Genomic DNA, 57,671 nt, shown 5'->3' on the forward strand with positions numbered 1-57,671 from the left:
GAACAATATTTGCAGGATGTCTTGAAGCGCTATCCTGATCGTGAATGAGCTGCATTGCAGCCCAGGTTCTGCTTCCTATGCAGGAAGCTTAAATCGTACTCTACTGTTTACATGGCTAATATTTTTTTGTTGGCAAACAATTTTTCCCCAAGGCAACATAAGGGACCGAGCCGCATATAGTATATGAATAAGACGGTAGCATCGTAAGAGAGGGAGGGACCGGGGGATGGAAGTGCATGTAAAAAAAGGGCCGCTACAACGCGCGAAATTGACGGTCGGTTATGTACTGCTTCTCATGTTGACGGTTTAAGAGCGAGCAGGCCTTTTACCGATGGAAGAGGATGAGTTCCTTCATCTAAAATATAAAGATGGCGCCAGAGGAAAATACCCTCTTGAAACGCCATCTTTTTTATTCCCATTATGAAATAATCGCGATGTTATCGATCGGAGTCATGCAATGCTTTCCAGTATCTATAGTCATGAATGGCGAACCCGGAGAACGAAGGATGCTTCTCCGCTTTGATACATACCTTGGATAGCTGTTCCTCCATATAGGACGTGCCTTCCTCAAAAAAGGTAATGTAAGCTCCCTCATTGCTCGATTTGGTCTCTACGGCAATTAAGGCTTCCTTGCCAAGTTCATCGGCTTCCTTAAGCTCGGCAGCAGCGACTTTATAAATGGTATCTGCCTGATCACGATAGGCCATAATGACGACCTGGTCGAACTGCTGGATCATCCACCGACTGATCGACATCGACTGGTCCGGCAGCTGGTAGCCGTGCAGCCAGAATGTCATGTCGGAACCGATGGGCAGATTCAGTGTGTGCGCTTCCTGGACCAGATAGCGGACGCTCGCTTGCCATTGCTTTACCACGGAGGCTTGATTTGTTTTCCACTCAGTCAGCACATGCGGCTCGATATCGACATGAATGCCGGTGAAGCGCTCATTCGGAGCAGCCGAAGCCTGATATTCAGCAGTCCATTGAATGAAGGTCTCCAATCGGTGACGTTCCGATTCCAGCGCCCAGTTAGGCGCGCCGCCGAGGACATGAACCTCGACCCCCTGATCGCCTGCTTGGCGAATAAAGCTGCGGTAATACTCGGGCCGAACATCGCGGTTCATCTGCAGATAGAGCACATTGACCCCTTGACTGGAGGCAAAACTCAGAATGTCGTCAGCTGAATCTTGAATCTGCGGGGTGTCCCAGAACCAGGTCGCCTTTTGGCGGGGTTCGGCCGTAGCCGTATCGGGGTGAAGAGACAAACTGCTTAGCAGCAGCAGACTGCCAGCGAGACAGAGGGCCAGCAAGCGAACGTATTTTTTTTTCATTATATGGATAATCTCCTTTACATACGATTAGCTCATAGGAAAACGACAAATTCCAACAAGCACACAACATTAGTATGGCGATGTAAGTCATTATTCGAGTTATATTTGTTCGTAAATATGCACTTGTGTATTCTATCGGCGAAAATAATATGGTGTTACATAGGTCTAAAGATCTATTGTTTTGAGAAAAAATGAACGAGTGGAGTTTGAAGAGGTCTTCATGGGGATAAGTAAATAGAAGGTGTGACAGCCCGAAACGGCTATAGACGGCACCAGGTGTTTATAATACTACTTAAGATTCAAGAAGAGCCATTCATCACCAGGGGTGATGTAGTATAATTTCTAAGCGAAGGAGCGATGAACATGAAGGTAGCATTAATTGGAGCAAGCGGAACGATCGGGAGACGAATTACGGAGGAAGCGCTGCGACGGGGGCACGAAGTTACTGCGATTTTGCGTAATCCGGATCGATTGGATGCAGAGCATGAGCAATTAAAGAAAGTTAAAGCGGATGTAATGGATCCTTCATCATTAGAAGAGGCGATTCAAGGGCATGATGCTGTTATTAGCGCTTTCGGTCCGAAGTTCGGCCGGGAAGAGGAACTCGTTGCAGCCGCACGCACGATTGTGGAGGGGACGAGACGTGGCGGCGTAACCCGACTGTTGATCGTTGGCGGCGCTGGCAGCTTGATCGCCGACAGCGGCGTACCGCTTATGGATACCCCGGAATTTCCGGAGGAGATCAGGCCGCTTGCCCGTGCGCATGCGGATGCCTACGATCTGTATAAGGAAAGCGATCTGGAATGGACGTATGTCAGTCCGGCAGCGATTATTGAGCCGGGGAAACGTACCGGACAGTTCCGGATCGGCATGGACCGCCTGGTGACTGACGAGAGCGGAAGCAGCCGAATCTCGGTTGAAGATTTCGCGGTAGCGGTGATCGATGAGCTGGATGATCCGCAGTTTATTCAGTCCCGTTTTACCGTTGCTTATTAATAGACAGGCATCCTGAGTCGCCAACGCGTGTGTGTAGGATATATCGAAGCAAAGGGGAGAGCTTGGATGTATGTTGTGACGTCTGAACAGATGAGGTCACTCGACAACCATACGATTCATCAAATCGGCATTCCGGCCATAGCCCTGATGGAAAATGCAGGTAAGGCGATTGCCGAGGAAGTCCTGAAGCTGTGCCTGGAGCGTGATAGAGTGAGCCGTTCTGATTACGGAGGCACTGGGACAGCAGGAAAGGCTCGGTCCTTCATGTCCGAGGACGGGCGGGGTGAACAGCGGCTATTCTTACCGGAGCATTCGGCTGCGGCGGAGGCTCTTACCGCCGGGGATGACCTGGCTCTGGAGATGAGCCGTCCGTCGCCTGTCATCGACGGAGACGCTCGATTGCCCACCGCGCTTGCAGCGCAGGAGCACTGGCTCATTCTGGTGGGCAAGGGCAATAACGGCGGCGACGGGGCGGTCGCCGCCCGGCATTTGCGTGACGCCGGTATACGCGTCACGCTGCTCTATGCCGCCGAGCCGTCCGCGTTAGCCGGCGAGGCGGCGGTGCAGCGGGATGCCGCGGCAGCGCTTGGCATCCCGGCTCTGGTCCACGGCCGTGATGCCGTGGACTACGGCGCGTACACCGGCATCGTGGACGCGCTGCTCGGCACGGGCGCGGCGGGCGCGCCCCGCGGCACTTACGCCGCGCTGATCCAGGCCGCCAATGACAGCGGCCTGCCGATTGTGTCCGCGGATATTCCGAGCGGACTGGACGCCGATACCGGCGCGCGGCACGAGCCGTGCATCTCGGCCGCGGTGACGGTATGCCTCGCATTCCTGAAGCGAGGCTTGGTGCAGTACCCCGGCGCCGAGGCGGCCGGCCGGGTGGTGGTCCGCGCCATCGGCATCCCGGCATCGCTGTGCCGGGAGCAGGGCGTCAGCACGCATCTGCTCACCCCGCATGTCCTTCGGACCGAGCTGGGTGTGGAGGTATCACGTCACCGCTCGCCGGATGGACATAAGGGCACCTACGGTCACGTGTTGACCGTAGGGGGCAGCCGCACGATGAGCGGCGCAGGCCTGCTCGCTTCCCGGGCAGCACTTCGTGCGGGCTGCGGCCTGGTGACCTGGGCGCTCCCTGCAAGCTTGGTGCTGCCGCTGAGCGGAGCCGCGCCCGAGGTGATGCTTGCCCCCGCCACAGGCGAGGAGAGCGGCGGCTACTGGGATGAGGCCTCCGCTGAGCAGGTGCTGGAGCTCGCCAAAACCCGCGATGTGCTGGCCGTAGGTCCGGGACTTGGCCGTTTTGAAGGAGATGCCAGATGGCTCCGCCGTTTGTGGGAAGAATGGGAAGGACCGCTGGTGGTGGATGCCGATGCGCTGAATATGCTGTCCGCGGCCGGTGATTTCGGCACTTGGGAGCCGCGCGGTGCGGCTACCGTGCTGACCCCGCATCCGGGGGAGATGTCCCGGCTGCTGGGCATCCCGACCGCCGAGCTGCAGCGGGACCGGATCGGTGTTGCCGCATCGTTCGCGACCGGGCACGGGGTTACCCTCGTGCTCAAGGGGGCACATACCGTCGTGGCTTCGCCGGAAGGACAAGCCTACATCAACACAACCGGCACCTCCGGCATGGCGACCGGAGGCACCGGGGACGTGCTGACCGGCATCATTGCCAGCCTGCTGGCGCAAGGATATGCCGGTCCGTCTGCAGCCGCGCTTGGCGTGTGGCTGCACGGCCGTGCCGGCGAGCGGGCCGCGCGGCACCGGGGACATCCCGCCTCGGTCATCGCCGGGGATGTCATCGAAGCACTTTGACGCGAAGAGAAAGGCCCTCATCGCGAGAGCACTGCAAAACGAAAACAGTTATTGTAAAACACAATCCAGTGCCGCGAAGGGTGCTGGGTTTGTTTATATTGTGGCTTTAGCCAGTTGAGTGCGTGAAACGCGCGAAACAAAAAGCCACCCGCTATGCGGGTGGAGGGATTGAGGGTTGACCACTGAGACCATTCCAATAAAATTGAGATGTTCAGGCTCAAAGAAAGGAATGGTCTCAAATGGCAACCAAGAGCTACAGTCTAGCTCACACAAAGTGGATGTGCAAATACCACATTGTATTTACCCCGAAGTATAGACGGAAAGAGATTTATAATCAAGAAAGAAGAGACTTAATAGAAATTTTCAAACACTTATGTAAGTACAAAGGAGTAGAGATTATAGAAGGCCACATGATGCCCGATCATGTCCATATGTTGGTGGCTATCCCGCCGAAAATTTCAGTCTCATCATTCATGGGATATCTAAAGGGGAAAAGTTCGTTAATGATCTTCGAGAAGCATGCACAACTAAAATATAAATACGGGAATCGAAAATTTTGGGCAGAAGGATATTATGTGAGTACAGTAGGTTGCAATACTTCAGCCCCGCCAGCCTCCATAAATTCCTTCACAAAATCGTCGAACTGCTCTAACGGTGGATCACCGGTAATAAAAGAGATGTAGGCCTGAATTTCGAAAGCGCATAAGATCAATGCAATATGCTAAAGCAAGGCGACTTAAGATGTCAAATTAATAGATAAAAAATAAATATAACACCAAAAATTTACAGTATAAATGATGGATGGCACATGAAAAAGGAGTGTTATGTACTATTATGTATTTAAAGGTTGAATATGGTTGATGAGGCTGAGGGCTATGAAAGTACATATTTTCGTTACAAATGATTGTAATTTGAGCTGCGATTACTGTTATGTGTCTGGACTAAGAGAAAAACTGTATTTTAGCCCAGCGCTTGTTAGCTCGTTGATCACTTTCATTAATAACGTGTTAAAACTTAATAAATCTGAAAATGTAACCCTGAATTTTTTTGGAGGTGAACCTTTACAATCTCAAGGACATAAATATTAATGATTTGAGAAGAAAAATAGGAATTGTTTCTCAGAAAATATACTTATTTTCTGGTAGTATCATGGATAATATTAAACAATGGGATGGGGGAATCACAGACGAGGAAGTTTATCGTGTTTTGGAGGAGTATGGATTATCAAGTGTTTTGAAAGATGAAAGTTATCATCATATTGGTGAGTCAGGAAAGAACTTATCAGGTGGTCAAATGCAAGAGATTGCACTCTCAAGAGCAGTTTTGAGACGACCGAGTTTATTTATTTTTATGAGCCGACTTCGAACTTAGATATACAAAAAAAAGAAAAATTTGTACAGCTCTTGAATAAGCTAAAAAACAACTTATGTATAATTATAACACACGACGATTACTTGATGTCAAAAATGGATCGTGAGCAAGATATACTTTTAGATATATCCGATCCTGAGCTGTTGCGAAAGAGGAATGAGGTATGTCAAATCTAATCTTGATTGCTGATGATGAAATAGATATCGTGAATCTACTCCAAAATTATTTCGAAATCAATGGTTATCGGGTTATCACAGCAAGGAGTGGGACCGAAGTATTGCAGCAAGTTGAGTTTGATCCAGATCTTATTTTACTGGATATTCATATGCCAGATCTGGATGGCATTGAGGTTTGTACACGGATACGCAATTTTGTGTCCTGTCCTATTCTGTTTTTAACGGCAAAGGTAGAAGAGGCCGATAAGCTCAATGGATTCCGTGTCGGTGGGGACGACTATATTGTCAAGCCATTCAGCATTGAGGAGGTAGGGGCTAGAGTATCTGCACACTTGCGTCGCGAGCAGAGGCAGCGTTATAAGACCCAATCGAAATTCATTGATGATTTAGTCGTTGATTATTCTGCACGTGCTGTTTATTATCAAAACCGACCAATTTCATTTGCCAAAAAAGAATTTGATATTATTGAATTGCTATCCATGAACAAGGGTCAGATTTTTGATAAAGAGCGGATTTATGAACGAGTATGGGGGTATGACAGCGAGGGAGACAGCGCCGTTGTCGTTGAGCATATTCGAAGAATTCGAGCCAAATTAGCTTCGGTGAACAGTCATACGTATATTGCAACCATATGGGGTGTGGGATACAGATGGGTAGGATAATAGCAGGAATCCGCAACCTTTCGATTAGAAAGAGCTTTATGCTATATATGTTCATATTTCTAATGATGGCGGCTCTGCTTAGCTCTGTTGCAATTGGAGCTTCAAATGGAGTTAGAAACGATCTCTATCATAAATATAACGCTCCGAACAAGAATAGTTCTGAGCCTATAAATAATCATTATACGCCGAATGATGAAATTATTCTTCAAATTTGCGATATTGTTGAAGCATGGTCTATTCCGATATTTCTTGGACTGTGCAGCATGTTGTCCTCGTTTGTATTTTATCGCCATAAACTGAAAAAACCTATTGCACTATTAGGCATGGCTTCTGAAAAAATAGCGAATCATGACTTGAATTTTCATATCCATTATGAGAGCAAGGACGAGATGGGGAAGCTCTGCGATTCCTTCGAGAAAATGCGAGCTGCATTGGATGACAACACTCGGCAAATGTGGCGTTCTATGGAGGAGCGCAAACAATTGAATGCTGTTTTTTCCCATGACCTGCGCACACCGCTCACGGTACTTAGGGGATCTACGGATTTCTTGGTGAACTATCTGCCCCAAGGTAAGATCAGTGCAGACAAAGTGATGTCTACCGTATCTGCAATGTCCGCACATATTTTACGGCTGGAGAACTATGTTCAATTGATGAGCGAGATTCAAAGATTGGAAGACAGCAGCATTTACACAACAAACGTAAATATAGATCATTTTATCAAACAGCTTAACAGTATTGCCGAGGTGTTAGTAGAGGGACGTCATCTTAAAATGACATTTGAAAACCATATTGCCCAAACAGAACTGCACTTTGATGCTGACACGGTTATACGGATATTCGAAAATATGCTTAGCAATGCAATTCGTTATGCTGACAAGACAATATCCATAGGTTTGGAATCCATGAATGGCATGCTGTGCATTACAGTTAGTGATGATGGCGAAGGTTTCTCGGAGGAGGATCTCGAACAAGCGACTAAACCGTTCTACAAACGTAAAGCAATAAACGGGAGTGGCGGTTTTGGTTTGGGACTACATATATGCAAGATTTTATCTGAAAAGCATGGTGGAGGACTTAGAATAGCTAACAATGAGACATGCGGAGCGAGAGTAACTGTCATGTTCCAATGTAAAAGTACCAATACACCTAACATCGATATTCGTTGATAAAAAATAGATAATTATTAGATATCCTTTTCTCAGCAGACAGCTAAGGGAAGGATGTTTTTTTGCTTTAAGTGGAGCATTCCTGAAATGGATTCTTTGAGTTTACCCGAAGGGGGGCGTTGGATTTGATTCTGGAAGGAAAGAAATTGTGCAAGTATTATGGCACAGGAGAAAGCCAAGTAAAGGCCATACATGAAATTGATTTCACTGTGGAGAAAGGAGAGTTTATCTCCATTGTCGGGCAGTCAGGTGCGGGTAAAAGTACTTTAATGCACATCATTGGTGGTTTGGATGCACCGACAAGCGGCGAAGTCATCATGAATGGAACTTCTATTTATACACTACCAGCAAATCAACTAGCCGTGTTCCGCCGTCGTGAAATCGGTTTTGTCTTCCAATCATTTAATCTCGTGCCATCACTTAACGTATGGGAAAATATCATATTACCCATTGGACTTGACGGAAAAAAGGCTGACGTTGAATACATCAAAGATATTTTAAACACGCTGGATATTTATGAGAAACGAACTAGTCTACCAACGGCGTTGTCAGGGGGACAGCAGCAGCGCGTTGCCATCGCCCGTGCGATTGCTGCTAAACCGTCGATCATCCTTGCCGATGAACCTACTGGGAATCTGGACAGTCGTTCCAGTAGAGACGTCCTGAATCTCCTGAGATTGTCGATACAGAGGTATAACCAGACATTAATTATCGTTACGCATAATGAGGATATCGCATCATTGTCCGACCGAACGGTTCGGGTAGTTGATGGTTCGATCGTTGTGGAGGCATCGCAATGAAAGATACTGTATCCGTACGAGACATAGCATGGAAAAATTTAAGCCACTACAAAGGCAGAACCCTGTTAACTATATTTACAACAGCCCTATCCGTTGCCTTAGTATTTGTCGTGTTCACGTACTTTCACTCTGAAGATAACCGCAATAAGAGGGCAGCTATGAATGAAATTGGTGCCTTTCATGTGCAATATGAGGAATTGTCATTGAAGCAACAACAGCAGATCGTGAGTAACCCTAAGATCAAGGAGTATTATCTTTCGTATAACAGCAGAAATATTAGCTCCACTACATTTGAGAAACTGAATATCCATATGGCTATTGGTTACATGGAGGGAATAAATAACGGACTGATTGAACTGAGGCGAGGCCGTGCGCCAGAGGCTGATCATGAAATTGTATTGGATGAATGGCTCCTTCATGAATTAGGTTATTCTTCTGAGTTAGGACAAAGAATCGCGTTAGATTTGCAGGTTATAAGTGATGATCAGACTAAAGAAATAACGAAAACCTTTGAACTGGTAGGTATTACTGAAGACATTGCTATTCGAAAGGCTGCAAGAGCCGGATTGATGTTTGTATCAAAAAGCTTCTCGGAGCAGTATAGTCCGGATCCGGAAGTAACGGTTTTTGCACTACTGAAATCCAACTTAAACGCTGCCTCGGTCGCGGAGGATATAGGTAAACAAGCAGGCTTGTCAGATAAGCAAATTAAAATAAATGAACGCTATACAGGCGCTTATGAACAGAATCCGACAACTATTCTGCAGTCTGCATTAGCTGTGTTGGTTATCGTTTTAAGCTCTGGAATGGTTATTTATAATATTTTCAACATTTACATTTCACAACAAATACGTTTGTTTGGCATGATGAAAGCGATTGGCATGACTCCAAGACAATTACGACGCATGATTCTAATAGAGGGACTGATTATTTCTTTCATCGGCAGTATTGTTGGAATTCTACTGGGAATAGGTTGCAGCTTGGCATTCATTCCGTTTCTCGGAAATGCGGGCTCTACCGATCTTTCTCTGTATGTAGAGATATCTCCATTTCATGTTGGCGTAGCATTCTTATCAGGTCTGCTTTTCGTCATTCTTTCAATCCAATTTCCAGCCAGAAGAGTAGGGAGAATCTCGGAGATTGCAGCGACCCGCTATAATCCGGTTGCTGACGCATGGAGGAAGAGAAAAACAACCAGAAATCAATTGAACAATTCCCTTAGCAGCTTCACCTTGGTATCTGCGCAAGTTATACGTCATCGCAAACGTACTTGGATTACTATCACTTCAATCACTTTGACAGGGCTGATCTTTATCGTTACAAGCAGTATCCTGAACAGTATGAATATGGGCAATGTAGCCGCGAGTATGGTGCCAGGCGATTACAAGCTGAGTGTTAACTCTTACCGAGGAGTGGATGAGCATCTCGATTTGTTGAACGAAGGAATCGTGAAGCAGATACATGATATGAATGGGATTCAGTCTTTGTATACGGAAATGTATGATGAGTTCCTCTATAACAAGCAGGATGCGGCAGTTCATCTTAAAAACATAGAGGATATCCGAAATCCTGCGATTACTTCAGAAATCTATGGCTATGACGATGCTCTAATGCAAAAGACACTACATGCACTAGGGAATAACAGACACGCATTAGAGGAGATGAAGAATGGGAACGTGCTTATTGCCATCGCCGAGGATGGGACCTATAAGGTCGGTGATAAGATCAGAATGACCCCGCTTGGAGAACAGCGGGCAGAGCTTGAATTCACAATCGTCGGCGTTCTTCCTAGTTATATTACTTATAAAGGAGACTCTGCTTATGGAGGGACTTTCATTGCCCATCAGGATATGTTTAAGCGCCTAGGGCTGGATCAGCGTGTCAAGCAAGTCAGTGTGACCGTGCCTAAAAAGGAATTCGAGCATGTAGAACAACGCTTAAAAGAAATTGCTGCGGCCGATCATAGAATTGGGTTTACTTCATTCCAAGAGATTTATCAGGAATTTCATGAGGCGAAACGGTTGATCGAGTTATCCGCCTATGGTTTTATTGCAACGCTGCTCGTCATTAGCATATGTAATCTGGTCAATTCAAATCTGACAAGCATGATAGCTAGAAAAAGGGAGATCAGCGTGATTGAGGCAATTGGGTTGTCACAAAACCAATTAGCAATACAACTTGGTAGCGAAGGATTAGTAGTTATATTGGTTAGTCTGTTGTTGACTTTTATTGTGGGCATACCCACAGGATATATTATCGTTGATATTTTTAAGCGCGAAGCCACCTATGCCCAATATCAATTTCCGATTGGTGCTATGTTGATAATAATAGGTGCCTACATTGCGGTTCAGTTGTTTACGACCTACTATATGCATCGACGCTTTAGAAAGGAAAGCCTGATCGAACGAATTCGGTTTAGTATATGAACAAACGAGGAAATCGACTTACTTCTTGAAGGAGGTGTCTTAATATGCATAGGTATAGAGGAGTGTTCAGGAACCATTGTTGGCGTAGTTTTACTGTATTGTTCTTCATTGTACTGTTTTTAACAGCGTGCAGTAAAAACAGCGAGGAGGGTTTTTATCCAGAATATAACGGAGTAAAGTACACAGGTGAAGGGACGCTCGAAACAAAAGTTGATGTAGCAATCTTCAATGAAGATGAGGCTTTGTTTGTGCAGACAGTTAAGATTATGGATGACCATCCTACCGTGGGGAAGGTCATGCAAGCCATTTCAGACGACGATGAACAGGGGGTGCTGATAGAAAAAGACCAGGAAGGGCAAATATTAAGCGTTGATGGTATCGAGAATGACGAAAACAAACATTGGGTGCTTTCTATTAACAACGTAATTGACGAAGGGAACACGGAAGAGATTGAAATTGGCGAGGACCAGTCATTGACGCTAATTTACACTGCCGATCCTTAAAGAAATCTAGCAGCTCAGTTAGGTACCAACTTCCATAAATTCCTTCACAAATCGACGAACTGCTCTAACGGTCGATCACCGGTAATAAAAGGGATGTAAGCTTTGTTTCTTAGCTCGAGAAGCGCCGGTCCATTCTGGACCAGGGAGAGCGTCGCCACTTCCAAGGCATTATAGATCCTGTCCTGATCCGGATTTAAGGCCCATTGCTCTCTTCTTTCAGTTGGCAGAGAGGGAACCATCATGCTAATATTGGCGCCGATGACATTCTGATATAAAGAAATGACGGTACAGGGCTGACCTCCCTGGCACCGCCATTTCTTTATTTTTTGCTGTCTTTTTTATCAATTGAACCGTCTCATTAAGTAAGCAGACTTACTTTGGGGACAGCCCTGTTATATGCATGAAACCTTTATTGGAGTATGGACGAAATGGTGAAACAAATTCATAATGGAACTATATGTTGAAACCGAAGGCACGGCACGTGCGTATTTTTTTGTGAAGTATAGTCATGCAAAGAGAAGTGGGGTACAGTCATGAGAGAATCGTTCAAGCGATTGGTGGAGCACCGTTATTTTCAACCTGCTATTATTGGAATCATCTTTTTGAACGGCGTGATCATTGTCGCCGAAACGTACAGCACGAGTCAGTTTCTGGTCTACCTTGACAAAATTATCCTCGGGATTTTTGTATTGGAGATTCTTTTGAAGATTACCGGTCTCGGATTTAAGCGATATTTCTCGAGCGGGTGGAACTGGTTTGATTTCTTGATCGTTGCCTGCAGCCTGATCTTCCTGACCACACCGTTCGTAAGCTCGCTGCGTCTGGTCCGGGTTCTGCGCCTATTCCGAATGATCCCTGCGATTCCGGCACTTCGTAAAATTATCGACTCGTTAATCCGGTCGATGCCGGCTTTAACCGGGGTGCTCGGATTGACGCTGCTTATTTTTACGATTTATGCGATTATTGGCACTACATTTTTTAAGGATGTGCTTCCGTACGAATTTTTTGGCAGCTTCCATAATTCTCTATTCACATTGATGCAGGTGGTCACCTTTGAGTCGTGGGCGAGCCAAGTGGCCAGGCCGGTCATCGCGGAAATGCCATGGGCTTGGATTTATTTTATAACGTTTATTATTGTTGGGGCGCTTGTCATCTTAAACCTCGTAGTTGCTGTTATTCTAAGTTACTTGGGACAGGAAGAGGAAGAGAGTCGGGACGAGCGGCTGGATCAGCTGTTGAAAGAAAATATGGAGCTGAAGAAAGACGTACAGGAAATCAAGCAGCTGCTGCTTGAGCAATACAGGTCGAATCGTTAGTCCCGTCCGTGTGTCAAAAGCAAGATTTTTGCAGGGCCCTCATCGAAGGGTCTTTTTTTCATGGAAGAAAGCTATAGTCGCTTGCATCAGATCACCCAGCACAACAGGGGAACGATCAAGGCAAAGAACGGGGTGGCCAGAGAATTGCTGGAGAACGTATGCTTCCCCCACAAGAAGATGAGCAGGGTTAAGGCTCCCGCTGCTGCGCGCAGCCAGAGCTGCTCCGGATTTCCGCCTGTGAATAAGGCGAAGAACAGAAATCCGACCGCTCCGTAAACGGCGGCTTGTTTAGCCTTATGGAGGGAAGGCAAGAACGAGAGTATGGCATCTGCCGCAAGGGATGCAGTGAGCGCGTAACCGTATACCCAGTGCTCTTGCGGCAGATAGAGGCCTAACCATTCCGAAGCTCGATCAGCGCCGGGAGGCCACACCCAATCGAGCAGGCTCAGCAGCAGCACAACGATGCCGGCGCTGGCCAGCTTGTTTAATGCATAAAATCCCATGTCCATCCGGCCGGACCGTTTAGGAATTCCCGTGTTCATGGTACACATCCTCTGCTTGTTATTCGTAGCTTCTCGAACGCTTAAGGCACCGCTGTTAACTGGTCACCATCTGTCCCCCGTTGACGTGAATAGCCTGACCCGTGACAAAAGAGGAACAGATGGACGACGCCAAGTAAACATAGGCAGGCGCCAGCTCATAGGGTTGTGCCGCCCGCTTCATCGGTGAATCCGTTCCGAACACGGCGACCTCTTCGGCTGGGAAGCTGGATGGGATGAGCGGCGTCCAGACCGAGCCGGGAGCGACGGAATTGACGCGGATGCCTTGATCGACGAGCGAAAGGGCAAGGGATCGGGTAAGGGAAACGATGGCGCCTTTAGTGGAAGAATAGTCGATGAGCTCCTTAAATCCCTGATAGGCGGTAATGGAGGCCGTGTTGATGATCGACGCTCCGGATTTCATGTGGGGCAGCGCAGCTTGGATCATGAAGAAAAAGGGAAAGATATTCGTTTGATAGGTATGATGCAGCTGTTCCTCCGTGATGTCCAAGATGCTGCGCTGAACATACTGGACGGCATGGTTGTTTACAAGCACATCCAGCTTGCCGAAGTGGGCTATCGTCTCGTTTACTACGGCTTCGCAGTTCTTTTTATACCGCAGGTCGATCTTCATTAAGAGGCAGCGTCTGCCGAGCGACTCAATCCGCTGCTTCGTTACTTCCGCATCCGAAGTTTCATATAAGTATGGGATGACCAGATCGGCACCTTCCTTGGCAAAAGCAATGGCCGCCGCTTTGCCGATGCCGCTGTCCCCTCCGGTTACAATGGCGATTTTGCCATCCAGTTTACCGCTGCCCCGGTAGGCGGGATCCTCGCTGATCGGACGCGGTGACATGAGGCTTTCAAGACCGGGCTGGCAGTTTTGATGCTGGGGAGGGAACGCGATGGGCTGTTCCTTGCATTCGGTTTTGGAGCCTACGTATGGAATGGGCTGCTGGGGATTCATTTCCTTCCTCCTTTGATATACAGAGTGTTTTCGTTGAACGCCGATGCTTTATCTCTATGCATCCGCCCAGTCGGGGGTGCCGTTTATGAACAGAATAGGAGAAAGGTCGTGCGCAAACGCGCGGGTTACAGATTTTTACGATGTCTTTCGGGCTATTGGTGCGAAGTGTAATGGTTGGCGAATCGCCAAGGTTCAATTGCCGGAGCTGCTGCATTGACAAAAGCGCAGACACATTGATACGATGATACTAATTCTGACAAGTTTGCTCTGATTTATATGGGTTGACGTTCGAGAGGACCTTACATAGCGATCTTATGAATGGATGGCGACACTATAACATAAGCCGAGGTGAATGATTATGGCGAAAGCTGTTATTATTAACGGAAGTCCTACAGCCGGATCCCGATTGAATGCGGTTATGGAATATGCGGAGCAGGCATTGACTGCTGCGAATTTCGAGGTTAGCCGGATCGACGTGGCCGCCCTGCCGCCTGAGGATTTGATTCATACCAAGTTTGAGAGTGAGCATATTGTCAAAGCGAACGGGCTTGTGGCCGAGGCCGATGCCGTGATTGTGGCAAGTCCGGTTTATAAAGCTTCGTTTACCGGTGTTCTGAAGACCTTTTTAGACCTGATTCCGCAAAAAGGCTTGGCCGGCAAAATCGTGCTTCCGATGTTTATCGGCGGCAGTCTCGCACATCTGCTGGCAATTGATTATTCGCTCAAGCCCGTGCTTTCTTCGATCGGGGCCCGTCATATTCTTGGCGGCGTGTACGCGGTGGATGCCCAGGTGGCACGTACCGAGGATGGCGGATTTGATGTAGCGGACGTGCTTCAGGAACGCTTGACCTCCGCGATGGAGGAATTAATTGAAGAAACCCGTTACCGGACAGAACGCGCATAAGGATGGCATGAGTGGACGGCAGGGATATGAAAGCGATAGAGATCATATGGAGGGATACCATTTGCAAAAGCTAGTATTTTTTGTCGGCGTGGCCGGTACAGGCAAGACAACCGTAGCCAAGAAGCTTGCAGTCCGTATACCGGCTGCATTTCTCGACCGTGATACGGTGGGGGGACGCTTTGTTGAGAAGTTCCTGGAAAGTAACGGACTGGATCCGAATGACCGCGATTCTTCCTTTTATAAAGAGAATCTGCGCGATCTGGAATATGATACGACCAAGGATATTTGCATCGAGAACCTGGGTGCCGGACAAAATGTTTTTATGATTTCTCCGTTTACCGCCGAGCTCAAGAACCGCGAATGGATTGAAGAAGTCATTGCATCGGCAGGGTTAACGAAAAGCGACGTTGACGTGAAGGTCATCGTGGTTGCGCTCAAAGACATGGATTTGCAGAAGGAGCGCATCATTGACAGACAGACCGAGCGGGATCAGTGGAAGCTGGATCATTGGGACGACTTCAAGAAGCGCGTCGATTTCGTGCCGGAAGTGAACTGGGACATTCCGCAGACATCCATTAAGGTATTCGATAACAGCGGCGATTTGACGGAAGAGAAGGTTGAGGAGCTCTATCAGTTTATCGTAAGCGAGTAGCATATCAGAATAACACCATTCGATATCGTATAAAAAAAGTGCGTCATACCAGGTGCCGGCGAGCCCTGTGATGGCGTATTTTTATTGAGTATCGACGAGGCATCAACATCTCGAGGCAATACCCCCTATTATGGCGTGAAAAAGGATGTTCGTATTCACCCTTCAGGGAAACGCCCCATGCTTATGCTCGGAAATATCGAGCGATGGTCCTGAATTGGAACCATTGCTGGAATGATATATAGTAGAGTAGTAATTATAGGTTTCACAATCGAGGAGGGAAAGCGCTTGGATAACGCTGCTATGCTTGCCTATCTACGAAGCGTTGTGTTAATGAGGGATCGCATCCCTTCATTTCATGAATATCCTTTTAATTTGCCGGCCGTTGCGGCTTTGGACGGTCTTCATTTTCATCCGAAGGTTACTTATATCGTAGGCGAGAATGGCATGGGCAAATCCACGCTGCTGGAGGCGATTGCTGTAGCATTGGGTTTCAATCCGGAGGGGGGCACCATCAATTTCTCTTTTTCCACGGCGGAGACGCATTCTGTGCTGTATCAATATATCCGTACGGTTCGAGGAGTCCGGAAGCCGAGGGACGGTTTCTTTTTCAGGGCGGAAAGCTATTATAATGTGGCCTCCGAGGTTGATTCACTGGCGCTTTGGCATTCCTATGGCGGAAAGTCGCTGCATCATCAATCCCATGGTGAGTCCTTCTTTGCGACGTTTCTGCACCGCTTCGACGGCAACGGACTGTACATCATGGACGAGCCGGAAGCGGCCTTGTCGCCATTTCGCCAAATGGCGCTGCTCAGACGCATCCATGACCTGGTCCAGGAAGACTCGCAGTTTATTATTTCCACCCATTCGCCAATTGTTATGGCTTATCCCGATTCCATCATCTACAAGCTGACTTCCGAAGGGGTAGAAGAGTCGAGCTTGGAGGAAACGGATCATTATATGATTACGAAGGAATTCGTGAATCGCCGGGAAGCGATGCTGCACGAATTGTTTGCAGACGATGAGGAATAAACGGGAAAGATAAGGACTTGTAAGATCGCATAGATCTTGCGAGTCCTTTTTATGTAGGAGCCTTTATCGTACCGAGCGTTTCGAGTCAGGGGAATGATTAGGAGTTTTCCATCCGTAGATATTTCTAATGTTAAGAATCATGGATATTCGAAATCCTGAAATAAACTTCGAATAATTTAAGTAATTAGTTAGTTGTACCTCAATAAATGGGATAAAATAGAATTATAATCATGAAAATGGTGTTTACAAGTTAGAATCATTGAACTAAAATAAGTAGCGAGGTGAGAAACTCTGGAGAACGGAAGAGAAGCAAGCGTCGAGAGACTCATGGAGATGTATCGTGAGTTATCGGATAAAATGACGAGCCATCGGGTCGTATCTTTTTTGAGTCACTTGAGAAAGAACGATTTAACGATGAATCAGTATAAGATCTTAAGTTTGATCGAGCAGCAGGGTCCGCTGCTTCCGAATCGGTTGGCTGAGCATATGGAGCTTAAGGCTGCAACGATCACGTATTTAGTGGACGCTCTGGGACAGCGGGGGCTGGTGGTTCGAACGCCAAATCCCAGTGATGGACGCAGCCACTATGTCAATCTTACGGCAGAAGGCCGGCAGCTTGTGCTCGATGCCCGCAGCGAAGGAGATTATGCCGTCATGGAATCCTTCAAGCAGCTGGATGAGGACGAGGCGGATAACCTGTATATTTTACTGCGATTGCTTGGCAAGAAATTATTTCCATAACACCAAAGACCAAACTCTTTGAATCCCGCCTCCAGCTCTGTTAACCAGATCCGGGCGGGGTTACTTTGTTTAGGAGGCTTCATGTGAATACACAAGATAAATCTTCATTTTGGCTTATAATGAGCGCTATCTTTTTCGGTAATTTTCTGGCGGTGCTCAGCATTACGACCATCAACGTGGCTTTTCCCGTTGTCATGGAGCAGTTCGATGCCACGCTGAGCACAACTCAATGGCTGATGGCCGGTTATTTGCTGGCAACGGGCATTGTGGCTCCCATCGTAGGTTACATGGGGGACCAGCTCAGTTATAAGAGGCTGTTTGTCCTGGCCTTGTTGGGCTTTACGCTTTCGTCGCTATTATGCGTTGTAGCCTGGAACATCGAGACTTTGATTGCTTTCCGGATTACGCAAGGCGTGTTCGGCGGGATGATTATCCCGATTACGATGACCATCATCTACCAGGTATTCCCCCGGGAGCGGCAAGCCTACGCCATGGGACTATGGAGCCTGGCCTCTATGCTGGCACCGGTGATCGGGCCGACACTTGGCGGATGGCTGGTGCAATATTTTGGATGGAAATCGATTTTCATTCTAAATATTCCGATCGGTCTGATCTCGATGGTCATCGTAAGCAAATTCATTCCTTTTTATCGACTGACCGGGAAGAAGAGGTTCGATTTCCTCGGATTCTTGACGGTGGTGGCGGGCAGTTCTCTTTTGCTGCTCTCCTTCAGCCACGGCAACGACTGGGGCTGGGGATCCTGGAAGACCCTGTCCCTGCTCATCTCCGGAATTTTACTGCTGCTGTTCTTCATTAAGTGGGAGCTGCGGATTTCATCCCCGTTATTGCAGCTTAAAGTATTCAAATTCCCCCGATTTCGGTACAGCTTGATCCTGAACTGCATCGTGACGATATCGCTGTATACGGGAACCTTGCTGGTGCCGCTCTATTTACAGACCGTGCTGAAGCTGTCTCCGATGGATACCGGACTTATCATGCTGCCGGGCGCGGTTGTCATGGCCGCTGCGTCGCCGATTATCGGCAAATTTTACGATCGGATCGGTCCATTCCGGCTGGTGATCACGGGAGTTCTCATCATTGTGGCCGCCACGCTCGCTTTCAGCGGAATCGGCATCCATACCTCGGTTCTGTACATTTCCTTGCTGCAGCTGGTTCGCTGCCTCGGCATTGCTTTATGCAATATGCCGTTAACGAACGCAGCGATGAGCGCGGTGTCCAGCGAATATTCAGGCCACGCATCGTCCATCACGAACTGGGCGCGCCAAGGGCTCGCTTCGTTATCGATCGGCATATTCAGCGCACTGGTGGTATCCAGAACGTCCTACTACATGGGTGCGGGGGCTTCGACCCAGCGTGCGGCGACAACGATGGGCATTGATGACGTGTTTATGATCGGAACGATGGTGGCTGTTATTGCCATACCTCTTACATTTTTGTTACGGGTCAAAAAGAAAAAAACGGCTCACCCTGTTGCGCTCTGACCGGGCGTTCATCGGCCAAGTGGAGAAGATAATCCTGCGGGCCGTTGAAGCCTGGCGTAAGATAGGGAAACTCGAAAGGTATCAAGCGATTGAATGGGGTATGTTGAGCTGCATCGTTGGCGTCAAGGATAACCTCAAGCATGGGCAAATAGGACGTTAACGGGTAAGAGGGCAGCTGAAGGGCTGCTCTCTTTTTTTGCATTACACCCGTCAATGGATTGCACGAATTATGACAACGCTGTTCTTTTATTGAAATCGCGGTCTGTGGTAGGGTGAAGTATACGAATTACGAATGTGCAGGTGGTAGGAGGAGCTTATGGAATTTATACGGAAGCTGTGGATTTTCGGTTATCAGCAGGCGTTGTCCTGCATATTTCCGGTTATGATCTTCGGTGCGCTGGGACTGACCAAGGTGGTTGAGATTCCCGGCTTGGCGCGGTATGATCTCATCCTTCTCATATGTGTGCTGGCGCAAATCGGGATGCTGGTGAGCAAACTGGAGACATGGGATGAGCTGAAGGTCATCTGCGTCTTTCACGTCATCGGTTTGATGCTGGAGCTGTATAAAGTGCACATGGGCTCGTGGTCTTACCCGGAGGAAGGCTGGAGCAAAATCGGCGGCGTCCCGCTGTACAGCGGCTTTATGTACGCCAGTGTGGCCAGTTATATATGCCAGGCATGGCGCCGAATGCATTTGCGTATAACGGGCTGGCCGCTGCCCGTGCTGACCGTGCTGATCAGCGCAGCGATCTATGCCAACTTCTTTACCCATCACTATGTGTGGGATGCACGCTGGCTTCTCACGGCATTGTTATTCGTGGTGTTCGGCAGAACCATGGTGTATTTTGACGTTGACGGAAAAACGCTGCGGATGCCGCTGGTGCTGTCGTTTCTGCTGATTGGCTTTTTTATCTGGATCGCTGAGAACATTTCTACGTTTCTTGGGGCCTGGACTTATCCGGGTCAGGAGCGCACATGGAGCCTTGTGCATATCGGCAAAATCAGCTCGTGGTTTCTGCTGGTCGTGATCAGTGTCATCATTGTAGCTCAGCTGAAGCATCTGAAGCAGGGCAGAGGACCGTCCCAAGGCAATCCGAAGGGAACGGTTATGTGAGCCCAGTTTAGCGGATTTGACCATTTATGCCTAATCATATATCCTATGGTTAATTAGATGATGGAAAGCTAACGTTGCGACTCGAGCTTAAGGCAAGAGACTTTGTATGAACATAGATGTTTGGCATAGATGAACCGCGCGAAGCAGAAGGGAGGAGGATCCACATGAAAAAAAGATCATTGGCGTCTTTGGCAAAAGGCATGGGATACTCCACCGCTGTTTTCTTTGATCCGTCCGATGATGGGAGAAGTGTGTCCAAAATCGGATATTCGGGCGATCAAGGATCCTTCCATTCGATGACCGAATGAGGATGCAGTGGAATTAAACACCACAGGTCGCTTGCTTGTGGTTGCATAGATCGGCATGTACACCACAGGTGCGCTGTGGTGTTTTTTTGTGCTTCTAATGATTCAAACAGAGGAGAGGGATACGTATGTTCATGCAAGGGAAACAGATTTATGTGAAGTCGGTAGAGGAATTGGATGTGGACGCACTTCTGAAGCTCGAGAAGGATAACCGGGATTTTTTCCAGCGGTTCACGGGCTTAAGGGAAGAGAGCTTCTACACCCATCAAGGACAGCTTGAGCGGATCCGAAAGGCCATGGAAGCCAGCAAGGCAGATCAAGGGTATGTCTATGTGATTGGGCTGCGGGACACCGGAGTGATCATCGGGGAGATTATGCTTACCGAAGTGGTGCGGGGGGATCTGCAGAGCTGCTGGATCGGTTATTTTTTGGACCAAGACCATAACGGAAAGGGGTATATGACCGAAGCGGTTCAATTGGTCGTGAGGTTTGCCTTTCAGGAATTGAAGTTTCACCGGATTGAGGCGGGCGTGATGCCGCACAACCTGGCCTCGATCCAAGTGCTTTTGAAAGCCGGATTCCATAAAGAAGGGATTGCCCGAAAAAACGTGAAAATCAACGGAACGTGGGAGGACCATCAGACGCTGGCTATTTTGAATGAAGCCGATGAGCAGCAGCCGTCTTCAATTCAGCGGTACAATCCACCTGTTATTGCCCCGCCGATCGGGCCTTATACCCATATAACCAAGGTTCCGAGAGGGAGCGAGCTGCTGGTCTTCTCCGGTCAGGTGGGAACCGACAGCGAGGGGAACCTGCCGGACGATATGAAGCAGCAGGTGGAGAACACCCTGGCGAACATTGAGAGGTTATTGGCTGCGGAAGCGATGTCGGTGGATCATATCGTCAAAATCAACATTTTGGCGGCTCAGGAGGTCGACTGGGATCACTTCCATCAGGTATGGGAGAAATTCCACGGGGGGAAGGCCCCGGCCATGACGATGGCCTACGTGCCGGCATTGGCGATGCCGTCCATTCTGGTGGAGATCGAGGTATGGGCAGCGAAGGGATAGTATTGATGAACCGTAAGTAAGAGCTGTAGACTTGGACTGCGGCCGATCATATGCAGTTACAAAAAAACCTCCGTGGATTCCTGTTAAGGGATCACGGAGGTTTGTTATATGGAGAGGAGCTTATAGATCGTCAAACCCGTTGTCGTCGCCAACTTTGCCGTAGTTACGGGATTTGGCTTCGAAGAAGTCGGTCTTCGTTGCGTTGAGGGCTTCATCCGAGAAAGGCTTGATCCATGGCATGCAGTTAACGTCCACGCCTTCATAAGCTTTTTCCAGACCCATCATGGTGATACGACGGTTCGCGATGTACTTGATGTAATCGCCCAATTCGTTCAGATCGATGCCGCGCACATTGCTGAGTGTGTAGTGAGCCCAGTTGGTCTCAAGCTCAACCGCACGGTCAATGGTGCGGTACAGGTAGTCGATGTTCTCTTTCGTGTTCAGCTCAGGGAAGTCCTTGAGCAGCTGCTTGAACACTTCGGCGAAGAAGTAGCAGTGCTGGTTCTCGTCACGCTGAATATAGGAAATCATCTGGCTGGTTGCCATCATCTTCTGGTCACGGGCCAAGTTGTAGAAGAAGGCAAACGTGCTGTAGAAGAAGATGCCTTCCAGGATCAGGTCAGCCACCATCGCTTCGAAGAAGGACTGCGGCGACGGATTGTCACGGAAGTTTTGATAGATGTCCGAAATGAACTGATTGCGCTCGAGCAGAACCGGATCATGCTTCCAGTACTCGAAGATTTCCTTCTGTTCCTGATCCGAAACGATGGAAGAGAGCACATAGGAATAGGATTGGTTGTGAACCACCTCTTGCTGACCGATGATGGCCGAGATGGCTTCGAGCGACGAATCCGTGAAGTAACGCTTCACGTCGCTTACAAACATCGTCTGCATGGAATCCAGAACAGCCAGCAGGGAGATGTTGATCTTGAAGGTGCGCTGCTCTTCAGGGTCCAGGCGCGGGAACTGCTGCGCATCCTTGGACATCGGAATCTCGTCCGCGATCCAGTGGTTTAGCAGCAGGACCTTGTACAGCTTATACATATGAGGCATCCGAATGTCGTTCCAGTTCAGGATCCCGGAGCATTCACCTTCAATAACACGCGTGGAGCGGTTGGGTGCTTCGGTGTTAAATATCTTTTGCATTTGCATGCCGATTTTCTCTCCTTGTATATCATAGTAGGGCGGCGCCTAGGTGAAGCTGAGGGATATTGGTCCAGCATATTCACGGGACGGGTATCCATCTCCAGCTGCTTGTTGTCCGCCCTTTGCCTGAATGTATTGTAAAGGTTGCAAAGGGCTCCCAAAGGCGGACGTAAACTCTTCCGATTGGATACCCTTACCCTTGTAGTCTTCTATTTAGAAAGCTTATCCACTCCTGCTAAGCGGGAACACCCGCATGCAGCTGTTCGATGCTTGTTTGCACCACATGAAAAGCGATTCCCAAAGGGAGAGCGATCCACGTAGGCAGTAACTTAACAAATCGCACGAAGTAACTCATTAGCTTCGCACCACATGAGAAGCGATTCCCAAAGTGAGAGCGATCCACGCAGGCAGTAACTTAACAATCGCACGAAGTAACTCACGGTCCCTGCGCCGCATGAGAAGCGATTCCCAAAGGGAGAGCGATCCACGCAGGCAGTAACTCAACAAAACGCACGAAGTAACTCACGGTCCCTGCGCCGCATGAGAAGCGATTCCCAAAGGGAGAGCGATCCACGCAGGCAGTAACTTAACAAAACGCACGAAGTAGCTCATTAGCTTCGCACCATATTCCAGCGTTCCCGAAGGGAGAAAGCGCTCCTGGCCACTAAAGTAACTATAGAAGCGCATCATTCACGCCATGCACACCTTGCGGGTGTCCAGAGGGCAGCGCCCTTGGGGCCCTCCCTTGGAAGGGAGGGTTTGGGTGGGTTCGAAAAAGGTTAGACTAAACTCTTAGCTTGCGCACGACTCACACTCTTCAATCGTCAGCGCACGGCTGCGTACATAGTACGTGGACTTGATACCGGCTTTCCAAGCATGCAGGTGCAGCTCCAGGAATTCCGAAGCACGGATATCAGGGCGGACATACAGGTTAAAGCTTTGTGCCTGGTCAACGTGACGCTGACGGGCGGCAGCCATTTTGATGGACCAATGCTGGTCGATCAAGAAAGCCGTTTTATAGTACCAGATCGTTTTTTCGGATAGATCCGGAGCCGGGTTAGCCACTTTATAGGTGGTTTTTTCTTCATAAGAAAGAAGTTCGTACAATGGATCGATGCTCGCCGTGGAACCCGCGATGATCGAGGTGGAGCCGTTCGGTGCGATGGCAAACAGCCATGCGTTACGGACACCGTTCGCTTGTACTTCTTGCTGCAATTCGCGCCATTGTTCGGTGGTTACGAACTTGCCTTCATGCTCGCCGTCGGTGTAACCGCGGAACGTAAAGTACTCGCCGCTCTCCCAGTCGGAGCCTTTGAATTTCGGATAATGGCCTTTTTCCTTGGCCAGCTCCATGCTGGATTTAACGAGCAGGTAGTTGATGTGCTCATACAGGTTGTCATTATAGGCAACGGCTTCGTCGGATTCCCAGCGAATGCCTTCCAGCGCCAGCAAGTGATGCAGACCGAAGGTGCCGAGACCGACCGCACGATATTGACTGTTGGTATATTGAGCTTGCAGAACTTCAATATTGTTAATGTCGATGACGTTATCCAGCATGCGAACCTGAATTGGAACGAGACGCTCCAATACACCGGCAGGTACAGCACGAGCCAAGTGGATAGAGTTCAGGTTGCAGACAACGAAATCGCCAGGGATTTTGGAAATGACGATTCGAGTTTGCCCGTCTTTCGTAACCAGCTCTTCTTGCTCAACGACTGTCGGAGATTGGTTCTGCATGATCTCCGTACACAGGTTGGAGGAGTAGATCATGCCATGCGCAGAGTTCGGGTTCGCACGGTTGACCGTGTCGCGGTAGAACATGTACGGTGTACCCGTTTCAAGCTGGGATTTCATGATGCGCTTCATAATGTCGATGGCTTGTACCGTAATCCGCGGCAGCAGCGGGTTCGCCACGGCTTCAGCATATTTTTGACGGAATTCGCCTTCGCCTTGTCCTTGATCATAGAAGTCTTCCAGGCCCAGCGGACGGCCATTCTCGTCTTTCCAGCCCATGATTTTCTTCACTTCATGCGGACAGAACAGGCTCCACTCTTCACGTGCTTCTACAGCCTCCATGAACAAGTCAGGCAGACATACGCCATGGAACACGTCATGTGCTCTCATACGCTCGTCACCGTTGTTCAGCTTCAGATCCAGGAAGGACAGAATGTCTTTGTGGAACACATCCAGATAAACCGCGATGGCACCTTTACGAGTTCCCAATTGGTCAACGCTAACAGCGGTGTTGTTCAACTGGCGAATCCAAGGGATAACGCCGGAGCTGGTATTCTTGTGACCGCGGATGTCAGAGCCGCGTGCACGGACTTTACCGAGGTATACCCCGATGCCGCCGCCCATTTTGCTGAGACGGGCGATATCCGTATTGGAATCGAAGATCCCTTCCAGGGAGTCGTCTACGGTATCGATGAAGCAGCTGGAAAGCTGGCCGGCTACCTTTTTGCCTGCATTGGACATTGTCGGCGTAGCCGCCGTCATGTACAGGTTACTCATGGCCCAGTAGGCTTCTTTGACAAGGTCAAGACGCTTGTCGGCAGGCTCGTTATGCATGAGGAACATCGCGATGACCATGTAGCGTTCTTGCGGAAGTTCCATAACGCGACCGTCAAAGTCGTTTGCCAGGTAACGCTCAGCCAGCGTCAACAGACCGATGTAATCAAACAGCAGATCGCGGCTTGGATCGATGCACTCGCCGAGCTCTTCGATTTGTTCTTTGGTATAGCTGGTCAGAAGATCCTCGCGATAGATGCCTTTCTGTACAAGCTCCGTAATGAGCGGATAGAAGGCACCGTATGGCTCTTCCGGGTAGGCTTTGTATCGGCGGTTGGTGGCCGCTTTTTTATATAAAGAGGTCAGAAACGAACGCGCAGCTGCAAACTTCCAATTCGGCTCCTCTTTGGTGACAAGCTCAAGGGCGGACATCGTGAAGGCGTTGCTGATTTCTTCGCCGGTAACCTGCTCGCCGCGCAATTTGGCATTGACGCCGCGAAGCAGGCGCTCTTTATCGAGCATGTCCAATCCTTTCAGAGTCCGATCGGCATAGACGGAGAGGCGAATTTCATCAAAGGCGAGCTGACGGTTGTTCGGTTTAACTACGAGCTGGGGCATGAATAAATTCCTCGCTTTCTTCGGGGGAAATATGAAAAAGGACATCAAAAAAACATTTTCTAAAACCCGCGGGCAGGCTTGAAAATGTCCGTGCGCTGTGATTCGAAAATGACGTTTGCCATAAGCCCATGAACGGGCATGATGTTATGTACAGACGCAAGTTTAACGAACACTTACCTAAAACCCCGTAGGTTGGTGTCTACTGCATATAGGCAGGTCTCCTGACTTGAGCTTCTTCCCTCGGAATTGCCTTTCCCGAGACCTTGCTCCGGTTCCTCGGTGGCATATGTCGGATGTGGATGGCTGATAGATCATAAACAGCCTTAGAGCCCTTACAGTGGCGGGACCGTGATGGATTTGCACCATGCTTCCCTATTAAGCCGGACTGCCTTATAGGTTTATCCGGCACCTATATACACTATATTTGGTTGTTGTTAATCTAATTTAACCCAATATATTGTGTTTGTAAACCATATTCTTAAAATTGAACGCAAAATGAATTATAGCAAACGAGCGGTCATTGTGCCAGTTAAGAAACTGCCAAAAGGCCATAACATTTCCTGAATTGTGACCAAATGCGACCTTTTCTGCGCAGATACCACGTATATTATCGTTTTGACAAAATAGGATATATTCGTATGGACGAAACGAGGAAGGTACACCATATCTTGTGTGAAGCTAAAGGCAGACGGACTTTGATATGGAGGGCCAGAATTGTTATGATAACAGTATTCGGAAATTTAGAGCATTCCATATAAATGGGATGGGAACAAGGGAGGGTTTTAAGATGGCAATAGCGGAGGTAACGGTGATTCCAATCGGAACCGCAACAACGAGTTTGAGCTCTTATGTTGCTGAGATGCAGCGTGTATTGAAACAACAGGATGGAATATCCTATGAGCTGACTTCGATGAGCACCATCATCGAGGGAGAGCTTAACATGATCTGGCGGGCGATAGAGGCTTTGCATGAAGCGCCCTTTCTGTCCGGTGCGCAGCGCGTATCGACTTCCGTGAAGATCGACGACCGCAGGGACCAAGTTTCCTCAAGCAAACAGAAGATCCAGTCCGTGCAGGAGAAATTAGGCGGATAGCGCCGCCAGTTTCGGGGGATATTTCCGTAAGAATTGGGCTTGCATTTTGCTGCTGAAGTATTATAATAATTTTTGTTGTTTCGTGAGGAATAACATCGAATCACATGTGCTGGTGTAGCTCAGGGGTAGAGCAACGCACTCGTAATGCGTAGGTCGGGGGTTCAATTCCCTTCACCAGCATCTTCATAAAGTCAACAACGGCGCGGTTTTCCGAGTTTTCGGGGACCGGGCCGTTATTGTTGTTTAATCCGTTCTTCTACCATCGCTCTACCTTTTAGTCTGATGAAGACGTTTCCTTTTTCACTTTGAAGAACAGCCAACAATCGTCTTCCTTCTACATTGTTTGGGTTTAGGCCAACTCAACAGTGACCCCTCCCCATAGATGGATATAGTGTACGAGAATAATCAAAATGAGGAATGCACTGGTGTCATAGTGAACTTGAATTAGGTGAGTGGTGAGGGTGAAAGAAGTTTGCCATAGAAAGGCAGATAGAAAATACACGAAAGAACCTCTGGCTATGCCAGCAGGTTCCTTTTTTCGTCTAGTCGTATTAATCGACTCACATGCTTTATTTCCTCTAATGGAACCCAGACTGGCCCATAAGCACTCCGCATCTCCAAGCGATCTGTACAAGTATCTGGTATGCCTTGTAATACTTCGCCATTGATGAGGTATATCGTCACGATGTGCTTCTTCTGAATGGCTATTTTTAGTTCTTTATCCCACATTTGATTGATCACGCACCCATGACTAAAGTAATGATGTCAGTATATCAAATTCAGGTAAAATTCACTATGGTTTCATTTGAACACGAGTAGATCTTATCTGAAAAGGAACGGGACTCACGAAAGGGAACCTTGCTGCAAAGTGTGTTGAGTCAAAGGGCCGATCTTGACCAGGGTGGACTCTGCGATTGGTGAAAGAAATAATAAAATCCCGCTCGAATGAGCAGGATTTTATTATATTACTTCAACAGGTCTTTAATGACGTTCAGGATTGCGACGTCTCAGACCTACGAGGCCGGCAAGACCGAGCAAACCGAGCCAGCCCCAGTCTGTATCGTTGTCATTGCCTACAGCATTCGTGTTATAGCCGTTTGTGTTCACGTTATTGGTTCTCATATCGTTTGAATTCATGTTGTTGTTGTTTTCTGCAAAAGCAGGAACCGCAAGAATCAAAGCAATACTAATACCGGCTAAAAATGTGGCGAGGATTTTCTTCACGATTTGAACTCCTTTCCGTAATAATGTTGATTATTTAGCGGGACAGGTACCAGAATTATGGTGCCCTTTACGGATATTATTATTCGTTACTGAACAACGAAGGACATCCTCATCGTTATAGCGGAAATACGGATATGAACAGGGCTAAACAGTAATCGCATCTTCGATAGTTCTTGTTTTTATAAAATATGTCCTTGACTATTACCTCTTGCCTTTGCGTTATCAGACGCCCTTACATACTATGTATTATTCCAATTAGGAAGGGGTAGGGAAAAATGAGTGGATACGAAGGTTCTGGGTATGGAAGTAGTATTGGTGTTATTCTCGTTCTCTTTATTCTACTTGTAATTATACTGCGTACTTGGGGATTTTAAGTAAATACCTTGTATAAGGACCCACTTGCGTGAATGGAATGTTCCAGAATTATATTTGAAGGCATCCAGACAAATCTGGGTGCCTTTTCCATAACACAGTGCAATAAGGAAGAGGGTTCTTTTGTCGATCGTTTCATGATTTCATTTCATAGATTAGTAGTCCAATCATTCTCGCAGATGCTGCATATAATGCAATATCTTCTGTGAAGGGAGGATTTCTTATGAAAAAACATCATCATAAGGTTAAAGTTATCATCCTCAAACCTGGACAAAAAATCATCGTAAAGTGTAAAAAGCATAAGAAGAATCACGCATAAAAAGTCTGTAATGCAGTGGTGAACCTTAACAAAGGTTCACCACTATCCATAGAGCTACAACTTGAGAATGAAATGGAATTGACTATCTGCCGCTTTTCCGTTTATAGGATGTAATAACCGTTGAAAAGGCGAGAAGGTGTATGGGGGCTCGCTATTATGTTTGGAGAGAGGGATCATAGCAGAACAATCAGAATTCCAGCCACGAATAAAATGGATCCGAGGACCAGCAGAAGAAGCCCACTGGATTTAATATATTGAATGTAGTCCGAACTTGGCTCAGACTCATACTTTACTTTCCAGATTTTATATAAGGAACCCCATGTGGGTTTGCGTATTCTCAATACACCACGTACCAAAAAAACGACAGCAAACAAGATAAGCACAAATCCAGATATATTAACCAGCTCCTCACCAAAACTCAATGAAAATAGTTAATCCGAGTAATACATATTACCAGCTAAAAAGGTGGATAATTCCACCAGAGCTACAGTTCATTCGGATTGCTATTTCTTCGGATTTCCGAATATTAATAGACCAAGCCAGATATGAATGGCAATCGACGAACATAGAGACTGTATCTAGGCCATCCAATATAGGCTTAAGCAAACACCGAATGTACCAGATTGGAGTATCTTATATATTATACTCGTCCTTGCAGTAGGACTTACAGTTGCTTGCCTAATATAAGCGTGGAAGCATTGGTGGAAGGAATTACTGCAGTTGCCTTCGCTGTAATGGATCATCGGGCTATTCAACAACCTACAAAGGCGGTGAATGATCGTGAAAAAGGTTTGGATTGACGCAGGGCATGGCGGGAAGGATTCCGGAGCAACCGGAAATGGCCTGCAGGAGAAAGACGTCGTGTTAGCGGTGTCTCTTGCTGTGAAGAATCGATTGGAAGCTGAATATGGCGATGTCCAAGTTCTACTCTCCCGGTCTTCAGATGTGTTCCTTGAATTGGATGAACGGACTCGTAAGGCAAACGCTGCTGGCGCAGATATCCTAGTTAGCATCCATTGTAACGCGGGTGGAGGTGCAGGGGGCTTTGAGTCATATCGATATACCTCGGCAAGCTCCGGTTCGGTAAAATTGCAGAACGTTATGCATACGGAGGTCATGAATGCCATTAAATCCTTCGGAGTCATCGATCGGGGGCAGAAGGCCGCTAACTTGCATATGGTCCGTGAATCTAAAATGCCTGCCGTCTTAACCGAAAACTTGTTTATCGATGTCGCGGCAGATGCAGCTAAGCTTAAACGGCAGGATGTAATAGATTCTATTGTGATCGGGCATGTGAATGGCATTGCTAAATATTTGGGGCTTCAGAAGGGGGCTGGTACAGTGGAGGATAAGGTACATGTCGTCGTCAACGGAAAGCAGATCGCGGATGGCAAGCTTGAGAATGGCGTGACCTATGTGCCGCTTCGGGCCATCGGTGAAGCATTAGGCGCCAGAGTGAGCTGGGATAATAAGACCAAGACGGCTACAGTTACGACCGAATAAACACCTGATTATTTTGAGATAGGAAGTATGGTTCTCCTCCATGGATATGCAAACCTCCACTTGTTGGGGGTGTGCAAAAGAGCAGTGCTATTTGTGCCCCATCGAACAATTTATGTCCCTTTAATCCTAATTTAAGCTTCCATTAATATTCGGAGCTTATGATATAAGCACCCCTTAAAAAATATATCAGAAGCCCCTCTAACATCGGTTAGAGGGGCTTCTTTGGTTGTCTTCCCTCATCTGAGGCAAAGCCCAGGCCTTTGGATGAGCTATTTACAATCCCAGCCATTTCGTGATATAAGCCGATACGGCTAATTCCTGGAAATCCTGCCAGCTGCGAAATGGGGTATGTTCAACGATAAACGGGTTAATCGTATGTCCTTGTATGAATTCGTCAAACTCTTCATCTGTGCTTCCCTCATAACCTGCGGCTTTCAGCAAGTGACCGATTGAAGAAAACTTGGTATGTCTTTGAATAAATGATTCCGAGAACAATTCTTCCACGGGCACTTCTTGTTTCATGTCCGAGAGCCTTGCGGCATTTTCGCGAATTTCTGATAGCTTCTCTTCATCCAGTCCGTCTAATCCACTGATCCCAGTATTCATTATGCCCACCTCCAAAAAGTTGCACGTCACTCTATTATACATATACGAGTATGCTGAATTATCGGATTCGCTTTTTTTTGAAGCAGGTATTGACTTGCTATTTTTATATAAAGGGAGAAGGTTTAGTACATATTTATAATTATTCTTTACCTAGGAATGACGGTCGATATCATGTAGACTGGTAATGATTTACTGCCGCCACACCTTGCTTTATGGGGGATGGAGGTCCGTACATACTTGCTTGCATATGGGGGTGGGCACTGTGCCCAAACAAGAAAAGGTTTCAATGTCATGGCTGCTGCGGTATTTGAAACCGGTAAAAGGACGGTTAATACTGCTGCTCGTGTTGCTGTTGACGTCGACGGGTTTGCAGCTTTTGAATCCGCAAATTGTCAAACGATTTATTGACACGGCAGCCGAAGGCGGGGTTATAGCCGCGCTGATTCAGCTGGCGGGATTGTTTCTGGTCGTGGCTGTTTTTAACCAGCTGATAACCGTGGCTGTCAGCTATATGGGGAACGATATTTCATGGCGAGCGACAAACCGGCTTCGCGGCGATCTCTTGAAGCATAGCTTGCGGCTGGATATGCGATTTCATAATGTCAAAACGCCCGGCGAGATGATCGAGCGGGTGGACGGCGACGTGACGAATATTTCGAACTTCTTCGCGATGTTCATCGTGCAGGTTATCGGAAGTTTTGTGCTGCTCGCCGGCATACTAGGATTTATGTTTACGGTCAATCTGCCGATCGCGATCGTCATGACGGTGTTTACGCTGCTGTCCATTTTGTTCATGGTGCTCATCCGGAATATGGGCGTCAATTCTTCGAAGAATGAACGCGAAGCCAGCGCTTCGCTGTTCGGGTTAATTGAGGAACGCATCGCCGGCATTGAGGATGTACAGGCGAACGGCAATGTGCCGTATGTGATGAATCGGTTTCACCGGATGATGCGCACCGTGTTTCTGAAAGGGAGAAAAGCCTGGATGCTCCGCGTTGTCCCTTGGAATACCACGGTGATTCTGTTTGCCCTTGCGGTTACCGCTGTCCTGTTACTAGGGGTTCGCTATTATCTGATCGGTGAAATTACGCTGGGGACCCTGTTCTTAATCTACCAATATACGCAGATGCTGAATGATCCGATCGAGATGCTGGGTGACCAGGTGCAGGAGTTCCAAAAAGCAAAATCCGGCATGCTGCGCTCCAGAGAGTTGTTGTCCAACAAGAGCGAGATTGTGGACGGAGAGCAAGAGGAGCTTCCGGAAGGGGCGCTCGGTTTGGAATTTGAAGGCGTCAGCTTCAGTTATAACGAAGATAAACCGGTGTTAAAAGACATCAACTTTGAAGTCAAACCAGGCGAACGCCTGGGCATTATCGGTCGTACCGGCAGCGGAAAGTCGAGTCTCAGCCGTATTCTGCTTCGACTGTATAACATCGACAGCGGCGTGATCCGCGTTGGGGGGACCGATATCACGAAGCTGAAGCTGCCTGCGCTTTACCGCCGGGTGGGGATGGTCACACAGGATGTGCAGCTGTTCGATGGCTCGCTGCGTGACAACCTGACGTTGTTTGATCACGGCGTGTCGGATGCATTCATTCTGGAAACGACGGAGCGTTTGGGGCTTCGGCAATGGATCGATGCACAGCCGGAAGGCCTGGATACGCATCTGACAGCAGGCGGAGCTTCGCTGTCCGCGGGAGAAGCTCAGCTATTCGCTTTAACCCGGGTATTTTTGACGCAACCAAGCTTGGTGATTCTGGATGAACCGTCTTCACGCCTGGATGCCGCAACGGAAACGATGCTGCAGGTAGCCGTGGATCAGCTGATGAGCAGCTGTACGGGCATCATCATCGCGCACCGGCTGGCTACGCTGGAGCAGGTGGATAAAATTATGGTGCTGGGTGACGGGCGAATTATGGAATTCGGCGCACGGGAAGCACTTGCGCTTGATCCGGCATCACATTATGCCAGACTGCTGAGCACAGGCAGAGAGGAGGAACTGGCATGACCATCACGGGTTTTATAGGGCGCCTCTTTCGATTCAGGCCTTCATTATTTTTAATCAACGGTCTGCTGTGGTGCATATTTCATTCTTTGCCGCTATTGATCGGACTGGGGATGCAGTGGTTTTTTGACCGGGCGACGGCCAATTCCACGGATTATGTATGGCTGGCGGTACCCTTGATCTTTATTGCCGTTGTAAGGGTTGCGCGGGTAGGGACGTTCTTTGCGGCCTTCTATCAATGGGTAACGTATATTTACCACATTCAGGCCATTCTGCGCACGAACATGCTGGCCGGCATTATGCGCTGGCCCGGGCGTAATTTGCCAGCTTCTCCAGGGGAGGCGATGAGCCGCTTCCGCGATGACGTGGATGAAGTTGTGGAATACGTGGAATCCTGGGTGGATTTCTGGGGACGTCTCGTTTTTGCCCTCGTATCCGTTGTCATTATGGCGAGCATTAACTGGAAGATCATGCTGGTGGCCGTGCTGCCGCTCGTGGTGGTCACGCTCCTGAACAATCTGTCCGGCAACCGCGCGCGTCGTTACGGCCTAAAGAACCGGGAAGCTACAGGGCGCATTACCAGCTTTATCGCGGAAACCTTCGGTGCGGTTCAAGCCTTGAAGCTCGGGCAGGCCGAGGATCATGTACATGAGCGCTTTATGGAGCTGAACGAAGACCGCCGGCAGGCAGCGCTGAAGGATAATCTGTTCAAACAATGGATGCGATCCTTGAATCAGCATGTGCTTAGCATCTGTACGGGACTGATTCTGCTAATGTGCGCAGCTGAAATGCAGGCCGGGCATTTTACCGTCGGGGACTTTGCTTTGTTCACGTCTTACCTGGCCAATATCGGCTTCAGCATTTCCTTATTCGGTTATATGGTATTCCAGCACAAGCGGCTGAAGGTTTCCTTTGACCGGATGCGGTCGCTGTTTCGTCCTGGAGAGGAAGACCGGATCATTGAGGCACGGGAAACGTATCTGAACGAAGAGCCGCCGGAACTGCCCGCCATTCACAGAGAACCGGGAGAAATGCTGAAGGAGCTGGAAGTCAAGAATTTATCGTACCATTATCCGAATTCGGAGAATGGCATATCGGATATTAATTTCCGCCTGGAGCGCGGCAAGTTTCTGGTGGTGACCGGACGAATCGGGGCGGGGAAATCGACGCTTGTCCGGACATTGCTCGGACTGCTGCCGAAACAGGAAGGAACGATCCGCTGGAACGGGGAAGAGGTGGATCCGGCAACCTTCCTTATGCCTCCTCGGGCGGCCTATACTCCGCAGGTTCCAAGGCTGTTTAGCGATCCCTTGAGAGAGAACATCGTGCAAGGGAAGAAAGAGCGGACCGAGGAAGCTCTGGAACGGGCTGTTCGGCTGGCGGTCATGGAGAAGGATATCGAGAATCTGGATCAGGGACTGGAGACGTTTGTCGGTCCGAGGGGCGTTATGCTGTCGGGGGGACAAATCCAGCGGGCGGCTACGGCACGCATGCTGATCACGGGCGCGGATTTATTCATTTTTGATGATCTGTCCAGCGCGTTGGACGTGGAGACGGAGCAGCAGGTATGGGATGGGTTGTTCAAGGAGCAGGGCGTCACTTGCATCGCGGTATCGCATCGGAGGGCAGCTCTTTCGAAAGCCGATCATATCATCGTCATGAAGGATGGGCGGATCGAAGCGGAGGGCAGCTTGGCGGAGCTGCTCGCCACGAGCGAAGAGATGCAGCTGTTATGGCAGGGCGAGCAGTCCGCTGTCGAGGCTCAGGCCCCCGCAGAGGATGAAGCTGAAGTTAGTAAGGTATAACATCAAGTTTGGTTTGGAATTGGGGATGTAAGAACAGGTTTCGACAGGTTTAGATAGGTTTAGAGCAGGGCAGCTTCCGTTGGTGTGGAGGCTGCCTTTTTTGTATAATATTTATGGGAAATAATGGGTCGGCATTCAGATGTATAAGGGAGAGAGATCTATATGAAGAATCGCAAATTCTTGGTAACGTTCGGTTATAACCTGGACCATAGCAATATCGATTACCTTGTGTCCGATCGCCTGTCCCGCCATAAGGGCTGGATTCAGAAGGATTACTTTGATCCGGTGCTGCACACAGGGGCTGCGTTTATTCTAAACTACCAGATCATCGACACGAATGCTGCCAGAGTCTCGCAGCGCTATTACTTGGATGATTACCACGTCACGGAAGCCAAGCTGCAAGGCTTTCTTTACTCGCTAAACCAGCTGAAGGGTACGCATGTATTGTGCAATCCCAGGGTACAAGGACATCACTGGACCGTTATTGATGGGCACGAGTACAGCTGTTATGCCTATCAGACACTGGATGGAAGAGATCTGCGCTTCTTGCAGTACGAAGAGGATTCAGAAGAAGCTTCTCTTAAGAAGGGCGTGCCCCGGATTCCTGAGCATCAGCACTACCTAGCCTTTCCCTCTGATTGCAGTCAAGAAGAGAAGGATCGGCGGCTGACCGACTGGATCATCGGAATTATTGAAGCGGGGAGGCAGCAGCCTTAAGTGTCACCGCCATTCATAATGGATACTCACTGCGTATTTCCTCCACCGAGAAGCAACGTAATTTGTTGCTGCGTCTGCATATCGTCAAACCTATCGTAAATTCCGTTTCGCATATTCTATTATTTTACTTGCGAGAATAAGGATATAAATACAAGCCGATCGATAGGCTCGGGGAATAGGATGTAGAAGATGAATGGAAAGGGTGGGTTTACCATGGAATGGAGCGTCATTTTTCAATTGATCGACCCGCGGCTCTTCATGGTCGTTGCTGCCTGTTGGGTAATCGGATATGTGCTGAAGCAAACGCCCAAGGTTCCGAATTGGAGCATTGTATATTTGGTTATGGTCGTATCGATTCTGTTCACAACCGGCTTGATCGGCTGGAGCGTGGAAAATATCATTCAAGGCATACTTGCAGGGGCGTTTGCGGTATTCGGCCATCAGGCCGTTAAACAAACGGCAGAGGCGATTGCGACTAGAAAGAAGTAAGAACGGCTGAACGGCCCGGGATGATTTTTGCCTAAACCGAACTTTACCTGGCAGTCTGCCGCTTGAACCTGTTACTCTTAAGTCCATAAGATGATTTAAGGGAGCGTGAAGATTTGCAGAGAAAAACGTTGATGGTTGAGGCCCTGCCTGGATTTGAGCCGGAGATCGGCCGCTGGATATGGGGACTTGAGGATGTGCGGCGAACGATATTGAAACGGCTGGAAGGGATTCGGTATGAGCAGTTGAACCATAGGGCGGACGGTCGGCAGTCGATCGGTTCGTTGTTGTACCATATTGCTTATATTGAAGCGGACTGGCTATACGCTGAGGTGCTTGAATCCGATTGGGATCCGAAAATAAAGGTCAGCTTTCCGTGGGACCACCGTACCGAAGATAACCGTCTTTCTGAAGTCCCGGATCAGTCACTGGATGAACACCTTCACCGTATGCAGAAGGTACGTCATGAACTGCTTGCCCACTTCAAAAGCATGGACCTCTCGGACTGGAGGAAGGTCAGACAACTGGAACCTTACGATGTAACACCGGAATGGGTCATCTATCATCTGATTGAGCATGAGTCCCACCATCGGGGACAGATATTTCAGCTGTTAAGAGAATTAGAGCAATCTTAAAGAATCGAAAGTCCACTCCGATGAGAGTTTTGGCCTTCGCGGCTAAAGAAAGAGCTTTTTGAGGTTGCTGCTATTCACGTTCATATTCCCCGGGCAGGGAGCTTTCCTTGCTCTTTTTTTGTATACCCTGCAACGATCCAGATGTCAAAACGTAATAAGCATATAAAGAGCACGGTATCGGAGGAGATATGATGAATAATGAATTTTACGTCGGGTGGGGAACGCTGGCATTAATCAATGCGGGTTTGGCTCAAGGGAAAAATAGAACGGGATTAAACTGGTTTCTGCTATCCTTATTGCTAGGCCCGCTGGCAACCCTGATTCTTGTCCTGTCAGCTAAAAGGTAATCTGAATAATTAAAGAGCCGCCTCCCGGCATGGGAAGCGGCTTTATCGGTTTACATCCGTTGAAACATAGCGGTGTCACGGCTGTAGTGCGTCAGATAACCTGTCTCTTCGTTGCGGATGCGGACGACATCCGGTGTGTAGCATTCAATGTAACCCCGCTCGATCTCCACGTATACGCTTGCGGGATCCTCTTCCCATACGGAAACCACCGTTTCCGATAAGGCGGCCGCGAAAAAATGGATGTCTTGCGATAGGTACCGGCTATTGCGGTCTGTATTCATTTATTTCATATCCCCTTGATGGTTAGAATCAGATAAAATGCGGTCTACTAGCTCGTTCATTCCCTTCCAGGAATCCTTCAGAATAAATTCATGCTGAATATGCGCGTTCCACGGACGCGGAATCAGAATGGTTTGTTTTCCGGCTTTTCTGGCGGCAATCGCATTATGGGGACCATCGTCAATCAGAAGATCAAATTCCACTAAATCCTTGCGCTTGGCCACGAAAAAATTCTCGAACGGAATAAAAGGCATATGCCGCTGCAGCCATCTCCATTTCTCGGGCACCGAGGAGGGACGGGCTGCGGTAACAACAATGACGTCATAATCATGCGTCATTCTGTGGACTTCGTCAATCGTATATTCATCAAATAGTTCAAGTTCTTCATATAAACCCGGCTTTCCGAAGAAAAACTCCTCCGAGCATTCAGGATGCCAGATTTGGTGCAGGTTATAATCGGTAATCTGATCCAGCGTCAGCTGAGGGTCCTTGTACTGCAGATTGTGATAATGAATGGCCTTGGGTATGAGATGGCAGATGGTATCATCCATATCGATGGCGACTATTTTTTTGCTCATATCGTCATTACTCTCCTGTTAATCATGAATTCTAAGAAACGATGATGTTCCGTAAATTGTAAGGGACAGGATGCTTGTTGGCAAACCGGAATCAAAAATGGGAGGGAGTAACATTTTCTTTCTCCTGACTCATTATAAACTAAGTATAGCATTAATGCGGCAACAACCTTCCTGATATTTCGCGGTTACGGGAATAACTTAATAAAGCCTTCATCCATTATGACAGTACATGTCATGATTGCCCTTTTATAATAAGAACACTACAGGGTACAAGGGAGGAACGGCCATGGAGCAAGAATATATCAACATTCGTGGAGCCAGAGAGAATAACCTGAAGAATGTGACGCTGCAAATTCCTAAACGAAAAATCACGGTCTTTACCGGCGTATCCGGGTCGGGCAAATCGTCCATCGTGTTCGATACCATCAGCTCGGAAGCTCAGCGGTTGCTGAATGAGACGTTTACCGCTTTTGTCCGCAACCGACTTCCACGGCACAGTCAGCCGGACGTCGATTCGATCGAGAACTTGTCGACGGCCATCGTCATCGACCAGAAGCGTCTGGGGGGCAATTCGCGATCCACGCTAGGGACGATTACGGATCTGTACGCCATACTCCGTCTGTTGTTTTCCAGAGTGGGACAGCCGTTTGTGGGATATTCCAACGTCTTTTCTTTTAACGATCCCCAAGGCATGTGTCCGGAATGTCAGGGAATCGGCAGGAAGGTCGAGCTCGATCTAAATAAACTGCTGGATACAAGCAAGTCTTTGAATGAGGGAGCGGTCCGATTCCCTATTTTCTCCGTAGATAGCTGGTATATGAAGAATTACACCATGTCCGGTTTCTTTGATAACGACAAGAAGCTGGCCGACTATTCCGAAGCGGAATGGGATCTCTTCCTGTACGGCAAGGAGGGGAAGGTAACGTTCCCGTCCAAGGGAGGACCGGTACAGTCCGACTTCGAAGGTCTCGTGTTGAAGTTTAACCGGCTTTATATTCAGAGAGACAGCAGTGAATTGTCGGAACGCACCTTGAATCACGTCAAAAATGTTATTACGCATGGCACATGCCCTTTATGCAAGGGGACGCGGCTTAGTCAAGCAGCATTAAGCTGCAGGATCAACGGCTATAATATCGCCGATTGTGCGGCTATGGAGATCGGGGAGTTAAGAGAGGTCATCCTGAATATTAAAGAGCCCATGGCTGCGAGTATGGTGGCCAGCTTGGCCGAGCGGCTGCAGCACTTGATGGATATGGGGCTGGATTACTTGACGCTGAATCGGGAGACGACCACGCTCTCCGGGGGCGAGTCGCAGCGGGTGAAGATGGTTAGGCATCTGGGCAGCAGCCTGACGGATATGATGTATGTTTTTGATGAGCCCAGCGTGGGTTTACATCCAAGGGATGTTCACCGGCTGAACGACATGCTCAGGAAACTTCGCGACAAGGGCAACACGGTGCTGGTCGTGGAGCATGACCGTGACGTGATTGAAATTGCCGACCATGTGGTGGACGTGGGGCCGAATGCCGGAACCCGGGGTGGGGAAATTGTCTTCGAGGGCACGGTTGAGCAGCTGTGCAGCCAAGATTCTACGTTAACCGGGCAGTATATGAAACGTTTCATGCCGATGAAAGAACAGTTCCGGGTACCGACAGGACAGATGCGGATTGCCAATGCCAATCATCATAATCTGAACAATGTAACGGTGGATATCCCGGAAGGCGTGTTGACCGTGATCACCGGCGTAGCGGGGTCAGGCAAGAGCTCGCTGATTCATCACGCCTTCCTGTCCCAGCATCCCGAGGCTGTCGTCATCGACCAGTCTGCCGTCAGCACCTCGATCCGTTCCAATCCTGCTACCTATACGGGCATCATGGATGACATCCGGAGTTTGTTCGCCAAAGCTAACGATCAGAGTCCATCCCTGTTCAGCTTCAATTCCAAAGGGGCCTGCCCCGACTGCCACGGGCTTGGTTTCATCTATACGGACCTGGCGTTCATGGAAGGCATCAAGTCTCCGTGCGACACCTGTGACGGCAGGCGCTTTAAGGATGATGTACTGCAGTATAAGCTCCATGGAAAAATGATTACCGATGTGCTGGATATGACCGTGCTGCAGGCGCTCGATTTTTTCGAGAAAAAAGAAATCAGGCGGCGGCTGGAGGCTTTGCACGATGTGGGCCTGCACTATCTGACCCTCGGACAGCCGCTAAGCACTCTGTCCGGGGGCGAAAGCCAGCGCATCAAGCTGGCCAGCGAGCTGCACAAGCAGGGAAAGATCTACGTGATGGACGAGCCGACGACCGGACTGCATATGTCGGATGTCGGGCATTTGCTGGACATGATGAATCGGCTCGTTGATAATGGCAGCTCGGTGATCGTGATCGAGCACAATCTGGATGTGATCCGTCAGGCGGACTGGATCATTGATCTCGGACCCGAGGGCGGCAGCAGGGGAGGCAGGGTCATGTTCGAAGGAACGCCTGCTGAACTGATCACGGCGGAACAATCGCTGACTGCGAAGTATGTACGGGGTTAGCAGGAATCCAAGGGAGCGAAGGCCGGTTCTTACCGGAGTCTGACCGAACCCATGCAGTATGTAACATGGGAGCAGGGAGGATTCGCTTTTCGTAGTTTTATAATGGACTTGCCAAAGGCCATGCCGCATACCCCCGCGGCATGGCTATTCTATGGTTGTTAGGCTTATAAGATCGCTTAAACGGCAATACTGTATGCTGCGACAGACCAAGTTGGTTAATGATGTACGTGTAATGACTCGGTCCGCATTTCTAAATAAGCAGCATCTTTATTGTAAACGGGGGATACGACAATGCAGAAAGTATGGTGGAAAGAAGCCGTTGCTTACGAAATCTATCCGCGCAGCTTTATGGATTCGAATGAAGACGGCATCGGGGATCTGCAAGGGGTTATATCCCGCCTGGATTATTTGAAGGATCTCGGGATTGATGTTATATGGGTATGCCCCATCTATCGTTCGTCCAATAACGACAACGGTTACGATATCAGCGATTATCAGGATATTATGACGGAGTTCGGGTCCATGGCCGACTTCGATCAGCTGCTGGCCGAAATCCATAACCGCGGCATGCGGCTTATTATGGATCTGGTGCTCAATCATACCTCGGATGAACATCCGTGGTTTATTGAATCCCGTTCCTCAAGGACCAATTCGAAGCGGGATTACTATATCTGGCGGAATGCGAGGGATGGAGCGGAGCCGAACAATTGGGAATCCGTATTCACCGGCTCCGCTTGGGAATATGACGAGTTAACGGATCAATATTATCTCCATCTCTATTCCAAGAAGCAGCCTGATTTAAACATGGAGAATCCGGCGGTCAGGGATGATCTGGTCAAGATGATCCGTTGGTGGCTGGATAAAGGGATTGACGGTTTCCGCGTGGATGCGATTACCCATATTAAGAAGCTTCCGGGTTTGCCGGATATGCCGAATCCGAATCACCTTCGTTATGTCGACTCGAATCCCGGACATCGGAATATCGCGGGCATCCATGATTTTCTTCAGCAATTCAAACGCGAGGCGTTCGCTCATTATGACATTATGACGGTTGGCGAAGCGAGCGGCATTCCGATAGCGGAAGCAGACCGCTGGATCGGGGAAGAGAACGGGTCGCTGAACATGATTTTTCAATTTGAGCATGTCAATCTTGATTTCGGACTGGAAGGACGCTGGGATTATGCGGTCTGGGACTTGGCCGAATTGAAGCAGATCATGCATAAATGGCAGACGGGCCTTGAAGGCGTGGGCTGGAATGCCCTCTATATGGAGAATCACGATCAGCCGCGGTCCGTATCCCGTTTTGGCGATCCGGTCCATTATCATAAGGAATCGTCTAAGATGCTGGCTACTTTTTTTATGCTGATGCAGGGGACGCCGTTTATTTATCAGGGACAGGAAATCGGAATGACGAATGTCGAGTTTGCAGAGCTGAGTGATTATCGGGACGTGGAGATCTACAATTATTATCGCGAGCGGCTTCTGGACGGGAAAGACGTGTCCGAGACGATGCGTAGAATCGCGTACCGGGCTAGGGACAATGCAAGAACGCCGATGCAGTGGGATGACACGCTCTATGGCGGCTTCTCAACGGTTGTGCCGTGGATCCGCTGCAATCCGAATTATCATGAAATCAACGTAGAGCAGCAGCTAACCGATCCCGACTCCATTCTGAATTACTATAAAGCCTTGATCCGACTGCGCAAATCCAGTGAGGCGCTGATCTACGGAAAATATGAAGCCGTGCTTAAAGAGCATTCAGAAATTTTCGCCTATTCCAGATCGTTCGGGAACGAGACGTACTTGATTGTTCTCAACTTTTATAGCGGAACACCGGATTTTCAGTTCCCGGCGGAATGGAGTGAGCATCAACCGGAAGTTGTACTCTCGAATTACGAGCGCTCGGACCGAAGCTTCGACGAATTCGCGCTACACCCTTATGAAGCGATAGTTTATCGTGTAAACTAAGTGGGTAAGCGATTTCTTGAGATGAGAGGTGAAAGCAGCTTGTCACAATTCAATATGATGTCTGCCGCCGTTCTTGATCGCCCGTTATCCATCGGGGTGAAGCAGGTTCCCATTCCCGAGCCGAAGCCGGATGAAGCCTTGATTCAGGTGTACTGCATCGGCATATGCGGCTCGGACGTGCATTACTATGAGCATGGACGGATTGGCAGGTATGAGGTGAAGGAACCGCTGATTCTGGGGCATGAGCTTGCCGGCGTTGTGGTAAGGACGGGGGAGAAGGTAAGAAATGTCTCCGTTGGTGACCGCGTGGCCGTGGAACCGGGCGTAACGTGCGGGCGCTGCTCTTATTGTAAAAGCGGACGTTACAACCTGTGTCCGGATGTTGTATTTATGGCAACCCCGCCGGTTGACGGGGCTTGGGCCGAATACGTTGCGGTGCGAAGCGACTTCCTGTTCCGGCTGCCGGATGAAATGTCCTTTGAGGAAGGCGCTTTGCTTGAACCGCTGTCCGTAGGACTCCATGCCGTACGACGGGGGCGTATCCGGCCAGAGGACCGGGTGCTCGTGCTCGGACTGGGGCCGATTGGCTTGCTTGCCATGGAGGCGGCCAAAATGTCCGGAGCCTCTCAGGTATATGGCAGCGACGTCGTGGAATACCGGCGTGATCTGGCCCTGCAGATGGGAGCCTCCGGCGTGATCAATCCGATGGGCGAATCCGTTTCGCAGCGATTGAACGAACTTACGGACGGCAATGGCATTGATCTTATTATTGAAACGTCGGGCAACGCCGGGGCCATCGCGGATTCGATCGGATATGTGAACCGGGGAGGCCGGATCGTGTTTGTAGGTCTGCCCACAAAGGATGCGATCCCGGTGGATATTGGCGCTTTGGTTGACGCCGAGCTGGATGTATACGGCGTGTTCCGCTACGCAAACACGTACCCGGCGGCTATTCAGATGCTGCAAAACAAGGCCAGCCGCATACGCGACATCATCACCCACCAATTTTCCTTGGATCAGATCGAGGAAGCCGTAGAGCTTGCTCGCACGTACAAGGACACCAGCGTAAAGGTCATGATCTATCCTCATCCAAACGCTTAAGGTTGTTCGCGGCCTGGAGAGTCGCTTCCGGAGCTGTCGTGTAAATAACGCGCCAATGCAGCGTAATGGACCATCATCAAAAAGCACCGCTCCAACACTTGTCGGAGCGGTGCTTTTTTTCGCGTTACCGGTTAGTTCGGGCGTTCATTACTCATCCAGCTGTCGATGCGCAGATCATCGCCGTAGCTGTCGCGGGCCGAAATTTCGCCGAGCTTCTGCTCGGCATCCTCGCGGGTATCGAACCCGCCGATGACCGCGATGAAGTCGTTGCTGGCCGTCTTAATGAAGGTCACGTCGTCTTCCATATAAATCTCTTCAAGGATGGCGAGGGATTCCCCTTGCGGCATGGCTTCACTGCGGATATAGAAGACCTCGCGCGGGGTTACCGGCTCTCCGGTCGAAGTGAGCTTCAGCTCAATATAGCCGGGGTCTTTATATTCGGATACGGTATGCTTCACGCCATCCTTCAGCTCAACAACAAAACGCATGGCCGAGTCGTCCAGAATCACATTCTCATAGACATCCTTCACCAGCGGCAGAGCCAGCATGTCTTTCTTGAGGGTTTCATAATCAAAATTTCGTACTCCGTTAAACGTGAAGATCAGACGGTTTGGCGCATCCCGATGATCCACTGTGTAGGCCGGGACACTGGAAACGGACTTGCCTTCCTGGTTAAATTGAATTTTTAATACGTCTTCGGAAGCTTCCGTGCCCACGGTAACACCGTCGGTCCGCTCGCCTCCGCCCCCGAACTGCAGAACCTGAACGATGCTGCCCACCACAGGGACTTTGGATAAGGCGTTGGCCACCGTCGGGATGTTGACCACGAATAGCAGGGCAACGGCAGCTGCAACAACGGAAGAGTATCTCGTCAAGCGCATGGAGCGTTTGCGGGCAGCCGCTTTTTTCTGTGCAGCATCGATAACGCCGGTTAGCTGGGCGGGGATTTCAATGTGTTCGTAGCGTTCTTTTCCTGTCATAGGCTATCGACCTCTCCCTCGATTAGATATGATTTTAATTTTCCGATAATACGATAAAACCTGGTCTTGACGGTACTTTCGGACACGGATAACACATCCGCCATTTCTCGAAAACGCAGGTCTTCAAAAAACTTCAAAATCATGTAGGTTTTCTCCTCCGGCAGCAGTCTGTCCAGCGCATCGTACAGATCCATCTTCTCTTCCAGCGGTACGGCATGCTCTTCGGCTGCATAGTCCTGCGTCTGGTCTTCCATATAAGTAACCCGCTTCTTGCGACCGAGATGGTCGATGGCAGCGTTAATGACGATCCGGGTCATCCAGGAATCAAAATACTGCGGCGTGTTCATCCGATCGTAAGCGAGATATCCCTTATAGGTTGCCTCGGAGACGATATCCAGTGCCTCCTGTTCATTTTTGACATAGCAATAGGCTACCCGGTACAACTTGTTTTTGCATTTCTCCATATTTTCGCTGAACTGTTGCTGCTTCGACTCTTTCGCTCTCAGTTCACTCACCCCTAACTACTAGCACTAGTATTCATGTCATGGTACGAATTCGTGTCATCTATTCATTCATTGGCCGGATTGGATCATGCTCAAGTACTTGAGTGCGCTTGACTGATCATTAGACCGTGGAGGGGGCCAAATAGTTTTAACCGGAGATAAAAAAAATCCATGAACTTAACAGAAGTCCTTAACGGTGTTACTATATTAACCATATAAAATGTACGGAGGCCAGAACATGTAGGTTTTTCTACCCTAACCCATACAACTAAATACAGAATTGGGGTAGAAATATGAAGAGGAAATCTTTTCGATATCTCTGGATCGGTCAGGCGCTCGCCAATAGCGGCGATTTATTTTACATTGTCGGTCTGATGGCTATGATCCATGAGATTACAGGATCTGCCATGCTGATGGCAATGGTACCCTTTCTCACGACGATGGCTCGGTTTATAAGCGGGAGCTTTGCACCCGTATTGATGGATAAATACAGCCTCAAGTCACTGCTTGCTTCGTCTCAGATCGGAAAAACGGCCATGCTGTTTCTGCTGTTGGTAACCTGCTATGTGCTGGGAGAGCAGGAGGTGACGGTTTATGCAATTCTCGGATTCGTATTCCTCATCTCTCTGCTCGATGGCTGGGCTGCACCTGCAAGTCATGCCATGCTGCCGCGTCTGGTGGATGCCGCTGAGCTGACGAAAGCAAACAGCTTTGTTGCCATCGTGGATCAGTTGATCCAACTGGGAGGCTGGGCCGTTGGGGGACTGCTGGTCGCAGCCTTGGGCGGAAGCAAGGTGATATGGCTGACCTTTTCCCTGTCCCTGGCAGCCGCTGTCTGCATGAAGATGATCGAGGATCGGCATGAATCCACTCCGGAACAGAATGAGAAGGCGCGCGTTTCGAATTGGCGTTCCATTCAGGAAGGGTGGACACTCATTTGGAAACAGCCTTCTATTCGGGCGATTCACGTGATTTATGTATTGGAGACGATGGCGGGCGTGATTTGGATCGCGGCGACCATCTACGTGTATGTAGCCGATGTGCTGCACAGGGAAGAGGCATGGTGGGGATATATCAACGCAAGCTTTTTCCTGGGACTTATGCTGGGCGGACTGTTTGGCATGAGAGGCGCAGGGCTGATCGACCGCAACATCCGCAAGTTCGTTATCTGCTCTTCCTTCGGCATCAGTATCATGACGTTCGGTTTTGGATTGACCTCGGTGCCTTGGCTGGCCCTGGTGTTCTCGGCAGGCTTCGGCGTTTTTGAACAGCTTAAGGCAGTCTCGCTTCAGACTACACTGCAGCGGGGCGTATCTGTCCATGTATTGCCGAAAGTGTACGCTGCCCAAAGCGCGCTAGTTTCGCTGGTATTCGGCTTATCCACCCTGTTATTTGGTTTCATAACCGATGAATTCGGCGTTCGGGCTACGTATATCATCGCTGCCACGGTGCTGTTCATCTCGGGATGCTACGCATTACGGATACGAACGAGATTGCCGGAGTCAGGGGAGGGGCTTGAACAAGGACGGATCGGCATCGAATAATCATTAAAAAAAGGCGAGCTTAAGGCTCGTCTTTTTTGCATGCATAAATGGATCCGGACACGAGCTACAGCAAGCATCATCAATACGGTTTACTGAACGTGAAACCTTAATAATCGCGGGGCAATACTGGTTTTGAAAATATTTCGAGAATCCGGTTGACAACCCACCTACTACGTATTACGATATACCTGTAGTAGGTCACACTGAATACCGACAACACTGAGCAATGAGGTTGCAAAAATATTTTAAAGAAATTGTTGACATTCCCTACTACTTAGTATTACAATGTACATGTAATGAGTAATACTTAATAGCGTGTTTTTCCAAATGCTATTAAGTAAAAAATTCCCTTAGTACTATGTTATACTGAATATAGGTAATACTGAATAGGGGAGGGACGAAATAAAGGAGGCTTTCCAATATGGAAAATTTAACTGAAATGCTGAAGGGTTCGCTGGAAGGCTGCGTGCTGGAAATCATCAGCCGCCGTGAAACCTATGGCTATGAGATTACCCGCCGTCTGAACGAGCTTGGCTTTACCGAAGTCGTGGAAGGGACGGTCTACACCATACTCGTGCGGTTAGAAAAGAAAAAGCTGGTGAACATTGAAAAGAAACCGTCAGATATGGGGCCGCCGCGCAAGTTTTACTCACTTAATGAGGCTGGCCGTCAGGAGCTTGAATTGTTTTGGGAAAAATGGGATTTCTTATCCTCCAAAATCAACGTCTTGAAGTCAAATTAGCTTCATAAGATATTCCGTCCGATATTTGTGTGGTGCCTTGTTCAGCTTTATATAAAAGGAGGGAAAATAATATGTTGGAAATGTTCAAAAAAATGATTGGTGATAAAAAAGAGTACAAAATGATGATGGCACGAGTTGAAGCCCTTCCAGAGGACTACCAGTTTGTGTTTAAGAAAATTCAAAACTACATGTGGAATTTCTCAACGGGCAACGGGATGGATATGCTGCACATGCAGTATGAATTAATCGAGTTATTCGAAGCCGGTGCAGCCGATGGCAGACAAGTGCTGGAGATCACTGGTGACGACGTGGCGTCCTTTGCCGATGAACTAGTGGCAAACGCTAAAACCTATGTAGCCAAGTATCGGGAAGATTTGAATCAGGATATCTTGAACCGATTGGGAAAAAAATAACTCCAATAGATAATACGACTGATTAGCTGGTTATCAAATGTGACTTACCGCCTTCGCTATTCAGTTAATTTTTGACCTGGTAGTAAGTTATACAGATTATCAGTCATACTAAATAGATGAGTGTAGGTAATCCAGCTCCGCAAGGCGCTTATTATAAGGAGGATAAAATATGAGAAATGCAGCGATTTCTGTAAAAGGGTTAAAAAAATCCTTTAAAGACAAAGAAGTCTTAAAGGGGGTGGATTTTGAGGTGCAGCGCGGCGAAATTTTCGCACTGCTGGGCTCCAATGGAGCGGGCAAGACGACGACAGTCAATATCCTCTCGACGCTGATGAAGCCCGATGGCGGGGAAGTAGGTATTTGCGGCTTTGACGTCCAGCGTCAACCGGATCATGTTCGCCAGAGCATTAGTCTGACAGGGCAGTTTGCAGCTTTGGATGGCATGCTCACCGGGCGGGAAAACCTGATGATGATCGCCAAGTTGCGGGGAGTTTCCAATCCTGCTCAAGTTGCCGACAATCTGCTTGCAAGATTCAGCCTGACCGATGCGGCTAATCGCCGGGCAGACCAGTATTCCGGCGGGATGAAGCGCCGGATTGACATCGCCATGAGCCTGATCGGGACGCCAGCCGTCATTTTTCTCGACGAACCGACGACAGGGCTTGATCCCGAAGCGCGAATTGAAGTCTGGGATACCGTCAAGGAGCTTGCCGGCGGCGGCACGACCATCTTGCTGACGACCCAGTATCTGGAGGAAGCCGAACAGCTGGCGGACCGTATCGCCATCTTGCATAGCGGAAAAATCATCACGACCGGTACGCTTGCCGAACTCAAGGCGATGTTCCCGCCAGCGAAAGTGGAATACATTGAGAAGCAGCCGACATTGGAGGAAATTTTCCTCGCGATCATCGGCAACAAGGAGGCGATGTAAATGAAAAACAAAACAGGGACATTACTAGGACGTTTAATGCGCAACATCTTGCGCAGCCCGGATACGATTATCACGGTGGCGATTACGCCGATTATGATGATGCTGCTGTTTGTCTACGTATTTGGCGGTGCCATAGAGACAGGTACGAACAACTACGTCAATTATTTATTGCCGGGAATCCTGTTGATGGCTGTCGCATCCGGCGTCGCTTACACTTCACTGCGGCTGTTTACGGATATAAAAAGCGGGTTGATGGCGCGTTTCGTTACTATGCCCATCAAGCGCTCTTCGATATTGTGGGCTCACGTGTTGACCTCGCTAGTTTCTAATGCACTTACTGTTGTTGTGGTTTTCCTTGTCGCGCTGCTGATGGGCTTCCGTTCAAGCGCGAGTATCCTGGATTGGCTTGCGGTAGCGGGGATACTAGGGTTGTTTACGCTGGCGCTGACATGGCTGGCGGTCATCCCTGGATTGACAGCGAAGTCTATGGAAGGGGCGACAGCCTACTCGTATCCGCTGATTTTCCTGCCGTTTATCAGTTCGGCCTTTGTCCCCACCGAAACCATGCCTAAAATGGTTCGGGCGTTTGCAGAGAACCAACCCGTGACATCTATCGTGAATACGATTCGTTCCCTCTTGTATGAAGGGTCTGTTGGGAACGGGATCTGGGTTGCGCTTGGCTGGTGCGTCGGCATCATGGTCATCGCTTACTTCTTCGCCAGTAAACAATTTAAACGCCAGTTAGGGTAAGTACACCATGATGAAATAGCCATATCAATAGCCAGCCGCTAGTGAAAGAGGCCCTCCCTTGTTATGCAGGGGAGAGCCTTTTTTTTTGGATTGCTATGTTGTTATCGTGAAGGGCCGATGGCTATCCAGGACATGAAACCATAGGCGAGATTGCAGTTAGGCTGGCGGCTTACTTCTAGGACGGCGGCATCCTCACGCTGGGATTTCAAGGAGATCTGGAAGCCAGGATTATTGCTCATTCCCACAATGATATAGTTGATCCCAGCAAAAGCCTCCTCGAATTGGACGGTCACCTCGGTCAAGGCTTCAGCTCCAAATACAAAAGGCGTCATGCCGAATTGCTGCAGCTTCGGCTGGCCGGCTGCGCTGCGTATTGGCGCAAAGCTTAAATGTTCTGCCGTTACGGCACCTTTAGTCAATTGTTGTCCGGTAACGGCTCCGTCGGCCAGATGGGCGCTTGTGACGGCGCCGTTTGCAAGTTTATCGCTATCAATGGAGCCTTCGGCCAACGTGAAGTTATTGAAGGCATCCGGTCCAAGATGCTTGCAGCCGATGGTTCCGTCGGCAATTTGCGCTCCGGTAAGTGAGCCGTCAGCAATGTGCGTGCTCGTGATGGAAGCCTCGGCAATCTTGCTGCCGTCAACCGATCCTTCGGCCAACGCGAAGTTATTGAAGGCATCCGGTCCGAGATGCTTGCTGCCGATGGCCCCGTCGGCAATTTGCGCTCCAGTGACGGAGCCGCCAGCAATGTGCGCGCTCGTAATGGAAGCCTCGGCAATCTTGCTGCCGTCAACCGATCCTTCGGCCAACGCGAAGTTATTGAAGGCATCCGGTCCGAGATGCTTGCTGCCGATGGCCCCGTCGGCAATCTGGGTACCAGTAAGCGAACCTTCAGCTACATGCAATCCAGTGATGGAAGCCTCAGCAATCTTGCTGCCAGTAACCGATCCTTCGGCCAACGCGAAGTTATTGAAGGCATCCGGTCCGAGATGCTTGCTGCCGATGGCCCCGTCGGCAATCTGGATACCAGTAAGCGAACCTTCAGCTACATGCAATCCAGTGATGGAAGCCTCAGCAATTTTGCTGCCAGTAACCGATCCTTCGGCCAACGTGAAGTTATTGAAGGCATCCGGTCCAAGATGCTTGCAGCCGATGGCTCCGTCGGCGATTTGCAATCCAGTGAGGGAGCCGTCAGCAATGTGCGCGCTCGTGATGGAAGCCTCGGCAATCTTGCTGCCGTCAACCGATCCTTCGGCCAACGTGAAGTTATTGAAGGCATCCGGTCCGAGGTGCCTGCTGCCGATGGCTCCGTCGGCAATCTGCGCTCCAGTGAGGGAGCCGTCAGCAATGTGAGCGCCTGTAATGGAAGCCTCAGCAATTTTGCTGCCAGTAACCGATCCTTCGGCTAACGCGAAGTTATTGAAGGCATCCGGTCCGAGATGCTTGCTGCCGATGGCCCCGTCGGCAATCTGGGTACCAGTAAGCGAACCTTCAGCTACATGCAATCCGGTGATGGAAGCCTCAGCAATTTTGCTGCCAGTAACCGATCCTTCGGCCAACGTGAAGTTATTGAAGGCATCCGGTCCAAGATGCTTGCAGCCGATGGCTCCGTCGGCAATCTGTGCGCCCGTAAGCGATCCTTCAGCAACGTGCTTGCCGGTGATGGAATCGTCAGCAATCTTGCTGCCTGTAATTCCACCGTCCTGCACAAGTTCCGTTGTGATTGCGCCGGCTTCGATATGCTGCGAACCGATGCTGGAAATTTGCAGGTGATGGGGAAGAACGGCACCCTCCGCCAGCTGCCTCGATTTTACGGCCCCCGGCTGCAATTGATCGACGCCAACGCTGTCCGGCTGCAGGTGGACATGACCGACAGACTGATTTCCAAGATGCGCTGCGTTGATCGAGTACGGCGCCAGGTGATGGCTTTGAATCGAGAATAATTCAATATGCTTGGAGCTCACAGCGCCTTCGGCAAGATGTCCGCTCTGGATCGACTCTCCGGCGATATGCTCAGGAAGGACAGCGTCGTTCGTGATATGTGCGGACTCTATGCTTTCGGCTTGAATGTGCCGGGCATTGACAGAGCCGGAAGCAAGATGGCGTCCAGTCACCGATCCTTCATCCATATGCTGTGACTTCACAATATCCACGCCCAGATGGTCAGACTGGACGCTCGCTTCTTGCAGATGCACTGCTGAAATGGAAAGAGGCTTGATCTTGTCACCACTCACGGCGTTCGCCTGCAGCGCGGATCCCGAGACCGACGAAGGCGAGAGATGGGCTTCCGTAATCGATTGCGACCCGATTTTTACGCCCGGTATGCTGCCGTCGGCAAACAACGCTTCCGCCGAGCGGCTTTCATCGGCCAAATGGCTTAACATGATGGATTTTTTCTTCAAGTGATAACCATGAATGGCTTCCTGCACGATATGTTTGCCCAGGATGGATTCCAGTCCCAGATGTGCGCCCTCTACAGCTTGCGGAGCGATTTTTTCCGAAGTAACGGCCTTGTTCTGAATTGCTTCGGAAGTCACCGCACTCGGCGAGAGATGAGTGGATTGAACGGCCTTTGGAGCTATTTTGCCAGCAGAGACACTGCTCTCAGCCAGTTTATTAGAAGTTACGGAAAGGTCTGTCAGTTTATCCGTGGTCACGCTTTCCGGAGACAGCTTCGGTGAGGTTACGGCGTGGTCCCCCAGATGTCGAGGCGCAATAACCCCATCGCCGATCGAGGACTCCACGATGCTGCCTGCGGCAATTTTATCTGTCGTTACCGCACCCTGGGCGAGCGCTTGAGTCCGTACGCTTCCCTTCTGCAGATGACGGCTGGCAATAGAGCCATCGGCCAGATGCTGCTCGCGAACCGCACCGTTTTGCAGAGCTTCGGCGCCTACACTGCCCCCTGACAGATGCTGCTGCTGAATGGCCTCACTGGCAATATTGCCGGAGGTCACGCCATGCTTAGCAATAATGGCTCCGCCAACCGATCCAAGCGCAAGCTTTTGGCTCGTCACGCTCTCAGGGGCCAGCGTCTCTTCTCCGACGGATGCGGGTTGAAGATGCTGTTTTCCGATCGCTCCGTCAGCCAGATGCTGCTCCGCTATCGTTTTGGGATGAATGGCGCGCCCTATGACGCTTTGAGGCGCGAGATGCTTAGGTAAGATGCTGCCCTCGGCAATGTGCTCGGCGTTTACTGCATCCGCAGCGAGATGCCGGGTTTGAATGGCATTCGATGCAATTTGGTCCGATTCCACCGTGCCCTTAGCCAGATGGCGCGTTTGGACGGCTTCATTGGCAATTTTGTTAGGAAGTATGCTCTGATCCGCGATTTTCGAAGCCGTCACCGCCTGTTCCACCAGCTTCACCGTATGGACGGATTGATCGGCAAGCTTGGAGCTTGTGACACTGGAATCAGCCAGATGGCGGGCGGATACTGCATTGATGCTGATCTGATCGGAACCGATAGAGCCAGGCCGGATTTGCTCTGATCCTATGGCTCCGTCCGCTAAATGGCGGGCGCTGAGCGAGCCTTCTTCAATATGTCCGGCATTGATGGCACCATCTGCAATTAGGCCTGACCCGATGCTGCCGGCAGCAATATGCTCTGCAGTTACAGCTTCGCTTGCCAAATGCTTACTTTCGATGCTTTGCGGTTTTATGTGGGACGCTGAGATGGCGTCATCGGCGATTTTTTTTCCTGTTACGGCACCTTCACGGATTTTGGTCGAAGTGACTGCATCCTCTGCAAGCTTGGAGCTATGGACGCTCTCATTAGCGAGATGTCGGGTTTCTACGGCGCTGGATGCGATTTTGTCTCCTTGAACCGCTTGGTCTTCGAGCAGGTCGGTTGTCACGAGAAGCTGTTGAAGATGACGTGCAGTAATAGCCCCATCCGCGATTTTATCGCTAACTACGGCGTGGTCTGCCAGCTTCTGCGAGGTTATACTGCCATCCTTGATCTTGCTGGCATTCACGGAACCGTCTCGAAACTTGCGCGTAGATAAGATGCCATCCATTAGATGTTCACCCGTGACCGATAATGGCGCAATTTTTCCTGAGGTCACGGCTTCGTCGGCAATGTGCAGACTGGTGATGCTGTAGTCTTGTATGGCTTCAGGCCCAACGGCACCACGCGACAGCTTGGATGCTGTGACCGCTCTCGAAGCGATCCGGCTTTCGGTTACCGCATATTCCCCTATATCCTCTGTATATATGAATGCGCCCTTAATTTCAGGCATTTCCTTCTCCATAATCAGCTGCACATGCTCGATCTCCATCTCGGGAAGGGAGGGGGGATCGGTAGGCACGGTCAGGGTGTCAGCGGCTACAGCCTCTTCTGTAGGTAAGCTGGAATCTTCGTCAGATCTCGATAATGGGTTGTTTTCTTTGTTTTCTTTTTCTTCTTGTTTTAATTCCATGATGCCGATAAGATCCTCATCCAGATCCATAATGGTTGCTGCTGAAAGAATGTGGGCATCTTTATCTTTTTTTGGGCTGCGTCCTTTATTTCGCTCGAGCAGATCGAGTTCCCTCGTAGTGGGATCTACCCTGTAGGGCTGGGAAGAGGAAGATGATGGGCTTTTCTTCTTTTTCTTCAAAACAACACGCTCCTTCCGAATACTCATCGTCTCCGGTATCATATGCAGCCGTTTAGGCGGCTGTCACTGGTCTTTTGGGATTCGACAAACGAAAGGGCAGCGTAACATGGAAAAGGACCCGGCCAAAGGCCGAGTCCTTGATTGAGCGCTAGAAAGCACATATAAAATTTAACCCCTGACGGCCGGTAACGGCTGTACAGTCGGTTCCGTATTTGAAGTTTCTTCAAGAATCTTTGCTTCTAAAACGACAAAAGCCCTGCCTCTCTTTCGTCCTTGCGGCTCCGATGACCGCGCCAGTGTGAATCAGAAATCCGTTCCATAAAACTCTTACTCTTAGGGTCATAAAATAGGAATTTGCACTTCAACAGAGATGTAAATAACCATGTTTCGAGGAACTAACGGGGTTAAACTTCATATAACAATTACTTATTATAGCACAGGTACTCGTAATAAGCAAAGATATTCAAATGTATATTAGAATGTTATGCAAAAACGCTTGATTTTTTCTGGAAATCCAACGATATTCATATTAACAGTTTTTTCTTGCAAATTCTGCTGTTGGGATCTTAAGTTGTAGCATCATGTCGAATACGTTCGGATTCACACCTGCCTTGCCGATGTTTATTATCTGTTAATGAAAGTAGGCGAACGATGCAACTGTATAAGTCTTTTCTTAAACAGCTAATCCGGAACTATATGATCGGGTCCATTGCAGCTGTGCTTGTTGTGGGTGGCGTATTAATGGTAACGACTCTGGAAATTCCTATTGAGGAAGGCGCGCGTCTTGTGGTCATACTGACCATTTCATTCATGGTGATGATTGCGTCCGAGCTGACCGTCTTTCTTCGGCATTTACGACCGATTCACGCGGGGTTTCATGAAGGACATACGGATTTGGAAACGTTGGAAAAAGCATATTTGAGCATACACCGTATGCCGCGTTTGGCGGTATACCGTATATTCGGACCTCATCTGCTCGGCTTGTCGCTTCCGGCCATTCTGCTGACGGTTTGGATGATGGAGCAGGGCAAACTGAATTTTCCGCCGTTCTATATATGGCTGGCTTGCCTGGGGGCGGTCCTGCTAGCCAGCTGTCATGCCATGATCGAATTTTTCCTGACGATAGCCGCCATTCGCCCTTTGATCAAGGAGATTCGGCGGCAGGCGTTATCTCGTTATGGCGTGGACTTCTCCCTTGAGGGCCATGTATTCATGGCGATTCGGACAAAATTTTTGCTCAGCACGATGTTAATCGGCACTTTTCCGCTGTTTTTGTTTAGTCTGGCGGTCCAGATTCGTCTGGAGGGGCTCAGCCAGATCGTAGCTCAGCAGTACTGGGGCTGGGCGGGATTTATATTGCTGCTTGGCGTCGGTTTTGCTTATATCGGCGCCTGGCTCTTGACCCAGGATTTACAGCGGCCGATCCGGCAGCTGTACCGGGCGATGAATGAGATTAAGGAGGGGCGTCTGATTCAGACCTCCAATCTCTATTCTGATGAATTTTCCAATCTGATCGCGGGTTTCAATATGATGGTTCGCGGGCTGCAGGTGCGCGAGGAGCGAAACCGCAAGCTGCTGGACAGTTATTTTGCCGCCCTGGCAGCGGCGCTGGATGCCAGAGATCCTTACACGGCCGGCCATTCGCTTCGGGTAGCGGAGTATTCGGTGTTAATCGGCCGTCTGGCGGGACTCAGCGAAGAGCAGGTTGATCTGTTGCACAAGACGGCATTGCTGCATGATATCGGCAAGATCGGAGTTCGGGACAATATTTTGCTGAAGGAAGGGAAACTGACGGCAGAGGAGTTCGATCAGGTAAAGGCCCACCCGGCTCAAGGAGAGAACATTCTGCTGCAGATCGAGCCTGCCGATGCCATGGCTCCTTATCTGGAAGGGGTACGGTCCCATCATGAGCGCTATGATGGAGGCGGGTATCCTGACGGGTTGAAGGGGAAGGAGATTCCGTTGTTTGGACGGATTATTGCCGTGGCCGATGCCTATGATGCCATGACGTCGGACAGGCCGTACCGCAGCGGCATGAAATCGGCGGATGCCTTGAACATACTGGAAGCCGGCAGGGGAACCCAGTGGGACCCCGATTATGCGGGCATATTCGTTAAATATATGAAAGCGGAGAAGAAGGTCATTACGATCCGCTAGTAGATGGATAAGCAGGGAATCGCAGCTGATTCTATGGATAGGAATGAGAAGAGACCGTACCTGTGCAGGTAAACGGCCTCTTTTTTGTGCGCCTGTCGTTAAAATATCACTGCCCTCAGGGCAGCCAATAAATGGGTACTCGGCTGCTTCGAGAGTCGGCGAGGAGTGAATACGGAAATTAGATCATCTGGTGAGCCGTATCGATTTCCGTGCTTTCTTCATGTTTCACATGCTTCTGTTTGCGATGCATCCAGCTTGCCAGCCATGTGCTGATCTCATACAGACCGATGAGCGGGATGGCAACCATCAGGTGAGATACGAGATCAGGCGGTGAGATCAGCGCCGCAATGATCACCAGAACGACGTAGGCATACCGCCTCATCGTATGCAGGATAGCCGGGCTTAATATGCCTATTCGCGTCAGAAACAGGACAACAACGGGGAGCTCGAAGGCAAGGGAGAGCGGGATGATGATATTGAACATGAATCCGAAGTACTGGGCGACGCCGTATGTTTCGACAAGGTCCATCTGACTGTTGATTCCTGTCGTAAAAGCAAGACTCATCGGAAAAACGACAAAGTACGCAAAGGCAACCCCTATAAGAAAACATAACGCGGAGAAAGGGATAAACCGAAGGGCCGCTCTCTGCTCGCGGTTGTTCAGTCCCTGATTGACGAACAGCCATATTTGATAAAGGGCAAACGGCAGGGTAGGAAGCAGCGATAATACGATGCTTATGCTCATATAGATGCGCAGTCCGTCCCAAGGCGAGAACACGTTCCAGGTTACCTGAAAGGCCGGTGAGTGATGCTTTAACATGGATAACACATGAGGGGCGGCAATGAGGCCTGCCGCCATGCTCAGGATGAAGACGGCAGCTACCAGCAGGATTCGTTTTCTAAGTTCGGCGATGTGCTCGAGCAGCGTCATGGTACTTTTGAACTCCATAGGCTTCGTCACTCCTTTGGTCATCATCGGAAGATGGGCGTGCAGCGCTGTTTTTTCGTTTTGTTCAATTCCTTCAGTTCAAATGTATTATATCCCTCCTGCATTTTTTGATGGATTTCCTGGATGCTTTTCACATCCTCAAAAGAATATCGACGATTTCCTCCCTTCGTACGCTCCGGAAATATAAGCTTTCGTTCCTCGTAATACCGAATTTGCCGTTCCGTCAAGCCGGTCAGTTCGCAAACAACCCCAATACTCATCACCTTACTCTCCATAATCTTTACCTCCTATGTAAGTATTGTTAACCCTGAGCTATTGTTCCTGGCTTGGGATTAAAAACGAAGAAGATAAAACGGCAATAATTTTGGCGATTTCATTTTATTTGGAAGGATTTATGACATGATTTTATGAAAAAGAAGGAAAAAAAGCAATCGTTTTTCAAAAATAAAAAAACTGTGTAAGAAAACCTAACAAAATTTAAGCCAAACCTTGTTTTCTCTGCTAAGATCGGCTCATGAATCCAATCACAACTAGCGAAGGAGTGAACGAGGGTGGCTACAAAAGAACAACCAAAAGAGATGACCCGGAGGCAATTTCTGACGACTGTTGGCAAGGTGGGTGGATCTGTCGCCGTCTTCAGCTTGATGGGTACGATGGGGCTCCTTACGCCGGAAACGTTGAAAGCAGCAGAATATACGCCTCCCGGAAAAAATGACCTGACTCTAAGCGGCCGCGGCGGCAAGAAGATTATTATTCTCGGCGCAGGAATCGCGGGTTTGACGGCAGCGTATGAGCTTGGTCTGGCAGGTTACGATTGCACGATATTGGAAGCGAAAAGCTTTGCCGGCGGGCGCAATTGGACGATCC

At 49.2% G+C, this 57,671-nt stretch carries 51 protein-coding genes, 1 tRNA gene, 1 pseudogene and 1 riboswitch (2 of these 54 only partly in view); of the genes and pseudogenes, 39 read left to right on the forward strand and 14 right to left on the reverse strand.

All coding sequences use genetic code 11. The features are described from left to right. Nucleotides 1-48 carry the end of a MerR family transcriptional regulator gene (locus tag MKY82_RS03380; RefSeq protein WP_339221437.1) on the forward strand. The gene continues 705 nt to the left of window position 1, outside the view, so 48 of the gene's 753 nt are visible here — the last part of the coding sequence; its start codon lies off the left edge, out of view; the stop codon is at nt 46-48. Nucleotides 49-437: 389 nt separating this feature from the next. On the opposite strand, the gene MKY82_RS03385 is transcribed toward MKY82_RS03380, so the two are convergent. After that, nucleotides 438-1,331 (reverse strand): hypothetical protein, encoded by an 894-nt coding sequence (locus MKY82_RS03385; protein WP_339221438.1) that lies wholly within the window; start codon nt 1,329-1,331, stop codon nt 438-440. Nucleotides 1,332-1,694: 363 nt separating this feature from the next. Between MKY82_RS03385 and MKY82_RS03390 the strand changes: the two genes are divergently transcribed. From MKY82_RS03390 to MKY82_RS03435, 10 genes and pseudogenes are all read left to right on the forward strand, one after another. Then, nucleotides 1,695-2,327 carry an NAD(P)-dependent oxidoreductase gene (locus MKY82_RS03390; protein WP_194540744.1) on the forward strand — a complete coding sequence of 211 codons (633 nt, stop codon included), beginning with the start codon at nt 1,695-1,697 and terminating at the stop codon, nt 2,325-2,327. Nucleotides 2,328-2,393: 66 nt separating this feature from the next. Next, complete coding sequence (locus tag MKY82_RS03395; protein WP_339295488.1) at nt 2,394-4,139, forward strand: NAD(P)H-hydrate dehydratase; 1,746 nt, start codon at nt 2,394-2,396, stop codon at nt 4,137-4,139. Nucleotides 4,140-4,378: 239 nt separating this feature from the next. Further along, a pseudogene (tnpA, locus tag MKY82_RS03400) lies at nt 4,379-4,729 on the forward strand (IS200/IS605 family transposase); the annotation flags it as partial. Nucleotides 4,730-5,192: 463 nt separating this feature from the next. After that, nucleotides 5,193-5,510, forward strand: a complete 318-nt coding sequence (locus MKY82_RS03405) for an ATP-binding cassette domain-containing protein (protein ID WP_339295489.1) — start codon at nt 5,193-5,195, stop codon at nt 5,508-5,510. A gap of 163 nt (nt 5,511-5,673) precedes the next feature. Next, the gene (locus MKY82_RS03410) at nt 5,674-6,348 is read left to right on the forward strand and encodes a response regulator transcription factor (protein ID WP_220686672.1); all 675 of its coding nucleotides are present in this window, start codon (nt 5,674-5,676) and stop codon (nt 6,346-6,348) included. Between the two features lie 47 nt (nt 6,349-6,395). Beyond that, nucleotides 6,396-7,517: a HAMP domain-containing sensor histidine kinase gene (locus MKY82_RS03415; RefSeq protein ID WP_339295490.1), complete on the forward strand. Its 1,122-nt coding sequence runs from the start codon at nt 6,396-6,398 to the stop codon at nt 7,515-7,517. A 119-nt stretch (nt 7,518-7,636) separates the two neighbouring features. After that, nucleotides 7,637-8,317, forward strand: a complete 681-nt coding sequence (locus MKY82_RS03420) for an ABC transporter ATP-binding protein (protein WP_194540757.1) — start codon at nt 7,637-7,639, stop codon at nt 8,315-8,317. After that, nucleotides 8,314-10,743, forward strand: a complete 2,430-nt coding sequence (locus MKY82_RS03425) for an FtsX-like permease family protein (protein ID WP_339295491.1) — start codon at nt 8,314-8,316, stop codon at nt 10,741-10,743. The genes MKY82_RS03420 and MKY82_RS03425 overlap by 4 nt, the downstream gene beginning before the upstream one ends. 44 nt (nt 10,744-10,787) lie before the next feature. Further along, complete coding sequence (locus MKY82_RS03430) at nt 10,788-11,246, forward strand: hypothetical protein (RefSeq protein WP_220686669.1); 459 nt, start codon at nt 10,788-10,790, stop codon at nt 11,244-11,246. A 533-nt stretch (nt 11,247-11,779) separates the two neighbouring features. Next, entirely contained in the window at nt 11,780-12,562 is a 783-nt protein-coding gene (locus MKY82_RS03435) for an ion transporter (RefSeq protein WP_220686667.1), read from the forward strand. Between the two features lie 86 nt (nt 12,563-12,648). On the opposite strand, the gene MKY82_RS03440 is transcribed toward MKY82_RS03435, so the two are convergent. Beyond that, nucleotides 12,649-13,104 (reverse strand): hypothetical protein, encoded by a 456-nt coding sequence (locus MKY82_RS03440; protein WP_194540762.1) that lies wholly within the window; start codon nt 13,102-13,104, stop codon nt 12,649-12,651. A gap of 55 nt (nt 13,105-13,159) precedes the next feature. Beyond that, entirely contained in the window at nt 13,160-14,068 is a 909-nt protein-coding gene (locus tag MKY82_RS03445) for an SDR family oxidoreductase (RefSeq protein ID WP_194540763.1), read from the reverse strand. 358 nt (nt 14,069-14,426) lie between these two features. Here MKY82_RS03445 and ssuE point away from each other — a divergent pair, with 358 nt between their 5' ends. The 8 genes from ssuE to MKY82_RS03485 all read left to right on the forward strand — a co-directional run bounded on the left by ssuE (nt 14,427) and on the right by MKY82_RS03485 (nt 21,385). Next, the gene (gene ssuE / locus MKY82_RS03450) at nt 14,427-14,972 is read left to right on the forward strand and encodes an NADPH-dependent FMN reductase (RefSeq protein ID WP_194540764.1); all 546 of its coding nucleotides are present in this window, start codon (nt 14,427-14,429) and stop codon (nt 14,970-14,972) included. A gap of 61 nt (nt 14,973-15,033) precedes the next feature. Then, nucleotides 15,034-15,624 (forward strand): AAA family ATPase, encoded by a 591-nt coding sequence (locus MKY82_RS03455; RefSeq protein ID WP_071222319.1) that lies wholly within the window; start codon nt 15,034-15,036, stop codon nt 15,622-15,624. Nucleotides 15,625-15,909: 285 nt separating this feature from the next. Further along, complete coding sequence (locus MKY82_RS03460) at nt 15,910-16,653, forward strand: AAA family ATPase (protein WP_194540765.1); 744 nt, start codon at nt 15,910-15,912, stop codon at nt 16,651-16,653. A gap of 333 nt (nt 16,654-16,986) precedes the next feature. After that, nucleotides 16,987-17,394 (forward strand): MarR family transcriptional regulator, encoded by a 408-nt coding sequence (locus MKY82_RS03465; RefSeq protein WP_235613203.1) that lies wholly within the window; start codon nt 16,987-16,989, stop codon nt 17,392-17,394. An 83-nt stretch (nt 17,395-17,477) separates the two neighbouring features. After that, nucleotides 17,478-18,896, forward strand: coding sequence for an MDR family MFS transporter (locus MKY82_RS03470; protein ID WP_071222127.1), 1,419 nt, complete (start codon nt 17,478-17,480; stop codon nt 18,894-18,896). Between the two features lie 316 nt (nt 18,897-19,212). After that, a complete protein-coding gene (locus tag MKY82_RS03475; protein WP_071222126.1) occupies nt 19,213-20,010 on the forward strand; it encodes a DUF817 domain-containing protein in 798 nt (265 codons plus the stop codon). A 164-nt stretch (nt 20,011-20,174) separates the two neighbouring features. Continuing rightward, entirely contained in the window at nt 20,175-20,318 is a 144-nt protein-coding gene (locus MKY82_RS03480; protein ID WP_194540768.1) for a hypothetical protein, read from the forward strand. A 125-nt stretch (nt 20,319-20,443) separates the two neighbouring features. Beyond that, a complete protein-coding gene (locus tag MKY82_RS03485; RefSeq protein WP_339295492.1) occupies nt 20,444-21,385 on the forward strand; it encodes a GNAT family N-acetyltransferase in 942 nt (313 codons plus the stop codon). A 120-nt stretch (nt 21,386-21,505) separates the two neighbouring features. Here MKY82_RS03485 and MKY82_RS03490 read toward each other — a convergent pair whose 3' ends face one another. Both MKY82_RS03490 and MKY82_RS03495 read right to left on the reverse strand, forming a co-directional pair. Next, nucleotides 21,506-22,537: a ribonucleotide-diphosphate reductase subunit beta gene (locus MKY82_RS03490; RefSeq protein ID WP_071222122.1), complete on the reverse strand. Its 1,032-nt coding sequence runs from the start codon at nt 22,535-22,537 to the stop codon at nt 21,506-21,508. Nucleotides 22,538-23,323: 786 nt separating this feature from the next. Then, nucleotides 23,324-25,657, reverse strand: coding sequence for a ribonucleoside-diphosphate reductase subunit alpha (locus tag MKY82_RS03495; RefSeq protein WP_071222121.1), 2,334 nt, complete (start codon nt 25,655-25,657; stop codon nt 23,324-23,326). A gap of 193 nt (nt 25,658-25,850) precedes the next feature. Next, nucleotides 25,851-26,085, reverse strand: a riboswitch (cobalamin riboswitch). 359 nt (nt 26,086-26,444) lie between these two features. Here MKY82_RS03495 and MKY82_RS03500 point away from each other — a divergent pair. Beyond that, on the forward strand, nt 26,445-26,750 hold the full coding sequence (locus MKY82_RS03500; protein WP_071222119.1) for an MTH1187 family thiamine-binding protein: 306 nt from the start codon (nt 26,445-26,447) through the stop codon (nt 26,748-26,750). Between the two features lie 108 nt (nt 26,751-26,858). Continuing rightward, nucleotides 26,859-26,930: transfer RNA gene (locus MKY82_RS03505), tRNA-Thr, on the forward strand. An 801-nt stretch (nt 26,931-27,731) separates the two neighbouring features. Here MKY82_RS03505 and MKY82_RS03510 read toward each other — a convergent pair. Continuing rightward, on the reverse strand, nt 27,732-27,974 hold the full coding sequence (locus MKY82_RS03510) for a WGxxGxxG family protein (RefSeq protein WP_194540773.1): 243 nt from the start codon (nt 27,972-27,974) through the stop codon (nt 27,732-27,734). A 275-nt stretch (nt 27,975-28,249) separates the two neighbouring features. On the opposite strand from MKY82_RS03510, the gene MKY82_RS03515 reads away from it, so the two are divergent. Together MKY82_RS03515 and MKY82_RS03520 are read left to right on the forward strand one after the other, a co-directional pair. Continuing rightward, nucleotides 28,250-28,348, forward strand: coding sequence for a YjcZ family sporulation protein (locus MKY82_RS03515; RefSeq protein ID WP_074961926.1), 99 nt, complete (start codon nt 28,250-28,252; stop codon nt 28,346-28,348). A gap of 1,097 nt (nt 28,349-29,445) precedes the next feature. Further along, on the forward strand, nt 29,446-30,168 hold the full coding sequence (locus MKY82_RS03520) for an N-acetylmuramoyl-L-alanine amidase (RefSeq protein ID WP_339295493.1): 723 nt from the start codon (nt 29,446-29,448) through the stop codon (nt 30,166-30,168). Nucleotides 30,169-30,441: 273 nt separating this feature from the next. On the opposite strand, the gene MKY82_RS03525 is transcribed toward MKY82_RS03520, so the two are convergent. Further along, nucleotides 30,442-30,774 (reverse strand): hypothetical protein, encoded by a 333-nt coding sequence (locus MKY82_RS03525; protein ID WP_071222114.1) that lies wholly within the window; start codon nt 30,772-30,774, stop codon nt 30,442-30,444. Nucleotides 30,775-31,036: 262 nt separating this feature from the next. Here MKY82_RS03525 and MKY82_RS03530 point away from each other — a divergent pair, with 262 nt between their 5' ends. The 6 genes from MKY82_RS03530 to MKY82_RS03555 all read left to right on the forward strand — a co-directional run bounded on the left by MKY82_RS03530 (nt 31,037) and on the right by MKY82_RS03555 (nt 36,769). After that, nucleotides 31,037-32,782, forward strand: a complete 1,746-nt coding sequence (locus MKY82_RS03530; RefSeq protein ID WP_339295494.1) for an ABC transporter ATP-binding protein — start codon at nt 31,037-31,039, stop codon at nt 32,780-32,782. Beyond that, nucleotides 32,779-34,584, forward strand: coding sequence for an ABC transporter ATP-binding protein (locus MKY82_RS03535; RefSeq protein WP_339295495.1), 1,806 nt, complete (start codon nt 32,779-32,781; stop codon nt 34,582-34,584). Before MKY82_RS03530 ends, MKY82_RS03535 begins: the two co-directional genes overlap by 4 nt. 162 nt (nt 34,585-34,746) lie before the next feature. Further along, nucleotides 34,747-35,301, forward strand: a complete 555-nt coding sequence (locus MKY82_RS03540; protein ID WP_339295496.1) for a hypothetical protein — start codon at nt 34,747-34,749, stop codon at nt 35,299-35,301. Nucleotides 35,302-35,490: 189 nt separating this feature from the next. Further along, complete coding sequence (locus MKY82_RS03545) at nt 35,491-35,790, forward strand: phage holin family protein (protein ID WP_071222109.1); 300 nt, start codon at nt 35,491-35,493, stop codon at nt 35,788-35,790. 113 nt (nt 35,791-35,903) lie between these two features. Then, a complete protein-coding gene (locus tag MKY82_RS03550; protein WP_339295497.1) occupies nt 35,904-36,422 on the forward strand; it encodes a DinB family protein in 519 nt (172 codons plus the stop codon). Nucleotides 36,423-36,610: 188 nt separating this feature from the next. Further along, a complete protein-coding gene (locus tag MKY82_RS03555) occupies nt 36,611-36,769 on the forward strand; it encodes a hypothetical protein (protein ID WP_155087117.1) in 159 nt (52 codons plus the stop codon). A 50-nt stretch (nt 36,770-36,819) separates the two neighbouring features. On the opposite strand, the gene MKY82_RS03560 is transcribed toward MKY82_RS03555, so the two are convergent. Beyond that, complete coding sequence (locus tag MKY82_RS03560) at nt 36,820-37,050, reverse strand: hypothetical protein (RefSeq protein ID WP_071222107.1); 231 nt, start codon at nt 37,048-37,050, stop codon at nt 36,820-36,822. Next, complete coding sequence (locus tag MKY82_RS03565) at nt 37,051-37,626, reverse strand: hypothetical protein (protein ID WP_071222106.1); 576 nt, start codon at nt 37,624-37,626, stop codon at nt 37,051-37,053. 286 nt (nt 37,627-37,912) lie between these two features. On the opposite strand from MKY82_RS03565, the gene MKY82_RS03570 reads away from it, so the two are divergent. The 3 genes from MKY82_RS03570 (at nt 37,913) to MKY82_RS03580 (ending at nt 43,234) form a co-directional block, all read left to right on the forward strand. After that, on the forward strand, nt 37,913-40,165 hold the full coding sequence (locus tag MKY82_RS03570) for an excinuclease ABC subunit UvrA (RefSeq protein ID WP_339295498.1): 2,253 nt from the start codon (nt 37,913-37,915) through the stop codon (nt 40,163-40,165). A gap of 291 nt (nt 40,166-40,456) precedes the next feature. Continuing rightward, nucleotides 40,457-42,133: an alpha-glucosidase gene (locus MKY82_RS03575; protein ID WP_339295499.1), complete on the forward strand. Its 1,677-nt coding sequence runs from the start codon at nt 40,457-40,459 to the stop codon at nt 42,131-42,133. 39 nt (nt 42,134-42,172) lie between these two features. Next, nucleotides 42,173-43,234, forward strand: a complete 1,062-nt coding sequence (locus MKY82_RS03580; protein ID WP_339295500.1) for an NAD(P)-dependent alcohol dehydrogenase — start codon at nt 42,173-42,175, stop codon at nt 43,232-43,234. A gap of 131 nt (nt 43,235-43,365) precedes the next feature. On the opposite strand, the gene MKY82_RS03585 is transcribed toward MKY82_RS03580, so the two are convergent. Both MKY82_RS03585 and MKY82_RS03590 read right to left on the reverse strand, forming a co-directional pair. Next, complete coding sequence (locus MKY82_RS03585) at nt 43,366-44,214, reverse strand: hypothetical protein (protein ID WP_339295501.1); 849 nt, start codon at nt 44,212-44,214, stop codon at nt 43,366-43,368. Further along, nucleotides 44,211-44,729 (reverse strand): sigma-70 family RNA polymerase sigma factor, encoded by a 519-nt coding sequence (locus MKY82_RS03590; RefSeq protein WP_339295502.1) that lies wholly within the window; start codon nt 44,727-44,729, stop codon nt 44,211-44,213. The genes MKY82_RS03585 and MKY82_RS03590 overlap by 4 nt, the downstream gene beginning before the upstream one ends. A gap of 281 nt (nt 44,730-45,010) precedes the next feature. On the opposite strand from MKY82_RS03590, the gene MKY82_RS03595 reads away from it, so the two are divergent. The 5 genes from MKY82_RS03595 (at nt 45,011) to MKY82_RS03615 (ending at nt 49,097) form a co-directional block, all read left to right on the forward strand. Next, a complete protein-coding gene (locus MKY82_RS03595) occupies nt 45,011-46,261 on the forward strand; it encodes an MFS transporter (RefSeq protein WP_339295503.1) in 1,251 nt (416 codons plus the stop codon). A gap of 421 nt (nt 46,262-46,682) precedes the next feature. Then, nucleotides 46,683-47,003 carry a PadR family transcriptional regulator gene (locus tag MKY82_RS03600; protein ID WP_071222099.1) on the forward strand — a complete coding sequence of 107 codons (321 nt, stop codon included), beginning with the start codon at nt 46,683-46,685 and terminating at the stop codon, nt 47,001-47,003. 71 nt (nt 47,004-47,074) lie between these two features. Beyond that, nucleotides 47,075-47,416 (forward strand): DUF1048 domain-containing protein, encoded by a 342-nt coding sequence (locus tag MKY82_RS03605; RefSeq protein WP_194540783.1) that lies wholly within the window; start codon nt 47,075-47,077, stop codon nt 47,414-47,416. Nucleotides 47,417-47,585: 169 nt separating this feature from the next. Then, nucleotides 47,586-48,347, forward strand: a complete 762-nt coding sequence (locus MKY82_RS03610) for an ATP-binding cassette domain-containing protein (RefSeq protein WP_194540784.1) — start codon at nt 47,586-47,588, stop codon at nt 48,345-48,347. After that, nucleotides 48,348-49,097, forward strand: a complete 750-nt coding sequence (locus MKY82_RS03615) for an ABC transporter permease (RefSeq protein WP_194540785.1) — start codon at nt 48,348-48,350, stop codon at nt 49,095-49,097. It abuts the gene before it with no gap. Between the two features lie 101 nt (nt 49,098-49,198). Here the strand turns inward: MKY82_RS03615 and MKY82_RS03620 are convergent, their stop codons facing one another. Continuing rightward, on the reverse strand, nt 49,199-53,698 hold the full coding sequence (locus MKY82_RS03620) for a WIAG-tail domain (protein WP_339295504.1): 4,500 nt from the start codon (nt 53,696-53,698) through the stop codon (nt 49,199-49,201). Nucleotides 53,699-54,349: 651 nt separating this feature from the next. On the opposite strand from MKY82_RS03620, the gene MKY82_RS03625 reads away from it, so the two are divergent. Further along, nucleotides 54,350-55,855: an HD domain-containing phosphohydrolase gene (locus MKY82_RS03625; protein ID WP_071222095.1), complete on the forward strand. Its 1,506-nt coding sequence runs from the start codon at nt 54,350-54,352 to the stop codon at nt 55,853-55,855. A gap of 178 nt (nt 55,856-56,033) precedes the next feature. Here the strand turns inward: MKY82_RS03625 and tatC are convergent, their stop codons facing one another. Together tatC and MKY82_RS03635 are read right to left on the reverse strand one after the other, a co-directional pair. After that, the gene (gene tatC / locus MKY82_RS03630; RefSeq protein WP_339295505.1) at nt 56,034-56,804 is read right to left on the reverse strand and encodes a twin-arginine translocase subunit TatC; all 771 of its coding nucleotides are present in this window, start codon (nt 56,802-56,804) and stop codon (nt 56,034-56,036) included. 23 nt (nt 56,805-56,827) lie between these two features. Further along, entirely contained in the window at nt 56,828-57,079 is a 252-nt protein-coding gene (locus MKY82_RS03635; RefSeq protein WP_339295506.1) for a MerR family transcriptional regulator, read from the reverse strand. 276 nt (nt 57,080-57,355) lie between these two features. On the opposite strand from MKY82_RS03635, the gene MKY82_RS03640 reads away from it, so the two are divergent. Next, a protein-coding gene (locus MKY82_RS03640) for an FAD-dependent oxidoreductase (protein ID WP_339295507.1) crosses the window boundary here: on the forward strand, nt 57,356-57,671 show its start. It continues 1,289 nt past the right edge of the window; 316 of the gene's 1,605 nt are visible here — the first part of the coding sequence; it begins with the start codon at nt 57,356-57,358; its stop codon lies off the right edge, out of view.

The organism is Paenibacillus sp. FSL W7-1279, from assembly GCF_037969845.1.
Taxonomy (GTDB): Bacteria; Bacillota; Bacilli; order Paenibacillales; family Paenibacillaceae; genus Paenibacillus_AQ.

What these genes read in the sequence shown, in the direction of transcription:
- MKY82_RS03425 (WP_339295491.1), top strand. Translation starts at nt 8,314, where the DNA reads ATGAAAGATACTGTATCCGTACGAGACATAGCATGGAAAAATTTAAGC.
- MKY82_RS03525 (WP_071222114.1), bottom strand. Translation starts at nt 30,774, where the DNA reads ATGAATACTGGGATCAGTGGATTAGACGGACTGGATGAAGAGAAGCTA.
- MKY82_RS03415 (WP_339295490.1), top strand. Translation starts at nt 6,396, where the DNA reads ATGTTCATATTTCTAATGATGGCGGCTCTGCTTAGCTCTGTTGCAATT.
- MKY82_RS03515 (WP_074961926.1), top strand. Translation starts at nt 28,250, where the DNA reads ATGAGTGGATACGAAGGTTCTGGGTATGGAAGTAGTATTGGTGTTATT.
- MKY82_RS03560 (WP_071222107.1), bottom strand. Translation starts at nt 37,050, where the DNA reads ATGAATACAGACCGCAATAGCCGGTACCTATCGCAAGACATCCATTTT.
- MKY82_RS03475 (WP_071222126.1), top strand. Translation starts at nt 19,213, where the DNA reads ATGGAATTTATACGGAAGCTGTGGATTTTCGGTTATCAGCAGGCGTTG.
- MKY82_RS03440 (WP_194540762.1), bottom strand. Translation starts at nt 13,104, where the DNA reads ATGAACACGGGAATTCCTAAACGGTCCGGCCGGATGGACATGGGATTT.
- MKY82_RS03595 (WP_339295503.1), top strand. Translation starts at nt 45,011, where the DNA reads ATGAAGAGGAAATCTTTTCGATATCTCTGGATCGGTCAGGCGCTCGCC.
- MKY82_RS03385 (WP_339221438.1), bottom strand. Translation starts at nt 1,331, where the DNA reads ATGAAAAAAAAATACGTTCGCTTGCTGGCCCTCTGTCTCGCTGGCAGT.
- MKY82_RS03410 (WP_220686672.1), top strand. Translation starts at nt 5,674, where the DNA reads ATGTCAAATCTAATCTTGATTGCTGATGATGAAATAGATATCGTGAAT.
- MKY82_RS03585 (WP_339295501.1), bottom strand. Translation starts at nt 44,214, where the DNA reads ATGACAGGAAAAGAACGCTACGAACACATTGAAATCCCCGCCCAGCTA.
- MKY82_RS03555 (WP_155087117.1), top strand. Translation starts at nt 36,611, where the DNA reads ATGATGAATAATGAATTTTACGTCGGGTGGGGAACGCTGGCATTAATC.
- MKY82_RS03545 (WP_071222109.1), top strand. Translation starts at nt 35,491, where the DNA reads ATGAATGGAAAGGGTGGGTTTACCATGGAATGGAGCGTCATTTTTCAA.
- MKY82_RS03535 (WP_339295495.1), top strand. Translation starts at nt 32,779, where the DNA reads ATGACCATCACGGGTTTTATAGGGCGCCTCTTTCGATTCAGGCCTTCA.
- MKY82_RS03605 (WP_194540783.1), top strand. Translation starts at nt 47,075, where the DNA reads ATGTTGGAAATGTTCAAAAAAATGATTGGTGATAAAAAAGAGTACAAA.
- MKY82_RS03390 (WP_194540744.1), top strand. Translation starts at nt 1,695, where the DNA reads ATGAAGGTAGCATTAATTGGAGCAAGCGGAACGATCGGGAGACGAATT.
- MKY82_RS03610 (WP_194540784.1), top strand. Translation starts at nt 47,586, where the DNA reads ATGAGAAATGCAGCGATTTCTGTAAAAGGGTTAAAAAAATCCTTTAAA.
- MKY82_RS03635 (WP_339295506.1), bottom strand. Translation starts at nt 57,079, where the DNA reads ATGGAGAGTAAGGTGATGAGTATTGGGGTTGTTTGCGAACTGACCGGC.
- MKY82_RS03575 (WP_339295499.1), top strand. Translation starts at nt 40,457, where the DNA reads ATGCAGAAAGTATGGTGGAAAGAAGCCGTTGCTTACGAAATCTATCCG.
- MKY82_RS03480 (WP_194540768.1), top strand. Translation starts at nt 20,175, where the DNA reads ATGAAAAAAAGATCATTGGCGTCTTTGGCAAAAGGCATGGGATACTCC.
- MKY82_RS03570 (WP_339295498.1), top strand. Translation starts at nt 37,913, where the DNA reads ATGGAGCAAGAATATATCAACATTCGTGGAGCCAGAGAGAATAACCTG.
- MKY82_RS03625 (WP_071222095.1), top strand. Translation starts at nt 54,350, where the DNA reads ATGCAACTGTATAAGTCTTTTCTTAAACAGCTAATCCGGAACTATATG.
- MKY82_RS03495 (WP_071222121.1), bottom strand. Translation starts at nt 25,657, where the DNA reads ATGCCCCAGCTCGTAGTTAAACCGAACAACCGTCAGCTCGCCTTTGAT.
- MKY82_RS03465 (WP_235613203.1), top strand. Translation starts at nt 16,987, where the DNA reads ATGTATCGTGAGTTATCGGATAAAATGACGAGCCATCGGGTCGTATCT.
- MKY82_RS03600 (WP_071222099.1), top strand. Translation starts at nt 46,683, where the DNA reads ATGGAAAATTTAACTGAAATGCTGAAGGGTTCGCTGGAAGGCTGCGTG.
- MKY82_RS03500 (WP_071222119.1), top strand. Translation starts at nt 26,445, where the DNA reads ATGGCAATAGCGGAGGTAACGGTGATTCCAATCGGAACCGCAACAACG.
- MKY82_RS03490 (WP_071222122.1), bottom strand. Translation starts at nt 22,537, where the DNA reads ATGCAAATGCAAAAGATATTTAACACCGAAGCACCCAACCGCTCCACG.
- MKY82_RS03435 (WP_220686667.1), top strand. Translation starts at nt 11,780, where the DNA reads ATGAGAGAATCGTTCAAGCGATTGGTGGAGCACCGTTATTTTCAACCT.
- ssuE (WP_194540764.1), top strand. Translation starts at nt 14,427, where the DNA reads ATGGCGAAAGCTGTTATTATTAACGGAAGTCCTACAGCCGGATCCCGA.
- MKY82_RS03395 (WP_339295488.1), top strand. Translation starts at nt 2,394, where the DNA reads ATGTATGTTGTGACGTCTGAACAGATGAGGTCACTCGACAACCATACG.
- MKY82_RS03565 (WP_071222106.1), bottom strand. Translation starts at nt 37,626, where the DNA reads ATGAGCAAAAAAATAGTCGCCATCGATATGGATGATACCATCTGCCAT.
- MKY82_RS03445 (WP_194540763.1), bottom strand. Translation starts at nt 14,068, where the DNA reads ATGAATCCCCAGCAGCCCATTCCATACGTAGGCTCCAAAACCGAATGC.
- MKY82_RS03485 (WP_339295492.1), top strand. Translation starts at nt 20,444, where the DNA reads ATGTTCATGCAAGGGAAACAGATTTATGTGAAGTCGGTAGAGGAATTG.
- MKY82_RS03540 (WP_339295496.1), top strand. Translation starts at nt 34,747, where the DNA reads ATGAAGAATCGCAAATTCTTGGTAACGTTCGGTTATAACCTGGACCAT.
- MKY82_RS03615 (WP_194540785.1), top strand. Translation starts at nt 48,348, where the DNA reads ATGAAAAACAAAACAGGGACATTACTAGGACGTTTAATGCGCAACATC.
- MKY82_RS03430 (WP_220686669.1), top strand. Translation starts at nt 10,788, where the DNA reads ATGCATAGGTATAGAGGAGTGTTCAGGAACCATTGTTGGCGTAGTTTT.
- tatC (WP_339295505.1), bottom strand. Translation starts at nt 56,804, where the DNA reads ATGGAGTTCAAAAGTACCATGACGCTGCTCGAGCACATCGCCGAACTT.